Source organism: Burkholderia sp. Ac-20349, from assembly GCF_017104865.1.
GTDB classification, from domain to species: Bacteria; Pseudomonadota; Gammaproteobacteria; order Burkholderiales; family Burkholderiaceae; genus Burkholderia; species Burkholderia aenigmatica.
Genome location: NZ_JAAGPM010000012.1, coordinates 57,672 through 100,101, shown reverse-complemented (window position 1 = coordinate 100,101; position 42,430 = coordinate 57,672). Strand labels below are relative to the sequence as shown.

Sequence of the window (42,430 nt, the reverse complement as noted above, 5' to 3'; positions counted from 1 at the left end):
CCGCAGCCCGAGCTGCCGAGCAGCGCGAACAGCTCGTTCTTGGCGATCGTCAGGTTCACGTTGTCGACGGCCGTGCTGTCGCCGAATTTCTTCACGACGTTTTCGATGCGCACGAACGCGTCGTTCGGCTTGAGCATGTCCGTCGCCGGGCGATGCATCGCATCAGGTGTACTGAATGAATCCCGTTTCATGATGGTCCGTTTTAAGCAGGTCAGCGAATCTCAGGCGTCAGGCGCAACCGGTCGGGCGGTCGCGCGGTGCGGGCGGAGAGGGATCGAGCGATTCCTCGTCCGGAACGAATGGCGCAACGAAACAGATGTGGGGGAACGCACGGCGATCGACGGCAATCAGTCGCGACCGGCCGGGGTCGCCGCGCTGGCTGTCATCATGATTTCATCGGTTTTCATCGGGCTTTCCGCACGTTTCTGTCGTCTCCAGTGCGAATTTTTAAACCCGTCAAAAACCTTTTGGATCGCGGATTTCCGTTCCGGACATTGAACGGGATCGATGTTTGGGAGGGTGGAAAAACGGGGACACGAGCCGGCCCCGAGCAGCAGCGCGGGCGCCCGGCGGCACGGGCGCCGCCGGGTAAAACGGAGGGTGGGGAAAACGAGCAGCCGGGCGGCTGCCACGCGCGGCCGATGCGCCGCGCGGATCACGTCACTTCGCGTTCAGTTCCTTCCAGCGCCGGTAGACGTTGATCGCATCGCCGTGCTTCTGCTGCACCATCGGCAACCGGCGTTCGTCGATCGGCTTCGCATATTCGGCATAGAACGTGTCGAGCTCGAAATACTGGCGGTCGTCGCGGTAGAACGGCGCGTAATCCTCGCGCGTCGTGATGTAGATCACGCGCTTCGGGCTGCAGTAGTACAGCGAGCCGAGGCACATCGGGCACGGGCTCGCGAGAATGTAGATCTCGCAGTCGGTCAGGTGCTCGGTGCCGAGCTTGCGGCACGCGTCGCGCACCGCGAGGATCTCGGCGTGCGCGGTCGGGTCGCTCGTCTGCGCGACGAGGTTCGGGCTCTCCGCGACGACCTCGCCGTCGCGGACGATCACCGTCGCGAACGGGCGGCCGCCCTCTTCCACGTTCTTCATCGCAAGATCGATCGTGCGTTTCACAAAATCCATGGCTGCGTCCTCGTTGAAACGGAATGGCGGACCGTGCGCCGGCCGGCAGCCGACGCACGTCGGGCAGGACCCTGCGCGGCACCGCTGCCGCGGCGCCGCACGGGCGTCAGAACGGCTTGGTCGGCAGGTACTTGCCGTCGAGCGTGATCACCGCGCGCGACCCGCCTTCGGGATCGTCGACCTTCTTCACGTCGAGCCGGAAATTGATCGCGCTGATGATGCCGTCGCCGAACTTCTCGTGCACGAGTGCCTTCAGCGTCGTGCCGTACACCTGCAGCATTTCGTAGAAGCGGTAAATGGTCGGGTCGGTCGGCACGCGATCGTCGATGCTGCCGCGCAGCGGGATCGTCTGCAGCAGCAGCACCGCGTCGTCGTCGAGGCCGAGCTTGTCGGCGACGCTGCGCGCCGCGTCCGCCGGCAGCGCATGCTGGCCGAGCAGTGCGGCCGTCACGAACGCTTCGCTCAGGCCCGTGCCTTCGGTGAGCTGCGCGAACGACAGGTTCTTGCGCGCCTTCGCGAGCACGACGGTCTCGGCAAGCGCGTGGCGGGCAGTCTGACTGTGCTGGGACTGGATCATGGCAATTCCTCGTGGTGGGGTGGGAGCAATTCAGGCCGCGACGGGGAGCGTCGCGGGCGTCGCGCGGACCTCGGGATGGTCCGCTAGGGAGACGAACCGGCCGGTCGCGCCGTCATGGGCGTCGATGCAGCCCGATTCGATGTCGTAGACCCAGCCGTGCAGCGCGAGCCGCCCTTCTTCTAGCGCGAGCCGCACGGCAGGGTGCGTCTTCAGGTTGGCCAGTTGCGCGACGACGTTCTCGCGCACCATCGAGTCGATCCGCTCGCGTTCGCTGCGATGCGTGCGCGCCTCGTTCACGACGCGCGCGGAATCGGCATAGCGCAGCCAGTGGCCGACGGCCGGCATGTGGTCCATGCACTGGCAGGTGGCAATCGCGGTCATCGCGCCGCAATCGGAATGGCCGCAGATCACGACGTCGGTCACGCGCAGCGCGGCCACCGCGTATTCGACCGACGCCGACACGCCGCCCGGCTCGGGGCCATATGACGGCACGATGTTGCCGGCATTGCGAATCACGAACAGGTCGCCCGGTTCGCGCTGCGTGACGAGTTCGGGCACGAGCCGGCTGTCCGAGCACGAGATGAACAGCGCCCGCGGATTCTGGCTGCGCGCGAGATCGCGGAACAGCGCGGCGCGCGCCGGATACGCATCGCGCTGGAACTTCAGGAAGCCTTCGATGATGTCCTTCATCGCGTGTTCTCCGGTGCGGGTGAAATCGATGAAGGGCAGGTTACGCCGCACTTCCAATAACGTAAAAGACTGATTTATGATCCACCGGATAAGCAGGACTTATAGGAACCGCCATGCTGCTGCGCCATATCCACTACTTCCTGGCCGTCGCCGAGCATCGCAGCTTCACGCGCGCGGCCGCCGCGCTGCATGTGTCGCAGCCCGCGCTGTCCCAGCAGATTCGCCAGCTCGAGGAAACGCTCGGCGCGCAACTGTTCGACCGTACCGGGCGCGTGACGCGGCTGACCGACGCCGGCGACGTGTATTTCCGCTATGCGCGGCAGGCGCTGCACGATCTCGCGGAAGGCCGGCGCGCGATTCACGACGTGCAGGATCTGAGCCGCGGGGCGCTGCGGATCGCGGTCACGCCGACCTTCACGAGCTATCTCGTCGGGCCGCTCGTCGAGGCGTTTCACGGCCGCTACCCGGACGTGTCGCTGTCGGTGCGCGAGATGTCGCAGGAGCGCATCGAGGCGCTGCTCGTCGACGACGAGCTCGATGTCGGGATCGCGTTCGACGAGGTGCAGACGGCGGATATCGAAGCGCAAACGTTGCTGGTCGAAACGCTCGCGCTCGTCGTGAGCCGCCGGCATGCGCTCGCCGCGAAACGCAAGGCCGGCCTGCGCGCGCTGCACGATGCGCCGCTCGTGCTGCTGACGGCCGAGTTCGCGACACGCGTGCAGATCGACCGCTATTTCCGCGAGCACGACGTGCGCCCGCGCGTGTTGATGGAGGCCAATTCGCTGGGGGCGGTGATCGAGATCGTGCGCCGCACGAATCTCGCGACGCTGCTGCCCGCGACGATCGCGACCGGGCACGACGATCTCGTCGCCATCGCGCTCGATCCGGCCGTCCTGCGGCGCACGGCCGTGCTGCTGCAGCGCAAGGGCGCGTACCGGAGCGCGGCCGCGCGCGCGTTCGTCGAACTGGCGTTGGCCCACGGGGCGGGGCCGGTCAGGCGCGCGCGATGACCTCGGCCGCCGGGGCGCGCGTCACGCGCCCGGGCACCGCCAGCAACCGTTCGTCACAAACGATTCGAATCACGGGAACATCGACATGTCGAACCTGATACGCCGCATGACGCTCAACCCGCTTGCCATCGCAACGCTGCTGGTCGGTGCAGCCTGGTGGGTCCATGCACAGACGCGCGCCGACGGCCCGTATCGGGTCGTGGGATTCAACTACACCGATCGTGGCGTCTACAGCTTCGTGGTCGACGGCTTCGGCGCCGGCAGCGTGCACGCGCGCCAGTTTGGCGGCGGGGGCGGCACCGTGTGCTGCATGAGCGTGCCGCGTGGCAAGAAGACCTGGCACGTGAGGATCACGTACGATCTGACACCCGACGAAGACGCCCGGAACCAGGCGCCTGAAGTCATCGAAACCGACGTCGCCGTGCCGGCATTGCCGAACCGGCACGACGGCTATATCGAGTTTCATTTCCTGCCCGGCCGCCAGATCGAGGCCCGATGGGTCGCGTACCCGACGATGCCGCGCATGCACGCCAGCGATTGACCGGGCAGCGGCAGCGTGCGGACGCCGCTCGGCCGGGCAGGATACGCGCCCGGCGTTGCGTCAGTTCATCAGTTGTACCCGAGAATCGCCACTGCCGCGACGTCCGGCCGATCGGTCGTATTCCCGACGAGCGACGTCATCGGTTCCTGCAGCACAGCCTGATACGACGTCACGCGCGGCGCTTCCGGCGCGCCCGGCTCATCCAGTGCCGGTTCGTCGAACGCGGCATCGAAACCGCTGTAAAACCCCGGTTGGGTCTGCGAAAAAGTCATCTCCACTCCTTTACCTGATCATGTTTTTGATGTTCTAACCAACCTGCTTCAATACCGCCGCCTGCACCGGCGTGCCGTCGTGCGCGGCCTCCGATCGCGCCAGCTGCGCGCGCGTGCGCCGCGTGATGTGAATCACCGCGAACACGACCGGCGCGATCAGCAGGCCCTCCGCCAGTTCGGGATCGACCGGCAGGTTCATCACGTGCAGCGCCTTGAACGCCGCCGTCGCGAGCGACAGCACGTAGTACGAAATGGCCGCCACCGACAGCCCTTCGACCGCGTGCTGCAGATGAAGCTGATTGCGCGCGGTGCGCTCCATGCCCGCCAGCAGGCGTGTCACGTCCTTTTCCTGCGCGAGATTCACGCGCGTGCGCAGCAGGTCGACCGCCCGCGCGATCCGCGCGGCGATCTGCTCGTGGCGCGCCCATACGCTGCGGCAGGTTTCCATCGCCGGCGCGAAGCGCCGCTCCATGAATTCGGCGATCGTCGGCATCCCTTCGATACGCTCCTCGCGCAGCTCGTGGATACGCGCCAGCACGAGCTTTTCGTACGCACGCGACGCGCTGAAGCGCGCGCCCGATCCCGACAGCGATTCGACCCGCACCGCGAGATGCGTGAGCTTGACGAGCAGTGCCGTGTCGTCGCCGTCGGCCCCGCTCGCGTCCATCCGCTGCATCAGCGTGTGCAGCGCCGCGTGGATCTCGTCGAGCTCGCGGCTCATCCGGCGCGCGACGGGCAACGCCAGCAGCGCCATCATCCGGTAGGTTTCGATTTCATACAGGCGCTGCAGCAGCCGGCCGCCCTGCTCCTCGCGGAAATCCTCGTCGACGACGAGAAAACGCATGAAGCCGTCGTCGCGCACATGCCAGTCGCAGAACACCTTGCCGCCGCCGAGCACGTTGCTGCCGACGAGCGCGGGGCCGTCGATCCAGCGGCGCAGGTCGCCGCAGACGAGCCGCGCGGCATCGCCCGTCAGCAGCTCCATGCGCACCGCGACGAAGCGGATGCCGGCCAGCCGCGCGAACCACGCGGCCGGTATGCCTTCGATCGCGAGATCGTCGAAATAACCGGTGTCGCGACGCGGTGCGACGAACGTGAAGGTCGAGAATTCGGTGTGGCGTTCCCACTTCAGGTGCCAGCCGCTCGGCGACTGCACCGCGTAGTGCGTCGCGCCTTCGTGCGGCGCGGCAATGCCGGTATCGCGGCACAGCGCGTGCAGCAGCGTTTCGTGGATGTCGGGCTGGCCGTCCGCGTAGATCGCGTAATGCGTGAGCGACACGGCTTCGGCGAGCCGCAGGAACGGCCGGGCATGCAATTCCGCGGCCAGTGCGGCGCGCAACGGATGGTCCATCATCGATACCCCACGCTTTCCTGTTCAGTGCTGCACGCCGGATCGACCGGCCGGAGCGCCGCGCCGCCCTCGGGCGAAACGTCAGCGTGAGCTCACTATGGCAGACACACAGCAACAATAAAAACGCATAATGCTGATCGTTACGTTCAGTTTTCCTGATACCCTTGACGTCCCCCTCCGGCTAAAGGCGGAGGATTCCCACATCTGGCGATGCACGTCCGCATCGGAGAATGTTCAGCGCAGCGTTGGTATCTCGATCATGCTCGACACCACAGTCACTGCAGGTCCACTCTCTTATTCTCAGTCCCGCGATGCCTTTCGGCCGCGTCGTGCTGTCTTTCGATCCGCACGCCGAACAGGACTGGGTAGAACCGCTTTCGTCGACTTCCTCGAACGTGGCCCCGTGCGCGATCGCCTTGTAGCGGAGCTTGCTGCGGAAGGACGACCAGGATGCGTCGTAAACGCTTCTCGCCATCCTAGTTCTGGCGAGCTTGGCAGCCGACACGTTGCCGACCGCGAGGTAATCGAAGCGCCGCACCAGATTGAGCGCGAGCTTGTGCTGGAAATCGGCTCGGGCATTCGCCACCTTCGCGTGCAGCTTCGCGATATGCCGTTTGTGTTTTCGCGCGCGTTGGGCTTTCGCCAGCTTTTCGGCCGCACGCTGACCATACCGGTCGTTAGGCAACTTTTCGCCGGTCGAAAGTGTGGCGAAGTCTTTCAGGCCGAGATCGATACCAACACCGGAACGGACCGGGCGGGCCCGAACATCGGGCATCTCGATCGCGATGTTGAGAAACCAGTTGCCGCGCGCATCCTGAGCAAAGTTGGTTCCATCCTTGATCTTGCCTTCGGGAAGCGGTCTGCTGTTGAACACGCGAAACGTGTTACCGGCGAAACGGAACGCGTCACCCTCGCGCTTCAGGTCACGGCCCTTCAGCGGCACCCAGCCCAGCGATTTCCTGCCGCGATAGCGCAGGTAGGGCCGACGGTGCTGGCTGCGCGACTTCGCATATTGCTCGCACGTCGCGTTGATCGTGCCGGAGTGGATGCCGAGTGCCTTGCTGCTCCCCGTCGTCAGCACGTTCAAGTCGAAACCCGTCGGCCACTTCTTGCTCCACTTGAGCGCGTGCTTCTGCGTGTCATTGCAGAAGTTCCAGACGTAGTTCACCGCACGGCTCTGCTTGTTGAGCAGTCCGTTGAGCGACTTCACGCGGTAGCGGTAGACAAGGATCATGCAGGTGATCCTAACTCGTGGAAGAAGCTGCCTGTCAACTGCGCTCCTTTCCTTCCCGCCATCCGCCCCGAAGGAAGTCCCCTTGGGGGAAATGGCGGGGTCTCTCGGAGTAAATTCTGATGAAGATGCTCGATCACGACGTGCTGGCCACCGTCGTCGCCGTCGCGGAGACCGGCAACATGACCCGCGCCGCCGAGGCCGTGAACCGCTCGCAGTCGGCCGTGAGCATGCAGATCAAGAGCCTGGAAGACGCGATCGGCCGGCCGCTGTTCGTGCGCAAGCCGCGCAGCATCGTGCTGACGCGCGAGGGCGAGGTGCTGCTGGGATTCGCCAGACGAATGCTGGCGCTGCGCGACGAGGCGTGGGCGGCCGTGGTGCGGCCGGAAGTGACCGGCAAGGTCGTGATCGGTGTGCCGGACGACTATGCGTCGTCGCTGCTGCCGTCGGTCCTGAAGAAATTCTCGGCGACCTACCCGAAGGTCGAGATCCAGGTGATGGGGCTGCCGAGCAGCGCGCTCGCGCCGCTGATCAAGGAAGGCACGGTCGACCTCGTCTGCGGCACGCGGATCAAGGGGCTGTCCGGCGACTTCATCCGCCACGAGCCGATGGCGTGGGCCGCGATGACGAACGGGCCGCGCGTGTGGGAAGAGCGGCCGCTGCCGATCGCGGTGTTCATGCCGGGCAGCGTCGCCCGCGAGAACGCGATCCGCAGCCTCGAACGGGCGAAGGTGCCGTACCGCACCTCCTATGAAAGCCCGAGCCTGCTCGGGCTGCTCAGCATGGTCGAGGCCGGCCTCGCGGTCGCGCCGCTCGCGCGCTGCGCGATTCCCGCGCAACTGTCGATGCTCGGCCGCTCGCACGGGCTGCCCGACCTGCCGCCGCTCGAGCTGATCCTCGCGCGCAGCACGAAATCGAAGCGGCCGCCGTGCGACTTTCTCGCGGAACAGCTGATGGAGGACCTGCAGCGCCAGACCGGGCAGACCGGCGACGCGTGATCAGCGCGTCGCGCCGAATCCGGCCGCGCCGAGCGCCGCGTTGACGTTCGCGGCCACCGCATCGACGAGCGCCTCCAGCGTATCGCCGCGCACCTGCGTACGCTCCGGTGCGACGTGCTCCGTGCGTTGCCAGCCCCACTGCGCGCCCGACGCGACCGACAGCGTCGCGCCGAAGCGGTTGCCGTGGCGGCGGCCGAAGGTGCTCACGCGTCGCTCGGCCACGTAGTCCTGTTCAGGCAGACACAGCCGGATCTCGACCGCGACCTGATCGCGATCGTTGACGCGCGCGGCCGGGCTCACCGTCGGCGCGAACACCTTGCCGATCCGCCAGGTCACGCAGGTCTCCCAGGCCGCGAGCGGCCCGCCGTCCGCATCGACCCGCTCGGTGTCGACCGACCACTGATGCCCGTCGGGCACGACGATCGCCTGATGCAACAGCACTTCGGCCACGCGCACCGTCGTCACGAGCTGACGCGCGAGTTGCTGGCCCGACGGCAGCGACGCCGTCCGGACGCGACGGCTGGCCGGCCGCGCGACAGAAATTTCTTCCGTGAGGTACATGAATGCTCCGTATTCAGGATCGGCGCCGCGCGCGATGCGACGCGCGCCTGTCCGCCACCTGTTCGCGGCCGGCGCGGCGACTGGCGCCCCGACCGCGAATCACCCGCGCCATCGGCGAGCGGGCACCCGCCCGCCTCCGCGTTACCGCGCCTTCGGCCCGACGCGCAACCAGCGCGCGACCGGCCCGATCACCGCATCGGCCTGCTGCGCAATCAGCATGTGCAGCGTGAAATCCAGGTCTTCCGGCGCAATGTCGAAGTGCACGTGAACCACGTCCCGCACGGCGCGCGCGCTGACGACGTACACGCCGAGCGGGGAATGCAGCAGCGCCGCGAGCCGGGCGTGCGCGCGTTCGCCGGAATCGGCCGTCAGCGTGACGGGCAACTGCAGGCGCGGGCGTGGCGGCGGGAACGGAATGACGTTGCTGGGTGCGCCGGCGCGCAACCGGCGGCCGGCGACATCGAAGGCGGGAACGGGATGAATGAAGGTCATGGAGCGGACGGAAGCCGTCTCGGCTGTTCGACACATCCCCAGCTTAGAAGAGACCGCATAAACGTCGTGCAAAAAAACGGCGCGGCGGTGCAAAAAACGGCATGCGGGGCGCAACGCGGCGCCGACTGGCGGATGGCGGCTCGCGGCTCGCGGCTGACGGCTGACGGCTGACGGCTGACGGCTGACGGCTGACGGCTGACGGCTGACGGCTGGCGGCTGGCGGCTGGCGGCTCGCCCTGCGGTCGTCATGCGCGCGCGGTAATCGCGCACCACGACTCGCGCCAGCCGTGCATGCGCCCCGGCAGCCCCGCTACGCGAACGCCTCGAGCGACGCGCGCCGCCGCTCGTCGACCATCGATTCGATCAGCGACACGAGATCGTCGGTCAGCGGATCGCAGATGCCCGGCGAACGATGCAGTTCGAGATCGGCCGCCGGCAGCGGCGGCAGCCCGTCCGTCTCGTCGAGCACGCGCCAGTTCTCGGGCAGCGTGCAGCGGTCGATCATCGTCACGGCCGCGCCGTGGTTCACCGCGATCTTGATGCCGGTCGGGCTCTGGCTCGTGTAGACGACGTGATACGGCCGCTCGGCCGTCGCGAGCGCCTGCAGCCCGCGCTGCCGGTAGCAGCACGTCTCCGGAAACAGCGCGAGCGGCACCGACGCCTGCGGGCCGAGCACGAAGTCCTGGTGCGCGGCCCACACGACGTCGTGACGGCCAAGCAGCCGCCCGCCCGCGTTCGGCCCGTGCCGCACGACGAGCGCGACGTCGAGCTCCCCGGCCTGCAGCCGTTCGAGCAATTCGAGCGACGTGCGGCAATGCACGTGAAAGCGCGCGCCCGGCCGCATCGCATAGAACGATTTCAGCAGGTCGGGCAGCCACAGCTCCGCGTAATCCTCGGGCAGCCCGAAGCGCACGACGCCACGGTCGCTGCTCGCCTGCTTCAGCGCGAGGATCGCGTCGTTCTGCACCTGGATGATCCGGCGCGCGTGGATCAGGAAGTTCTCGCCGTCGCGCGACAGTTCGAGCCGCCGGCTGTTGCGCATGAACAGGTGCGTGTCGAGCCGCTCCTCGAGCGTACGGATGCGCAGGCTGATCGTCGATTGCGTGCGATGCAGTTGCCGGGCCGCCGCGGTGAAGCCGCCGCTCTCGACCACCGCGACGAATGCCCGGATCAGCTCCGGATCGAGCGAACTGAGCTTCGACCAATCGGGCCTTTGAATGGCAGCCATCGGAATTACTCGCTTTCGAAAAAAGAAGGGAAGACGAAAGATAGGGCTCGGAGTACGCCGATTGTTGTCCAGATGCGCCCGGCCCTCCAACCCCTGCCCGGGTATGACAAACCCGGAGCCGGTACGCGAATGCCCACCCGCCGATCCCGCCCCGCGCGCCGTCACGAGCACGGCCGAGGCCCGCCCGGCGGGCATTCGCGTGCCGGATTCAGGGCTTTCCCGGAGACGACGAAAACTCATAGCCCGATCAGAAAACATCGATTCACCGGCCGCGCCACGGCCAACCACAATCGCCTCACACCCAACCTCATCGACGAGACACCGCAATGACCGCATCCCAACCCAGGCAGCTTTACATCGGCGAAGGCTTCGAAGGCCCCGGCGTCAACCTCGCGCACATCAACGTGCTGGTCGGCCCGCGCAACGGCCCGGCCGGTCAGGCGTTCGCCACCGCGCTCGCGACGCCGTCGGCCGGCCATGCGCCGTTCGTCGTGATCGCGCAGCCGGGCGTACCGACCAAGCCGCTCACGCTGTACGTGAACAAGGCGCAGATCGCCAGCGATTTCCACGGCAATGCCACGTGGGGCGCATCGCAGGCCGGCATCGCGAAGGCCGTGGCGGAAGCGCTCGAGAACGGCACGCTGCCGCCCGAAGCGGAGAACGACTGGGTCGTCGTGTCGGCGAACTGGGTGAACCCGCAAACCGACGATCTCGACGCCGTGTTCGAGAACAACTACCGCGCGTGCCGCAACGCGATCGTCGCCGCGATGGAAGGGCTGCCGCATCGCGACGCGGTGTTCGCCGCCGCGCGCGACGTGTCGAACCCGTTCTACACCCCGAAGAAAATCTGACGACGACAAGTGGCCGACGCGCGACGGACGGCCGCACCTGGAGGAAACATGGAATACGTCCGCCTCGGCCAGTCCGGCCTGAAGGTGTCCCGCCTGTGTCTCGGCACGATGAACATGGGCACCCCCGAATGGAAGCCCTGGATCTTCGATGAAGCGCAAAGCGAACCGATCGTGCGCCGTGCGCTCGACGCCGGCGTGAACTTCATCGATCTCGCGGATTTTTATTCGACCGGCGTCGGCGAGGAATTGGTAGGCCGCATCCTGAAGCGCAACGCGCGTCGTGAAGAACTCGTCGTGACGACCAAGGTCGGCTACGACATGGGCAGCTATCCGAACGCGGGCGGCCATTCGCGCAAGCACGTGCTCGACGGCATCGACGGATCGCTGAAGCGCCTCGGCATGGATTACGTCGACATCTTCATGCTGCACTTCTTCGACGTGAACACGCCCGTCGAGGAAACGATGAGCACGCTGCACGACATCGTGCGCGCGGGCAAGGCGCGCTATATCGGCGTATCGACGATGTACACGTGGCAGTTCGCGAAGATCATGCAGGCCTGCGAACGAAACGGCTGGGACAAGCCGATCAACATGCAGCTGCAGCTGAACCTCGCGTATCGCGAGGAAGAGCGCGAGATGGTGCCGTACTGCATCGACCAGGGCGTCGGCGTGTCGGTGTTCAGCCCGCTTGCGCGCGGCCTGCTCACCTGCGAGCCGCAATCGACGCGCAACCAGACCGACTTCTTCACCGCGCAGATGTACGGCGATGCGTCGTCGCTCGCGATTGCCGCATCGGTCGCGAAGGTCGCGAAGCGCCGCGGCGTGCCGCCCGCGCAGATCGCACAGGCGTGGGTGCTGAGCCGCCCCGGCGTCGCGAGCATGCTGGTCGGCGCGGATTCCGTCGCGCAGTTCGACAGCGCGCTCGGCGCGCTCGAGACGCACCTCACCGAAGAAGAGCTGCACGAGCTGGAACGCAACTACACGCCGTGCGACCTGATCAACGACTACACGGCCGGCAAGCGCATCGCGCGCGAGTCGCGTCCGGCGCAGGGCAGTTTCGCGGCGGACTGAATCGAAGTGAAGCACTGAAGGAACGAACACGATGAGCGAATTTCTGAGGACCGGCCATTACATCGGCGGCGAATGGCACGAAGCGCACGGCGCGAGCGACGCGACCTACGCGGTGCTGAATCCGGCGACCGGCGAAACCATCGCGAAGGTGGCGAAGGGCGGCGCCGACGATGCGCAGCGCGCGATCGACGCCGCCGCGCACGCGTTTCCGGCATGGCGCGCGCTGACTGCCAAGGAACGCGGCGCCCGCGTGAAGCGCTGGGGCGAGTTGATGCTCGAACATCGCGATGCGCTCGCCGAGCTGCTGACGCGCGAGCAAGGCAAGCCGCTCGCGGAAGCGCGCGGCGAAGTCGCGTATGCGGCAAGCTTTCTCGAATGGTTCGCGGAAGAAGCGAAGCGCATGTACGGCGACGTGATCCCGAGCCCGAAACCGAATACGCAGATCGTCGTCACGCGCGAACCGGTCGGCGTGGTCGCGGCGATCACGCCGTGGAATTTCCCGCTCGCGATGATCACGCGCAAGGCCGGCCCCGCGCTCGCGGCCGGCTGCACGATGGTGCTGAAGCCGTCCGAGGAAACGCCGTTGTCGGCGTTCGCGCTCGCAGTACTCGCCGAGCGTGCGGGCGTGCCGGCCGGCGTGTTCAACGTCGTGTCGGGCGATGCGGTGGCAATCGGCGAGGCGCTCACGCATTCGTCCGTCGTGCGCAAGCTGTCGTTCACGGGCTCGACGCGGGTCGGCAAGCTGCTCGCGAAGCAGTCGGCCGATACGCTGAAGAAGCTGTCGCTCGAACTCGGCGGCAATGCGCCGTTCATCGTGTTCGACGATGCCGATCTCGATGCGGCGGTCGAAGGCGCGATCGCGTCGAAGTTCCGCAATACCGGCCAGACCTGCGTATGCGTGAACCGCTTCCTCGTGCAGGATGGCGTGTACGACGCGTTCACGCGCAAGCTCGCGGACGCCGTGCGCAAGCTGCGCGTCGGCAACGCGCTCGCGGGTGAAGTCGACCAGGGGCCGCTGATCAACGAGGCGGCGCTCGGCAAGGTCGAGCGGCACGTGGCCGACGCCACCGCGAAGGGCGCGCACGCGCTCACCGGCGGCAAGCGTCACGCGCTCGGCGGCACGTTCTACGAACCGACCGTGCTGACCGGCATGACGGCCGACATGCTGATCGCCGAAGAGGAAACCTTCGGCCCCATTGCCGGCTGCTTCCGCTTCACGACCGAGGAAGAGGCCGTGGCCGCGGCCAACGACACGCCGTTCGGGCTGTCCGCGTATTTCTACACGCGCGACCTCGGCCGTGCGTGGCGCGTGTCGGGTGCGCTGGAGAGCGGGATGGTCGGCGTCAACGACGGGATCATCTCGACCGAAGTCGCGCCGTTCGGCGGCGTCAAGCAGTCGGGGCTCGGCCGCGAAGGCTCGAAGTACGGCCTCGACGAATACGTGGAACTCAAGTACACGCTGATGGCCGGCCTCGGCCGCTGACCGCTCCCCGCGGTCGATCCGCGCCGCGCGCCGCTGCGCGCGATTCGAAAGAACCCGGCCGTGGCCGGGTTCTTTCATTCCGAACGCGATGCGATGCGCATCGTTCGTTCAGAACAGGATCGACGCGAATGCGTTCGAAGGGCCGATCGGGCGGATGGACGGAATCGGATGCGTGTCGAACCGGCTGCCCGGCGCCGGCATTCATCCAGTTTTCGCCTTCACTCGTGTAGCCTTACCGGACCCTCACCGTGCGGACACCGATCATGATTGAAAACATCGTCACGCCACAACCTAGCCTGAAGGTCTACCCGCCCGACGCCGACGTCTTTGCCGAGCCCGACGTCGCACTCGCGCGCCACCTGCATCCGCTCGTGTCGATCGACCTGTCGGCGGTCAATCCGTCGTGGGAGGGCTGGATCCACCTGCTCAGCCCCATCGAACCTTATGACGGGCTCGTCGGGCAGGACACGGCCGCGTACCACAACGACTATCTGCGCGCGAACTGGATCGCATTCCGGCTCGACGACGACAACCGCTACACGCTGCTCGGCGACCCGCGCTACTTCTATCTGGAAAACCCGCCCGGCGCGCATGACGCGGGCTATCGCGAGGAACTGGAGGCGCACTACGCGGAGCAACAGGCCAGCATCGAAACCGCGCGCCAACGGTTCGCCGAATACGGCGTGCTCTACTCGTCCAACCAGTACGCGCCGGACGAGCGCGATTTCAGCCAGGAAGAACCGTGCAACCTGATCGACCAGCTCGGCGGAACGGTCGGCTGGGGCAACTGGTCGGGCACGTCCGATTTTCCGATCGACGACAGCGATCCCGACAACATCCGGCCGATCGGCCCCGACGGTGCGCGCTTTCGCTTCGTCGCCAGCGTCACCGGCTGGGAATACCGCGCGATGGGTGCGGACTCGATTCTCTTGTTTTACGAACCGGTCAGCCGCGTGGCGCTGCTGACGTTCGACTGGTCGTAAGGCGAGCGGGACGGGCGATCGCGCCGTCTCGCGATTGGCCGTTTGGCGGACTCTGCCCGCGGGATTCGCGTCGATATGCTGGGGGCTTTCCATTCATCGCCGGAAGCCATGCCCGCTCAACCTGTCGATCTCAGTCATGTCCTGCCGTACGAGACGACGTACTTCGACGATCGGCTCGAGGTCAATCGAAACGATCTGGATATCGCCGCGTTTCTTGGTGTGAACAGCGACGTCCCCGACGAACTGCTCGTTTCGTTGTGCGGAGCGCCTGCCGGATCGGCCATTCAAGCCTATCTCGACAGCAGAGGCCAGTTGACCTTCTCGGTCACGAATCCCACCTGGATCCGATCCGAAAACCGCGTATCGGTCCGTCGAGAATCGGACACATCCCTACTCGAACTCATGACAATCGATCTCGTCGATCACGCAGTCGCGGGATTCGGCGCGGCGATGCTGTGGCGGATCGTCAGGGCGTCTGATAAGTTGGGCATCACCCGAATCATTGCATTCGCAGCGGGGGGCCGAAAGGCAGCGCCAAAACCGGGCGGCCGCCGGCTATTCGGGTATTACGCGTGGCCACGGTTCGGTTTCGACGCGCCCATTCCCGACAAGTGCGGTGATGAAGCGGCACTGTTCCAGTATTTCCAGGGGCACCCGGTCGGTCTTGCCGACGGATCGCTCCGGTCGCTGCGTGCGCTCTATGCGACGCGATTCGGCCGAGATTTCTGGCGCGTAGCGGGATCACATCGCTGGATGACATTCGACGTCACACCGCACGGCAGGTCCGTGCAGGCGCTGCAAAGATACTTGATCGAAAAGGGGATTTACGAATGAATGCAAAGCACGCGCCGATTGCCGGATTCCGGATCACGCGCCCCACGGCGAAGCGCGGCCGGCAGGCGATCCGGCATCGTCTCGCCCTCAGCGCCGAAGCCAGGCACCTCCTCGATGCGCTCGTCACAACCGAACTCCATCACAGCCTGGCGCGCGTCATGCGCAAGTCCGCCGTCGGGCACGATACGCGGCCGGCCGACATGCCGGTATCCCCGCCGCGACGCGCCGTCTTCAACGTCGGGCGTATCGATCTCTCGAAGTGCCAGATGCCTGTCGAAACGATCGCCGACATAGAATTCTGGGGGCGCCGGGAAACACTCATGCACTTCGGGCACGACCCCGACCGATAGCCGGCAACGACAAGAAGAAACCGCATGGCCCGGGCCGTCAACGATCGTGACTATCGCCGTTCCCGGTAACGATCGTTGACAGATGCCACCACCGCGAGAACAGCAGGGACAAGTGCGGACGGATCCGACTGTTTCCAAAGAAAGATCAGCCTCGTCCCACAGTCCACACCCCCTACCCCCGCCTCCCCGCCTGCTCCCGCAACCACGCAGCAAACGCGACCACCGGCTCGACCGCGACACTCTCCGGCTCGACATCGAGCCAATACCCGAACGGCCCGATCGGCTGCACCGGCGACAGCCGCACGAGGCTGCCCTCGCCGATCTCCTCCTCGATCATGTTCAGATCGACCACCGCGAGCCCCGCGCCCTTGCGTGCCGCGCGGATCGCCTGTTCCAGCGTGGAAAACTCGATACCGTCGCCGATCCGCGCCAGCGGCACGCCCGCCTGCTCGCACCAGTCGGCCCACAGCGTCAGACGCTTGCCTTCGTGCAGCACATGCAGCGCCGGCAACCGGCCGAGCAGCACGTCCAGCGTATCGCCGCGATAGCGCGGCGCGCCGACGAGCGCATGCCGCTCCATCATCAGCAGCTCCGACTGCATCCCGGCGCGCGCTGCGCGCCCGAAGCGGATGTGACAATGGCAATCGTCGGCCGGCTCGGTGCGGATCGACAGCTCGACGTCGGGCAGCGCCTCCGCGAGCGTGCCGAGCCGCGGCGAGAACCACTGCGTCGCGAACGTCGGCGGCAGCGACACCGTCAAGCGCCGCTTCGCACCCGGCCGCGTGGCAGCGATTTCGCCAACGCCACGCTCGATCGTGTCGAACGCCTGCCCGACGAACGGCAGCAACCGCTGGCCGGCATCGGTCAGGCGCACGCCCTTGTGATCGCGCTCGAACAGCCGCGCGCCGAGCGCCTCCTCGAGCAGCCGGATCTGCCGGCTCACCGCCCCCTGCGTCACGCACAGCGAGACCGCCGCGCGGTTGAAACTCAGGTGACGCGCGGTCTCCTCGAAAAATCGCAATGCGATCAACGATGGCAGGCGTCGCATGATGTGTGTCCCTTTCGTTCGTATCGTTCGTGTTGTTGCCGGCCGGCATCGCCGGCCATCCTGCGGGCAGCCTCGTCGTAACGAAGCACACCCGCCGTCTCCATTCATCGTCCCCGCGCCCGCGCCACCCGCCTACAATAAGCATCCCGCACCAAACACGACACCGCCCCGTGAGACGCAAGATGCCGGCGCTGAATGCGCTGAAAGCCTTCGAGATGGCCGGCCGCACCGGCAGCTTCACGCGCGCGGCCGAACTGCTCAACGTGACGCAGAGCGCGGTGAGCCGCCAGGTTCGCCAGCTCGAGGGCCAGCTCGGCGAAACCCTGCTCGAGCGCCGCCATCACCAGCTCGAACTGACGGCGGCCGGCCGCGTGCTGCTGCGCGCGCTGCAGCAATCGTTCGACAAGATCGAGCTGACCGTGCGCAGCCTGCAGGAAAAAACCCACCTGAACCGCCTGCGCGCGAACGTGCCGCCCACCTTCGCCGCGCGCTGGCTGATGCCGCGCCTCGGCCGGCTGCGCGACGCGCATCCCGAATTCGAGCTGAGCCTCACGACCCGCACTCACGACAGCCTCGGCGAATCGCGCGTGCTCGACTGCGCGATCCGGTTCGGCGACGGCGAATGGGACGGCTTCGACAACGCACTGCTGATGCAGGAGCAGCATATCGCCGTCTGCGCGCCCGCGCTGTATGCGCGGCTGCGGCAGGACGGCGCGCCGATCGACCTGAACCGCTTCACGCTGCTGCACGTGCTCGCCACCGACGACCAGCGCTACCTGACCTGGCAGCACTGGCTGAAGGCCGCCGGCATCGCCGACGTCGACACACGCGGCGGCTACGAATTCGACCTGCTCGACCATGCGATCCGCGCGGCGATCGACGGCCTCGGAATCACGATCGCCGACCGCCACATGGTCGCGCGCGAACTCGCAACCGGGCAGTTGATGCAGGTGCTCAACGTGCACGTCGACGGCCACCAGTCGTACTGGTTCGTCACCCGGCCCGAGCAGACGAACCTGCCGCACATCGTCCAGTTCCGCGACTGGCTGCAGCAGGAAGTCTGGCTCGCGAAGCGCCATCTCGAACCGTCGTCGCCGCTGCCGCAAGTGCCGCTGGCCTAGCCGCGATCTGCCCCGATCGCCCTCGACCACCCATCGCGGGCGACACCTTACCGGCTTCCACACCCGTCCGCATCCGGCCCCGTCTGAAAATCCGTCCCGGCCACCGGCTGCCCCGCCCAAGGCCCGCGCCACGGCAGCCTTGCCGGACGGGCGACTCCGACCGACTCCCCGAGTAACGTGCGTTTTTCTCATGCCCGGCACGAAAATAAGTCGTTTGTCGTGCGCTAAACGCATGAACAGAATGGCCTCTGTCCCGTGCCGCGCGTGTCGCCACTCGAAGCGATCCGCCTGCATTCATCGGAGGAGTCACTTCATGCGCACCGAACGCAACTACGTGAACGGCCGTTTCGTCGCCCCGGAAAGCGACACGTTCATCGTCGTCCACAATCCCGCCACCGAAGCGCCGTTCGCGCGCGTGCCGGCCGCGACGCCGGCCGACGCGCTCGCCGCCGTCGACGCCGCAGCCGCCGCGCAGAAGGCATGGCGCAAGCTGCCGAGCGCCGAGCGCGCCGCGTACCTGCACCGCTTCGCCGACGCGCTGACCGCACGCGCGCCCGAGATCGGCGCGGCGCTCGCGCAGGAATCCGGCAAGAGCGTCGAGGACGCATCGAACGAAGCCGTCTACGCGGGCCAGATCACGCGCTACCACGCGGAGTGGGCACGCCGGATCGAGGGCGAGATCATCCCGAGCGACACGCCCGACGAGAACCTGTTCCTGCAGCGCGAGCCGATCGGCGTCGTCGCGTGCCTGATTCCGTTCAACTATCCCGTCTACACGCTGCTTCGCAAGGTCGCGCCCGCGCTGATCGCCGGCAACACCGTGGTCGTGCGGCCGAGCAATCACACGCCGGTATCCGCCTTCGAGATCGCGAAGGCGGCCGACGATGCCGGCTTCCCGCCGGGCGTCATCAACATCCTGACGATGGACCACGCGACGGCCGAAGCGCTGTGCACGCATCCGGCAGTCGGGATGATCACGCTGACGGGCAGCGTCAACGCAGGCCGCAAGGTACTCGACTACTGCAAGGCGAACATCGCGAAGCCGTCGCTCGAACTCGGCGGCAAGACGCCCGCGATCATCGAACCCGATGCCGACCTCGAACGCGCGGCCGCGGCACTCGTCGCGTCGAAGACGACGCACTGCGGCCAGCTCTGCACGGCGATCGAGCGCGTGTACGTGCACGACAGCGTGCACGACCGCTTCGTCGCGCTGCTGAAGGAGAAGATGGCGGCCGTGCGCAGCGGCGACCGTGCGGAAGACGCGACGCGGATGGGCCCGCTCGTCAGCGCATCGGCACGCGCGCACATCCACGGAATGGTCGAACGCGCAGTCGCGGCCGGCGCGACGCTCGAAACCGGTGGCGCGATTCCCGCCGGCCCCGGCTTCTTCTACCCGACCACGCTGCTGACGAACTGCCGGCAGGACATGGAGATCGTGCAGGAGGAAACCTTCGGCCCGGTCATGCCCGTGCTGCGCTACACGACGATCGACGAAGCGATCGCGCAGGCGAACGACCACCAGTTCGGCCTGTCGTCGGTGCTCTACACCGAGCACTACCGCACCGCGATGACCGTCGCGAACGCGATCGAAGCCGGCGAGCTGTACGTGAACCGCACGCCGGCCGACCCGTACCAGGGCTTCCACGCCGGCTGGAAGCGCTCGGGCCTCGGCGGCGACGACGGCAAGCACGGCATGCTCGAATTCACGCAGACGCGCCTCGTCGTCATGAAGTACTGACGCCGCCACGCCGACGCCCCGTTTCCGGCGCGCGCACCAGAACACCACACCGCGCGCGCCGCCCCTGATCCGACCGAACACATAAAAAATCTGCAGACCTCCGCATGACGGAAGTCTGATGGAGGAAGACATCATGCCGACCCAACCGTCGACGCACGCCGCGTCGCTCGCGTTGCAAGACGACGCACATGCGTCGCAAAGCTCGCGCTCGCAACGCTACCTGCAACTGCTGCTGCTCGTGATCGCCGCGGGCGCGATCTACCCGATGCTGTATCTGCGGCAGGTGTACCAGCCGACGATGCTGCAGTTCTTCCGCATCGACGACGTGCAGCTCGGCTACCTGTATTCGTCGCTCGGCACGATCTTCCTCATCAGCTATCTGCCGAGCGGCTGGCTTGCCGACCGCCTGTCGCCGCGCTGGCTGATCTGCTTCTCGCTGCTGGCCACCGGCGCGCTCGGGCTCGTCTATGCGACCGGACCGTCGTTCGACACGCTCGTGCTGATCTTCGGCGGCTGGGGGCTGACCACCGGCCTCACGTTCTGGGCCGCCGTGATCAAGCGCGTGAACATGATCGCGGGCCCCGACGAACAGGGCCGCTTCTTCGGCCTGCTCGACGGCGGCCGCGGGCTCGTCGAGGCGCTGCTCGCGACGATCGCGATCACGCTGTTCGCGTACGTGACGCGGGCACACGGCGGTACCGATGCGGCCGGCTTCCGGCTCGTCGTGCACCTGTACGCGTTCTTCTGCATCGCGCTCGGTGTGCTGCTCGCGCTGGTGAAGGATCAGGCGAGCACGGGCGAGCGTACGACGGCCAAGGATCGCCGGCACGGTAGCGACCGCCGAGGCAACGTGCTGGCCGACCTGAAGACGCTCGCGGCGATCCCCGAGCTGTGGCTCGTCGCGGCGATCGTGTTCTGCGGCTACCAGGTGTTCTGGGCGACCTACAGCTTCTCCGCGTACCTGCACGAAGGCAATTTCGGGCTCAGCGCGACGGCGGCCGGCTTCATCACGACGCTCAAGCTGTGGATGCGCCCGGTCGGCGGCATCGGCGGCGGCTTCCTCGGCGATCGCGTGTCGAAGGTGTCCGTGCTGTTCTGGGCGCTGTTGCTCGCCGCGCTGTCGCTCGTCGGGCTGATCGCAGCGCCTGCACACAGCCCGCAGGCGATGCTCGTCGTGCTCGTGCTGTTCATCGGCATCCTGACCTACGCGATCCGCGGCCTGTACTGGTCGCTGCTCGACGACTGCAAGGTGCCGACCCATTGCGCGGGCCTCGCGATCGGCCTGATCTCGGTGCTCGGCTATTCGCCCGACGTGTTCGTGCCGCTGATCAACGGCTACGTGACGCAGGCCTACCCGGGCGCGCACGGCTACCAGCTCTATTTCGGCTACATCGCGGCCATCGCGCTGTGCGGCGCGGGCGCCGCTGCGTTCCTCAAATTCCGCCTCAACCGCATCCAGGAGTCCGCATGAAGATCGTTTCGCTCGAAACCCATATCGTCGCCGTGCCGCCGCCGCATGTCGGCGGGATGTACTGGATCTTCGTGAAGCTGAAGACCGACGACGGCATCGAAGGCGTCGGCGAGATCTACTCGGCGACCTTCGGCCCGAAGGCGATGGCGCCAATCATCGACGACGTGTTCGAACGCCATCTGCTGAACCACGACCCGCACCACGTCGAGCGGCTGTTCCGCCAGGCGTATTCGAGCGGCTTCACGCAGCGGCCCGACCTGACGATGATGGGGGTCGTCAGCGGCCTCGAAATGGCGTGCTGGGACATCATCGGCAAGGCCGCCGGCAAGCCCGTGTACGAGCTGCTCGGCGGCAAGATCCACGAGCGGCTGCGCTCGTACACGTATCTCTATCCGAAGAACGCGAAGGGCGAATACGACTACGACGATCCCGATCTCGCGGCCGAATGCGCGGCCGAGAACGTGAAGCTCGGCTTCACCGCCGTCAAGTTCGACCCGGCCGGCCCGTACACGGCCTACTCGGGCCACCAGCTGTCGCTCGAAGTGCTCGACCGCTGCGAACTGTTCTGCCGCCGCGTGCGCGAAGCCGTCGGCAGCAAGGCCGACCTGCTGTTCGGCACGCACGGGCAGATGGTGCCGTCGTCGGCGATCCGGCTCGCGAAGCGGCTCGAGAAATACGACCCGCTGTGGTTCGAGGAGCCGGTTCCCCCCGGCCAGGAAGAGGCGATCGCACACGTCGCGCAGCACACGTCGATTCCGATCGCGACCGGCGAGCGCCTGACGACCAAGTACGAATTCCACAAGCTGCTGCAGGCCGGTGGCGCATCGATCCTGCAACTGAACGTCGCGCGCGTCGGCGGCCTGCTCGAAGCGAAGAAGATCGCGACGCTCGCCGAAGTGCACTACGCGCAGATCGCGCCGCACCTGTACAACGGGCCGGTGGGCGCGGCCGCGAGCATCCAGCTCGCGACCTGCACGCCGAACTTCCTGATCCAGGAAAGCATCATGACGTGGGGCGGTTTCCATGCGGAAGTCGTTAAAACGCCGATCCGCTGGGAAGACGGCTACATCATCCCGTCGAACGAGCCGGGCCTCGGCATCGAGCTCGACATGGACGTCGTGAAACGCCACACGCCGTACACCGGCGAGCGGCTGCACCTGCAGATGGGCGAACACCCCGTCGACGTGAAGGATCTCGCCCCCGCGAAGGGCTGAGCGCAAAGGACAGACATGAGCTACGACTACATCATCGTCGGCGCGGGCTCGGCCGGCTGCATCCTCGCGAACCGCCTGAGCGAATCGGGCCGGCACTCGGTGCTGCTGCTCGAAGCCGGCGAGCGCGACGCGTCGTTCTGGTTCAAGGTGCCGGTCGGCTTCACGAAGACCTATTACAACCGCCGCTACAACTGGATGTACTACAGCGAACCCGAGGCGCAACTCGCCGACCGCAAGCTGTATTGCCCGCGCGGCAAGGTGGTCGGCGGGTCGGGCTCGATCAACGCGATGGTCTACGTGCGCGGCCAGCGCAGCGACTACGACGACTGGGCGAACGCCGGCAATCCGGGCTGGGCGTACGACGACGTGCTGCCGTACTTCCGCAAGCTCGAAACGCACGCGGCCGGCACGACCGATCCGCTGCATCACGGCGCGACCGGGCCGATCCACATCACGTCGATGAAGGCCGACGTGCATCCGATCGTCCACGAGTTCCTGAAGGGTTGCGGGCAACTGAACCTGCCGCGCACCGATGACTTCAACGGCGCGCAGTTCGAAGGCGCGGGCATCTACGACCTGAACACGAAGCACGGCGAACGCTGCTCCAGCAGCTTCGCGTACCTGCGCCCCGCGCTCGGCCGTGCGAACCTCACGCTGCGCTCGGGCGTGCTCGTGCGGCGCGTGACCTTCGACGGCACGCGTGCGACCGGCGTGGTGGTCGCGGGCGAGCGCGGCGACGAAACGCTCGTCGCCGCGCGCGAGGTGATCCTCGCGGCCGGCGCGGTCGATACGCCGAAGCTGCTGCAGCTGTCGGGCGTCGGCGATCCGGCGCTGCTCGCGCGCCAGCGCGTGCCGCTCGTGCATGCGCTGCCGGCCGTCGGCCGCAACCTGCAGGACCACCTGTGCGTGAGCTTCTACTTCAAGGCGAACCGTCCGACGCTGAACGACGAGATGGGTACGCTCATCGGCAAGATGAAGATCGGGCTGCGTTACCTGCTGACGAAGCGCGGCCCGCTCGCGATGAGCGTGAACCAGGCGGGCGGCTTCTTCCGCGGCACGGCCGATGCGCAGGAACCGAACATCCAGCTGTACTTCAACCCGCTGTCGTACCGGATCCCGAAGAGCGATCGCGCGAGCATCAAGCCCGAGCCGTATTCGGGTTTCCTGATCGCGTTCAACCCGTGCCGGCCGACGAGCCGCGGCACGATCGAGATCGCGTCGAACCGCGCGGAAGATGCCGCGAAGATCCACATCAACGCGCTGACCACGCAGAAGGATCTCGACGAAGCCGTGCAGGGCAGCAAGGTCATCCGTGCGCTGATGCGTGCGCCCGCGCTGAAATCGATGACCGTCGAGGAAATCTCGCCGGGGCCGCAGGTCGATTCCGACGAAGCGATGCTGCAGTACTTCCGCGAGCAGTCGGGTTCGATCTACCACCTGTGCGGCTCATGCGCGATGGGGCCGGACGCGGCGACGTCGGTGGTCGACGCATCGCTGCGCGTGCACGGGCTGCAGGCACTGCGGATCGTCGATGCGTCGGTGTTCCCGAACATCACGTCGGGCAACATCAACGCGCCGACGATGATGGTCGCGGAGAAAGGCGCGGATCTGATTCTGGCGGACGCGTTGACGGCGGAGACGGCAGGCGTGCAATCGAAGCCACGAGAAACGGTCGTGCAGTGACGCGGTGCCGGCGGGTTCGACGGTCGCCACCGCCATACATCAGCGGTTCGTGCCGTCCACGACCTGCCGGCACACGTTTACGATCAGGTCCCGCAGCCCGGCATGCATCGCGTCGCGCTCGAAGCGGGGATGCCACATGATCGAGATCGCGAGCGCGGGGGTCGCGACCGGCAGGTCGAACGTCACGACGTCGTGCCGAGCCTGGGCGGTGTGCTTCTCGGGCACGTGAGCGATCCAGTCCGAGCGCTGGGCGAGCTCGATGCCTGACTTGAAGTTCGGCACCACCGCGATGACGTTGCGCTCGCGCCCCTGCTCGCTCAGCGCATCGTCGATCGGCCCGTGAAAGCGCCCCTTGCGCGACACGCTGATGTGCGGCACGGAAAGATAAGCATCGAGCGTCATCCGGCGCCGCGCCAGCCGATGGCCCTTTCGCAGCACGCCGACCATGCGGTCGTCGAACAGCTTGCGGATCATGATCTCCGGCCCCGTCTCGCCGACCACGCCGATTTCGATATCGACCTCCCCGCTGCGAAGGCGCGCCACGGTCTTCTCGTGCTTCGGCAGGAAGCGCAGCCTTGCATACGGCCATGCATCGTGCGCCTGCGCGATGATCGGTACCGCGAACGAATCGATGAACCCGTCGTTCGCGCTGATGTTGAACACGCGCTGCGCATCGATCGACCGGTGCTGTGCGCCGAGCAGCAGCGCCACATCCTGCAGGATCCGGTCGAGCGGCTCCTTCAACCGCCGCGCCGTTTCGGTCGCCACCATGCCCTTTCCCGCGCGCACCAGCACCTTGTCGCCGATCGCGTCCTGGACCCGGGCAAGGGTCCGGCTCATCGCGGACGGGCTCAGATCGAGACTGCGTGCCGCGCCGGACACGCTTTCCTCGTCGAGCAGCGCTTTCAGCGCCAGCAGCAGGTTCAGGTCGATCCGGTTCAACGCCACGCTCCCCGCAGATTTGCATCTGATGCATCATATATCTTCCAAACCTGCACTGTACACACGCCATCCTCGCTCCTACCATTCGGGCAACCGAACGGAGGAACGCATGGAGACGACGCAGGTTGACGACGAACAGTTGCGCGAGTCGCTGCTACGGGACTGGCAGGATCATACGAAGCAGCCGACAGCGGTCGCGGCCCGACTGCGCGAGCGGCTGGCGTTCCCGATGGGTGCGCAGGATCTCGTCGAACTGGCGGCGCTCGCGACGCACGTGTTCGGTGAGCATCTCGGCGACTGGCAAGCGGGAATGGGCTATCTCGACCAACTCATCGACGCGCACGACGGCGCACCGGCCGAATCGCTCCGACGTATCGATCGCCAGCATGCGGTGCTCGAACGACTGGAGGACGTGAAGGCGTCACTCGACCGGTTCGACGCCAACGATCGCCTCTACATCACGGCGCTCGCGCTTCCCGCGATCACGCTGCAGCGATCGGTGGCGGAAGCAGAGACGGCCGTCGCCGAAGCGATGCACCTGCTCGCGTCGAACGACTGCCACGAGTACCGCAAGCTGTTCGGCGTGGTCACGGCCAATCTGGTCTGCGACCTGCTGGATCGTTCGGCCTTGTCGGCCGCCAGACGGCGCCTGCTCATCGTGCTCGCGGAGAAAAGCCATGCGCTCTGGCTTCAGGAGGGCGACGAGACGGACCGGGAGAAGTCCGCGTTCCGGCTGATGCAGAGTTACCAGAAATGCAGGATGCCTGAGAATTACAGAAGCGGGCGCTATCCGCGGTATGGGTCGATCGAGCCGTAGCCGCACCGGGTCACCGCCGCCCGTCGGTCATAATGCGCGATCATTCCGATCAGACGCGGCAAGCTCCAGCTCCGATGGCCACCCGGCAAACCCCGAAAAAAGACATCAAGCGATGGCACGCGCTTGCCTTCCCCGCCATGGTCCTGGTGCCGATGCTGGTGGGGTTCGTTACGCTGCCACTGACGTGGCACTGCACGGTCGGCGACTGGCCCGGCGCAAACCGTATTCGCATCGCGACGGTCATCGCCTTTGCCCTGCTCGGGGTGTATTTCTCGCGTGATCTCAGAACGAAGAGCTCGATCAAGGATCTGCTGATCGCCGCTTTCATGTCCTGCGGGCTCGGCATGATATCCGGCGAGCTCTCGCTCCTGCTGCTGGTCAGGGCAACCGCGCATTCGCCGCAGTCCTTCGACGCCGCGTTCGCGCCGGGCGCCCACCAGACGAAAGGCTGCGGGTATCGCATCACCTTCGCCGACCCCGGCCTCGGCTCGCCTGCGCTCGTCTGCAATCGCGACCTCGACCTTCCCGACGGCGCAGTGTCGGGCGTCGTTCGCGTCAACGAACTGGTCGGCCCTTATGGCGTGCGACATCTCGACATGACCGTCGTCGAGTCGACCGTGGCAGGCAGCGGCCAGTAATGCCGCTTCGCACCGGTCCGGGGTCGCCGACCGGCGATGCATCGGTGGTCCCCGACATCCCGTCAGGCAACGTCAACGCGCCGGCAGTGACAGTCTCGAAGCAAGGCACTGACCTGATTCCGGCGCATGTGTTGCGGGGCGAGACGATCGTTGAGTGAGGTGCCCGGCATCGCACACGCGCGTATCATCGTGCGCTTGCGCGGGCGCTCCCCGCCGGCCATCTCACGCCCGACGAGGTCACCGATGATCGTTACCGTTCACCTGTTCGTTTCCAGCGGCCGATTCCGCTCGTTCGCGGAGATGCGCGCGTTCATCGACGAGCGGTACACCGAGGACGGCGACGGTATTCCGTCCGCGTTCATGACGGAAGTCGGACTGCGCGACTACGAGCCGGGATGCATCGAGGCCATTCATCGCGGCAGTCCCGTTCCGGTCCGGCAATTGCTGCTTGGTGTTTCCTGGGAATCGGCATGGGTACATGCCGTTCCTGCCGACCTCGTCGCCGACAGCGCAATCGGCGTGTACTCGCCCAACATCGTCACGACGCCGGAAAACGCTTCGCTCGACTACGTGGGCGCCTATGAATTCGATACGCGCACGGGCCTGACGTCGGCCCGGCCCGCATGAACGAAACAGGGCGGCACCCTGTGCCACCCTTTCTCGTTTCGCGTCCCGCCTTAATTCACACTCGTCCGCTTCTCCACGAACCTTCTCACATAATCATCCGCCGGCCGCGACAGAATGTCGTCCGGCGTGCCGACCTGCACGAGCGTGCCGTCGCGCAGGATCGCGATCCGGTCGCCGATGCGCAGCGCTTCGTCGAGATCGTGCGTGATGAACACGATCGTCTTCGACAGCGTCGCCTGCAGTTCGAGCAACTGATCCTGCATTTCGGTACGGATCAGCGGATCGAGCGCGGAGAACGCCTCGTCCATCAGCAGCACATCGGTATCGGCCGCGAGCGCACGCGCCAGCCCGACGCGCTGCCGCATCCCGCCCGACAGCTCGTCCGGATAGTGATCGCCGTAACCGTCGAGCCCGACCTTCGTCAGCCAGTTGCGCGCGGCCTCGGCCGCGTCGTGCCGCTTCTCGCCGCGCGTGCGCAGCGCATACGCGGCGTTGTCGAGCACGGTCTGATGCGGCAGCAGCCCGAAGTTCTGGAACACCATGCTGACCTTGAAGCGGCGCAGCTCGCGCAGCCCGTGCGCGTCGAGCTTGATCACGTCGCTGCCGTCGATCACGATCTCGCCGGCCGTCGGCTCGATCAGCCGGTTGAAGTGCCGCACGAGCGTCGATTTCCCGGAACCCGACAGCCCCATGATCACGAAGATTTCGCCCGACTCGATGCCGAGGCTCACGTCGTTGAGCCCGACGTTGCAGCCCGTTTCGGCCAGCACGTCGGCCTTGCGCTTGCCCGAGCGCAGCAGGTCGAGCACGCGCGCATGCGCGGCGGGCGGCCCGAACAGCTTGTACACGTGTTTGACGTCGATGGTCGCCATGTCTGTCTCCGTTCCTATGCACGCGACGACTGCGTCGCCTGATTCGAATCGACGCCCGCCGACTGCGCCTTGCGCGGCAGCCGGTACGGCACGCGCGATGCGCCCTTCTGCCGGCGCTGCTGCGCGAGCCGCCGCCGGGCGCGCCGCTCCTGGCCGAAGCCCTGGCTGATCCGGTCGATCACGATCGCGAGAATCACGATCGCGAGGCCGGCCTGCGTGCCCTTGCCGACGTCGAGCGTCTGGATGCCCGCGAGCACGTCCTCGCCGAGCCCGCGCGAGCCGATCATCGACGCGATCACGACCATCGACAGCGCCATCATCGTCGTCTGGTTGATGCCGGCCATGATGCTCGGCCGCGCCAGCGGCAACTGCACGTTGACCAGCAATTGCCAGCGCGTCGTGCCGAACGCGCGCGCCGCTTCCGTCACGTCCGGATCGACCTGGCGAATGCCGAGATCGGTCAGGCGGATCAGCGGCGGCAGCGCATAGATGATCGTCGCGAGGATCGCGGGCACCTTGCCGAGCCCGAACAGCATCAGCACCGGGATCAGGTACACGAAGCTCGGCAGCGTCTGCATCACGTCGAGCACCGGCAGCAGCATCCGGCGCAGCCAGGCGCTGCGCGACGCGAGGATGCCGACCGGCACGCCGATCGCGACCGACAGCACCGTCGAGACGAGCATCAGCGCGAGCGTCTGCATCAGCTTGTCCCACAGGCCGAAGCAGCCGATCGCGTACAGCAGCAGCATGAAGAGCACGCCGAGGCCGAGGCGGCGCGTCGCATTCCACGCGATCGCACCGACGACCAGCAGCACGAGCCACGGCGGCGCCACGCGCAGCGCGCCTTCGAGGGGCACGAGCAGGTAGCGCAGCACCAGTACGCTGAAGTGATGGAAGCCGTCGCCGTATTGCGCGACGAACGTCTCGAGCGCGCTGTTGACCCAGTCGGCGATCGACAGGTGCAGAAAGAAGCCGTTCATGTTGGTTCTCCGTCGCGCCGCGAAGGCGCGTGACGGCGGCGGCGGGCGCGGGCCCGCCGCCGCGCGCAGGTTACGCGCCCTTCAGGCTGCCGGCGATCTTCTGCGCGACGTCGGCCGGCACCCACTGCTTCCACATGTCCTGGCGGGTCTTCAGGAACTGCGTGGCCATCGCCGCGCCGTCGATCTTCTTCGTCGTCATCTCGAGGATCGTCTGGTTCAGGAAGTCCATCGGGAAACGCACCTTGCCGAAGACGCCGACGAGATCGGGATTCGCATCGGCGAACGGCTTCGACACGCCGACCGTCAGCCGCGACACCATGTACGACGACGCGCACTGGTGCGTGCTGCTCTCGTCGCGCAACGTCTTCCAGCATGCTTCGTTATAGGCCGGCATCTTCAGCGCGGTGAACTTGTATTTCGCCATCAGCGCGGCCGGGCCCCAGTAATAGAACACGATCGGCGCGCCGCGCTGGTACGCGGACGCGATCGCCGCGTCGAGCGCCGCACCGGTGCCCGGGTGGAAGTTCGTGTACGACTGGTCGAGCTTCAGCACGCGCAGCAGGCGCGTGTTCACGCGCTCGCAGTCCCAGCCCGTCGGGCAGTTCAGGAAACGGCCCTTGTCCGGTTCCTCCTCGTCGGCGAACACCTGCTTGTACTTCGGCAGATCGTCGACCGACACGAGCCCCGGCGCGACCGGCTTGATGTTGCGCGCCGGATCGCCCTTCACCACGTAGTCGGGCACGAACCAGCCTTCCGTCGTGCCCCCCGGCAGCGTGTCGCCGATCAGCTTCACGGCGCCCGACGAGACGGCCTTCGCGGTGATCTCGCTGCGGCCCGTCCACTGCTCGGCCCAGATCTGCAGGTCGTTGCGCGCGAGCGCCGTCTCGGTGGCGGCCGTGCTGCCCGGCACGACGTCCGTCTTGCAGCCGTAGCCCTTCTCCATGATCTGACGCAGCACCTCGGTCGCGAACGACCCGCTCTCCCACGTGATGCCCGCGAAATGGACCGTCTTGCCGTCGGTGCACGCGCCGCCGGCCGCGTGGGCCGCGGGCGCGGACAGGATCGCCGCGGCGGCGAGAAGGACCGTTTTCAGTCGTCGAATCTGCATGGTGGGTCGTCTCCAAATCGAATCTGTTGTTTGTGCGTCGCGGCATGCGCGGCGACCGGCGCATCGTGAATCCCGCCACGTCCGGTCAGCCTGCATGTTTCAGCCGCCAATATGTTTAGGGAAACGAGTAATTCCGATCATTGCAATCGGCAGCGCCAATCGATCTCCGGACACCCCTGCAAGCCCGCCGGACGGGCTTCTCAGCCTGTTCCACCCGCCCACTCACGGCGCTGCGCGGGCAGTATCGCGCGCTCGTTTGACCGTTGCGCGAGCGGCCCTGAACCGTGGTGCAACGCACCCCGTTTCGGCTGTCGAAACGGCCTGTCGCGACCCCATTGGCGAACCCGATTGCAATCATCGAAATTACTCGCTTTCGGTTCCTTTTCGGCTTGGGAAGAATGCGCGGAGTCATCGGAGGAGACACGACCCGACGCCGCCGGTTGCCGCGCCGCCGCGCCTTGCGCGATCCGGCGCCGCGCGCTGCGCCGGGTCGCCCCGGATGACGGGGTGCGCCTCGCCGGACGCGCTCACGACAATCGATACAAGCTGGATATCCCGGAGATCTCTCAATGAAAAAGACCCTGACGGCGCTCGCCGTAACGGCAACCTTCGCAGCCCCCGTGTTCGCGCAAAGCAGCGTCACGCTGTACGGCGTGATCGACGAAGGCCTGAACTACACGAACAACGTCGGCACCGGACACGTCTACGAGATGGCGAGCGGCTACGCGCAGGGCAGCCGCTGGGGCCTGAAGGGCAGCGAGGATCTGGGCGGCGGCATGAAGGCGATCTTCCAGCTCGAAAACGGCTTCGACGTGAACACCGGCCGGCTCAACCAGGGCGGCCGCATGTTCGGCCGCCAGGCGTACGTCGGCCTGAGCCAGACGCAGTACGGCACGCTGACGTTCGGCCGCCAGTACGACTCCGTGGTCGACTATCTCGCGCCGACCACGGCCAACGGCAACTGGGGCGGCTACCTGCTCGCGCACCCGTTCGACAACGACAACACCGACAACTCGTTCCGCCTCGACAACACGGTGAAGTACGCGAGCCCGAACTTCGGCGGCTTCCAGTTCGGCGGCGCATACAGCTTCAGCAACAGCACGAACTTCTCGGACAACCGCGCGTACAGCTTCGGCGCGCAGTACCAGAACAACGGCCTGCTGATCGGCGCCGCGTACCTGCAGGCGAACCGCCCGGGCGACGGCTCGGCCGGCGCGATCACCGCGAACGACGCGAGCTACATCGCCGAGCGCATGCGCGTGTTCGGCGCGGGCATCAACTACACGTTCGGGCCCGCGACGGTCGGCTTCGCGTACACGAACTCGAACTACAAGAACCCGACCGGCAACGGCTACCTCGGCAACCCGGGCGCGATCATCGCACCGGGCGCGACGGTCAGCGCGATCAAGTACCAGAACTTCGAGCTGAACGGTTCGTACCAGATCACGCCGGCGTTCATGGTCGGCGCGCAATACGTGCTGTCGCTCGAGAAGTACGACGCATCGACCGGCAATGCGAAGCCGAAGATCCATTCGGCCGGGCTGATGGCCGACTACAACCTGTCGAAGCGCACCGACGTGTACGTGCAGGCCGCTTACCAGCACATCGCCGGCGACAAGACGAACTCGATCCTCGACAACGCGTTCATCCCCGGTACCGATGCGCCGTCGTCGACGTCGAACCAGGTGGCCGTGCGCCTCGCGCTGCGCCACAAGTTCTGACGCCACCCGGTTCTCCGTTCTTCACGCGACACCCGCGCCGGTCGGCCCGAGGTGTCTTTGCCCGCCCGCAAGCGCCAGCCTGCCGGCGGGCTTTTTCATGGTTCCTCGCCAATTTGCGGCGCGCGTGCGCGTCAGCGGCTACCGCGTCGAACCGGGCACACGCGTTCGACGGCCTCACGAAAATCCCCGACAATCGTTGCCAGCCTTTCATGCCCGCTGGGGCCCGTCTCGATCCCTCGCCCGGCCGATACGCGCGCAGCGCGTGCGCTGCCCGTCCGGCAGCGCACGCCTCGCCGCGTTCGGGTCGAGCGTCGACCAGTCGCAGCCGGCATGAAGCCCGTTCGCGCTTGCGCACTGCTCACAATAGTTTGCAATTTTGCGTCAAGCCGGTCGATATGATCTGCCTGTCACGATCGGATCGATGTCGGCATAGGCAATCCTGCGGCCACGCGCCGCAAAGAGCCCAAACGGCTCGACGAACATAACGCATCGGGGGCGACGGCAATGGAGCGCAATGAAGACCAACAATCACACGGCGCCGCCGGCTTCTGGCGACGCACCGCCGCCTTTTCGATCGATTCGATCCTGCTCGGACTGATCGGGCTGGCAATCGCAATCCCGTTCTTCGATGCCCTTTCGACGATTGGCGAATGGGGAAGACTGATCGGCTTCCTGATCGGCTCCCTTTACTTTGGCCTGCTCGAGGGTGGAAATCGGCACCAGTCGCTCGGCAAGCGGGTGATGAAGATCCGTGTTGCCGATAGCGCCGCCCCTGACGGGTCCGGTCCCGGGTACGTTCGCGCCTGGGCACGGTACGCGCTGATCGCCGTTCCGCTGATACTCGGCGGCATCGGCTTTATCGACCTGCCCGCGCTTCACGATCCGGACATGGAATGGCTCGCCACCGCGAACGGCGCGGTCGTGTTCTTCTGGTGCCTGGCATTGCTGTATCTGTTCGTTTTCAACCGGCCGAGCCGCCAGTCCGTACATGATCTGCTCACCGCCAGCCGGGTCGTGCACGTCGCGGCCCCCGTCGAGAATGCCGCTCCGGTCGGCCGGAAGCACTGGGCGATCCTGGCCGTCCTTGGCCTGCTGATGTTCGCCGGCAGTCGTTTTGCGGCAACGCGGTTGATCGATGACGATCGCATGGCCGATATCCGTCAGATCCAGCGTGCAACGTCCACCGTTCCGGGCGTGATCCAGAGCGGCGTCTGGATCGGCACCATGCGGGTGGGCGGCCCGGCGGGCCAGACGCAGAAGGCGATCGCCACCATCACCGTGCTCGCGAGCACGCCGACCCTGCTGAACAAGGCCGGGGCGACCGCTGTCGCGCACGCAGCGCTTTCCGCATCGCCTTGGCTGCGAAATCAGGCTCTCGTCAACGTGATGAGCGTCCGCTCGGTCAATCTTGGCATTGCGACGTGGCGAAACCAGTTCTTCATGGGTCGCTCGCCTGCCGAATGGACTGCGGCAGCCGGCACCGAGTCGACGTGACGAAGCAGGAATGAGCGACATCGGCATCGCCCTGCCGTGCGGGTCGGCCCGAGGTGTCTTTGCCCGCCCGCAAGCGCCAGCCTGCCGGCGGGCTTTTTCATGGGCGCGGCCGTGCGTGGCCGGTCGATGCGGCCGAAACCGGTAACGGCCGTGCAATTGCCCCGTCAACCGTGACAGGTCAACGGACGGCCATCCGTCGATACACTGTGGGCCTCCGCAACGGACGCCATCCACCCGATCCTCGATGCCGGCCGTCGCCTTCATTGCGCACGGCCTGCCGCCTTCCGCCCGCACCGCGCGCAAGTCGCACATCCCCGAGGAGTGTCACTTGAAACACTGGCGTCGCGCGCTGTTCACCTTCGCCGCCGGCCTTCTGGCCGCTGCCGCTTCCCATGCCCGTCCGATCTGCACCGTCGTCGCCGACGCCGCCACCGGGCAGGTGCTCGTGCAGCAAGGCGACTGCGCGACGCGCGTGACGCCGGCATCGACGTTCAAGGTGGCGATCAGCCTGATGGGCTTCGATGCGGGCGTGTTGAAAGACGAGCACACACCGACGCTCGATTTCCACACCGGCTACCCCGACTGGGGCGGCGCACCGTGGCGCGAGCCGACCGATCCGGCACGCTGGATGAAGCTGTCGATCTTCTGGTACTCGCAGCAGGTCACGCAGGCGCTCGGGCAGGCGCGCTTCCAGCAGTACACGAACGCATTCGGCTACGGCAACGCGGACGCGACCAGTCAGGCGGGCGAACTGAACGGCGTCATGGGTGCATGGGTCAACGCGTCGCTGCGCATCTCGCCGCTCGAACAGGTCGGCTTCATGCGCAAGATCGCGAACCGGACGCTGCCCGTCAGCGCGCACGCGTACGACATGACCGAGCGCATCACGTTGATCGACACGCAGCCCGACGGCTGGATCGTGCACGGCAAGACGGGCACCGGGGCGCCGGGGCGCAAGTACGATGCGTCGCACGCGTATGGCTGGTTCGTCGGCTGGGCGGCCAAGGGGCCGCGCACGCTCGTGTTCGCGTATCTGATCCAGGACGACAAGCGGCAGACGCCGAACGCCGGCCTGCGCGCACGCGATACGTTCCTGGCGACGCTGCCCGCCCTCGCCGAAACGGGCAGACCGCAATGAGCGCGGGCCCGCGCAACGCGCGGATCGACCTGCTGCGCGGCGTGTCGATCGTGCTGGTCCTGCTGCATCACTTCAACATCCCCTACTCGCTGCGCGACACGTCGCTCGCACGCCTGGTCGGCTGGGATGCGGTGCATGCGGTGGCGCGCAACGGCAACTATGGCGTGACGATGTTCTTCGTGATCTCCGGCTACCTGATCACGTCGAATGCGCGGCGCCGCTGGGGCCACCTCGGCGCGGTCGACGTACGCGCGTTCTACGTGTCGCGCGTCGCGCGCATCGTCCCGTGCCTGCTCCTGCTGCTCGCACTCGTCAACGGCCTCGCGGCGGCCGGCGTGCCGATCTTCCAGAACCATGCGCCGGAGGGCATCGCCGTGTCGTTCTGGCTCGTGAATCTCGCGTCGCTGACGTTCTGGATGAACGTGCTGATCGGTGCCTGCGGGTGGGTCAACTACGCGCTCGGCGTGCTGTGGTCGCTGTCGGTCGAAGAGGTCTTCTACCTGTCGTTCCCGCTGCTGTGCGTCGCGTTGCGCCGCGATGCGCGGCTGGTCGCGTTCTGGGTGGTCATCGCCGCGATCGGGCCCGTGTACCGCTTCACGCACGCCGGCGACGAAGGCGGGTTCCTCTATGCGTACTTCGCGTCGTTCGACGGGATCGCGATAGGCTGCTGTACCGCGCTGCTGGCCGAACGCGCAAACTGGCAGCGGCTGGCCACGCCGCTCGTGCAGTGGCCCGTCGCGGCGGCGATGGCCGTGCTTTATCTGGCCTGGCCGATCGCTGCCAGCCACGTCGCCGGCGTCACCGCGATGGCGCTCGGCACGGCTGTGCTGCTGATCGGCGCACACGTCAACGGCGAGCGCGTGCCGGGCCGCCTGCTCGCGCCGTTGTGCCGGGCCGGCAAGCTGAGCTACGAGCTGTACCTGTTCCACCTGATCGTGCTCGGCGGATTGCGCACGTTCTGGCCGCCGTCGGCCACGCATGGCGACACGAAGCTGCTGTTGCTGATGGCGTATCTGGCGTTGTCGGTGGCGCTGAGCGCGGCGATCGGGCGCGGCTATGCGACACCGCTCGACCGCTTCATCAAGCGGGTCGCGTCGCGGCCTTCAGCGCGCGTGCCGGACGGCGCACGCTTCTAGTCCGCATCGGCGATCGCTGCGGCGCCACGAGAAGAAAGAAAAAATCGGCCAGGGCCCGGCCGTATCGCTTGACGATACCGGCCGGCCTGACCGCAAGCCCCGCGTACAGAGGGTCGAAATCGTCGATCAGTCGAGATAATCCGCGTATTCCTTGCGCGTATAGCGGGCGAGCGTCTGCCACGGCAACGTCTCGCGCCGCGCGGCCGGCGTCGGCGTGAGCGTCAGCTTGCGCGCGACGCGGCCGTCGGCGCTCCGGTACTCGACCGACAGCGGCGCCTGCCACTTCTCGCTCCACAGGATCCGGTTCACGCCGCGCGCGCCGGGCGTATCGACCGCCTGCTCGTACCAGCGGGTGCCGGGCGCGTCGCCGCGCTTCGCCACCGCGAGCCGCTTCAACTGCGACGGCGGCGTGACGTAGTACGCGTTGTCCCACGAGCCGTCGAAGCCCGTGGTTTCGTACTCGGCCGGCGGCACGCTGACGACCGTCCGGTTCGTCGCGTCCACATACTCGATGCGCGTCGTCTTGCCGTCATTCGTCACGTGTCGCGCGGCCGCCTGGAAGTTGAAGTGCTTGTGGCCGGCATGGGCGGCGGCCGGCTGCACGCCGGCGCGCGGCGGCGTCTCGCGTGCCCCGCCCGCGTCGTGGTCATGGTCGTGATCGTCGCCGTGACCGCCTGCGGCCGCGACGGGCAGCACGCGTTCGACCCACACGTGCCCGTCGCGCCGCACCATCCGTTCGCGATACAGCGTCGTGCGCGTCACGCCGTCGGCCGACACCGTGCGGCTCTCGTGCAGCAGCACGGCGTCGAAATCGGCCGCCGCAAGGGCCGGTAGCGCAACCCACCCGCAAGCGAGCGCACAGAGAAGCTGACGTTTCATCGGGCGTTCCCGTTCCTCATGAGATCAACGGACTCAGAAACCGAACGCCGAGCGCACGAGACCGAACACCTTCGTGTTGTCGATCGTGCCCTTGAACGCCTTCGCGTCCGCGCCGTCGGCGAACAGCATCACGTCGCCGCCGCCGTGCGTCTCCGAGCCCGCGCTGCCCATCCGCACGCCGACTTCCTGCAGATACGCCTCGTTCGTCGCCGTGGCCGAATCGACCGACGCGCGCACGTTCGGCCGGTTCGCGCCGTTGCCGAACACCAGCGTCGTGTAGGTGTTGCCGTCGGCGTCCTTGCTCGGCTGGCCGTCGCGATAGTTGCGGCTGATGTCGAGAATCGGGTTGCCGCGCTTCGAATAGCCGTTGATCGTCATCGTGTGGTCGTGGTCGGCCGTCACGACGATCAGCGTGTTCGACAGGTCGACCTTCGACAGCGCGACGCGGATCGCTTCGTCGAATGCCACCGTGTCTTCGAGCGCGCGCTTCGCGTTGGTGCCGTGCAGCGCGTGATCGATCCGGCCGCCCTCGACCATCAGGAAGTAGCCGTTCGAATTCTTCGACAGCACGTCGATCGCCTTCGACGTCATCTCGGCCAAGCTCGGCTGCGACGGCCCTTCGCCCTTGCCGGCCACGCGGTCGAGTTCGTATTCGAGATGGCTCGTCGAACTGAACAGGCCGATCAGCTTGCCGTTGCCGGCCTGCGCGAGCTGATCCCTGGTCGCGACGACGGTGTAGCCCTTCGCCTTCATCTCGTTGAGCAGGTTGCGCCCGTCCGCGCGCCCGCGCTTGTTGGCCACCGGATCGAACGGCGTCCAGTGGTTGCGGCCGCCGCCCATCAGCACGTCGACGCCGTCGCCGAGTGCCGCGTTGTAGCCCGCGCCGCCCGGCGCCGCCTGCGCGGCGATGTCGTACTGCGCATCGCGATGGCAGATGTGCGAATAGGTCGCGGCCGGCGTCGCGTGCGTGAGTTCGGTCGTCGTGATCGAGCCGACCGCCTTGCCGCGCGCCTTCGCCAGTTCCAGCAGCGTCGCGACCGGCTGGCCGTTGCCCGGCGCGCAGTTGTTGACGGTCTTGTTGCCGTTGGCGTCGTTGCCCGGCGCGACCGCGCGCGTGTCGGACGACATCGACAGCACTTCGTTGTTCATCTTCACGCCGGTCATGTACGCGGCCATCGATGGCGCGCTGTCGGTCGTCTGCGCGTCGTTCGAGAAGGTCTTGACACGCGCGGTGCGGGCCAGCTTCTCCATCGTCAACTGCCCCGACTCACCGACCTTGTAGATCCGGCTCGCCGTCACGGTCGTCGGCCCCATGCCGTCGCCGAGAAAGAAAATCACGTTCTTCGCCTGGCCGGCGGCTTGCGCCGCGCCGCACGCGAAACCCGCGACGGCCAGCGCCGCCGCGATGCACTTGATGGTCGACATCCTGTATTCCCCTGTACCCGTATGGTCGGCGCTCACAGCTGCACCGCGTTGCGCACCAGCTCGAAGACCTTGTTGTTCTCGATCACGCCGTGGAACGCATCCGCGCCGCGGCCGATCGCACCGAGGAACACATCGGTGCCGCCGTGCGTCTCGTTGCCCTTGTCCATCCGCACGACCGCCTCCTGGCGATAGTCGTCGGCGCCGGTCACCGCATCGGTGAGCGCGGTGCCCGCGCGGCTGCCCTGCACGCGGTTCTCGCCGTTGCCGAAGCCGATGATCGTGTACGGCGCGCCGTCCGCGTCCTTCGCGACCGTCCCCGTCTGGTAGTTGCGCAGCACGCCCAGCACGCCGGGCTTGCCTGCCTCGGTCTTGCCGGTGCGCGCCGCATAGCCGTTCAGCACCAGCGTGTGGTCGTGGTCTGCGGTGACGACGATCAGCGTGTTCTTCAGGTCGGGATCGGTCTTGCGCACCTTGTCGATCGTGGCCTTGATCGCGTTGTCGAACGCCACCGTGTCCTGCAGCGCGCGCTTCGCATTGGTGTCGTGCAGCGCGTGGTCGATCCGGCCGCCCTCGACCATCAGGAAATAGCCGTTCGGGTTCTGCTGCAGCACGTCGAGCGCGCGCGTCGCCATGTCGCTGAGGCTCGGCTCCTTGGTCGCGCCGCGGTCGAGGTCGTAGCTCATATGGCTCGACGAGAACAGGCCGACCAGCTTGCCGCTCTTCGTCGCATCGGCGGCCAGCAGGTCGTCGCGGTTCTGCGCGAACGCATAGCCCTTCGCCTTCAGCTCGTTGACCAGGTTGCGGCCGTCGGTGCGCTTGCCGCCACCATCCTTCGGCACGAAGAATTGCGTGCCGCCGCCGAGCACGACGTCGACGCCGTTGCCCAGCGCGCCGTTGTAGCCCGCGCCGCCCGGCACGAGCTGCGCGGCGATGTCGTTCTCGGCGTCGCGATGGCACACGTGCGCGTACGTCGCGGCCGGCGTCGCATGCGTGACGCGCGTGGTCGTCACGACACCGGTGGCCAGCCCCTGTGCCTTCGCGATCTCGAGCAGCGTCGTCGCCGATTTGCCGTTGTTCGCGCCGCAGTTGCCGGTGAGGCTCGCGGTCGGCTCGATCGCCTTCGTGTCGGGCGACATCGAGATCACTTCGTTGTTGGTCTTGACGCCAGTCATGTATGCCGACATCGACGGTGCGCTGTCCGTCACCTGCGCATCGTTGGAGTAGGTCTTCACGAACGCGGATTCGGGCAGCGTGTCGATCGTCAGCGCGCCGTCTTCACCGACCGCATAGATGCGCGCGGCCGTCATCGTCGTGATCCCCATGCCGTCGCCGAGGAAAAAGATCACGTTGCGCGCGGCCAGCGGCGTCGTGGGGCCGGGCGCCGTGCTGGTCGGGTCGTCGTCGCTGCCGCATCCGGCCAGTGCAAAGGCGCCCGCACACAGCAGCGCCGCCAGTTTGATTCGATTCATGTTGCCGGTTCCCCCCGCCATTGATGCTTTCGAAATGAAAGGCGATGGTAGGAACCTGATGTGACGGCAATATGAATGCTAATTGGAAGGATTCGAAGGATTTATGAAAGGAGACGGCGAGGCGCCACGGTCGGGCGCCCCGCATGCGGCGGCATCATTCCGCGTGTTCGGCTGTGACGTTGCGCACGGTCACGATGCGCGCAGGCGGAATGTTTGCCCAGACGATCCGGCTGCCACTGGCAACAAATGCCGAATCGCCCAACGGATGACGGCCGGGCGGCCGCAGGTCGTACGTGAACTGAATCATCACGCCATCGGCCGACAGCACGCGATGGCACTGATCGATGATCGCCGTCACGTCCTGACGCGGCAGCGTGCGCAACGGCAGGCACGACACGATCGCGTCGACGCGCGCATCGGGCGGCAGCAGCCGCTCGAGCTGCCGCGCGTCGCCCGACACGATCGAGATGCCCGGAAAGCGCCGCCGCAGATGCTGGACGAACGCCGGCGAACGCTCGACCACGACGAGGCGCCGTGGCGCGACGCCGCGTTCGAGCAAGGCCGCGGTGATCGCACCGGTGCCGCCGCCGAGCTCGACGACCAGCCCGTCGCCGTCCGGCACCGCGTCGGCCATCTCGCGCGCCAGTTGCCGCGAACTCGGGCACAACGCGCCCACCGAGGCCGGACGGCCAACCCACTCGCGCACGAACAGTGCCGAGACACGCCACGCGTTCGGCCACATCATGGGCAGCCCTTGAGCGGTTGCGCTGTCGGCCGCGACGCGCCGATGGCTTCGTTGAACAGGGCTACGGCGACACGGGGCTTTGGCATGCGCATCCTCCTGGACGAATCGGTCCGTCGCAGGAAGAGCGACGTTCAAATCGATTCTAGGAAACACAAACTTAAGACGACGTGAAGATTGTCCCTGATTCCGCTGATCAATTCGTGCCAGATCGTCCGCCGGATGCCCGATCAGCGATCGATACGCTGCTGGAAGTGCGCCGGATAGCGTTCGCCGACGATCCTGATCTGCTGCAGCGCGGCTTCGATCGCGGCGAGATCGTCGGCCGTCAGCACGACGGCGGCCGCGCCCACGTTCTCGTCGAGCCGGTGCAGCTTCGTCGTGCCCGGGATCGGCACGATCCACGGCTGGCGGGCCAGCAGCCAGGCCAGCGCGATCTGCGCACGCGTCGCGCCCTTGTCGGTCGCGATCCGGCCGAGCAGGTCGACGAGGCCCGCGTTCGCCTTGCGGTTCTCCTCCGAGAAGCGCGGCACGACATTGCGGAAATCGTTCTCCGCGAACGTCGTGTTCGCATCGATCGCGCCGGTCAGGAAACCTTTACCGAGCGGGCTGAACGGCACGAAGCCGATCCCGAGCTCCTCGAGCGTCGGCAGGATCCGCGCCTCCGGCTCGCGCCACCACAGCGAATACTCGCTTTGCAGCGCGGCGACCGGCTGCACCGCGTGCGCGCGGCGAATCGTCTGCTCACCGGCTTCCGACAGCCCGAAGTGCGCGACCTTGCCTTCTTGGATCAGGTCCTTGACCGTGCCGGCCACGTCCTCGATCGGCACGTTCGGATCGACGCGATGCTGGTAGAACAGGTCGATGCGATCGACCTTCAGCCGCTTCAGCGCCGCATCGGCCACATCGCGAATATGCGACGGCCGGCTGTCGACGCCCTTCATCGGCTGGCCGTCCTCGAAACCGAACTTGGTGGCGATCACGACCTGGTCGCGAAACGGCGCGACCGCCTCGCCGACCAGTTCCTCGTTGACGAACGGGCCATACGCTTCCGCCGTGTCGAAGAACGTCACGCCGCGCTCGAACGCGGCGCGGATCAGTGCGATGCAGCTCGCCTTGTCGGTGGCGGGGCCGTAGCCGTAACTCAATCCCATGCAGCCGAGCCCGATTGACGAGACTTCGAGGCCGCTCTTACCCAGCATGCGCTTTTGCATGACGTTCTCCTGCTGAAGATGAAAAGGATCGACGGGATGCCGAGGAAGCCAGTGTAGGTTGATGGATACTGCTCAACAATCGGCGTACCCTTTCATGCGTTACTGAGGAAAATTCATAAATGCTCCGCACCGGCATCGGCGAACTGACGACCTTCATCACGATCGCGGAGCAGCGCAGCTTCAGCGGCGCGGCGCGCATCCTGGGCGTGTCGCCGTCGGCGCTGAGCCATGCGGTGCGCCATCTCGAAGCGCGGCTCGGCGTGCGCCTCTTCAACCGCACGACGCGCTCCGTCGCGCTGACGGAGGCCGGCGAGCAGTTGCTGCTGCGCGTGCGGCCCGCGGTGGCCGATCTCGAAGATGCATTGAACGACGCGGCCACCGCCCGCAACCGCCCGTCCGGCCAGATCCGGATCAGCGCGTCGGAAGCGGCTGCGCGCCCGCTGATCCGGCATGTGCTGCCCGCATTCGTCGCCCGCTATCCGGACATCCACGTCGAGTTCGTCACCGATTCGCGGCTGATCGACATCGTCGAGCACGGCTTCGACGCCGGCATCCGGGTACACGAAGACGTGCCGCGCGACATGATCGCCGTGAAATTCGGCGACACGATCCGCTTCATCGCGGTGGCGTCGCCCGACTACCTGTCGCGGCACGCACCGCCGGCGCGTCCGCAGGATCTCGTGCAGCACCGATGCATCCGCTACCGGTTCGAAAGCGGCGCGCTCTATCGATGGGATCTGATCCGCAAGGGCAAGCGCGTCAGCGTGGATGTCGACGGGCCGATGACGCTCGGCAACCAGGGGCTGATGATCGAGGCCGCGCTGGCCGGTATCGGCATCGCGTGGGTGACGGCGTCGCGCGTGGCCGATCACGTCGCCGCCGGGCGGCTCGTGCAGGTCTTGCCGGAATGGGGCCAGGATTTCGGCGCGCTGTGCCTCTACTATCCGGCGAACCGGCATCCGCCGGCGGCGCTGCGGCTGTTCGTCGAGGCCGTGCGCGAGTGGGTGGCTGCCGGGCGCGAAGCGGCGCCGGACTGAGCGCACGCGCTCGCTTGCGGGCACGTCATCGCGGCCGATGCCGCGCCACGCGGCACACGGCACCCGCCCGCACGCTTAACGCGTGGCGCGCATCAGGATATTCGCGAACGGCAAGCCCTCATCGTCCTCGTCGCGCCGCGATACTTCCTCGAAGCCGAGCCGCGCGTAAAACGCATGGGCAGCGCGATTGTCGGCGTACACCTCGAGATCGAGCGTGCCCTTGAGCGCGAGCGCATGCTCGACCAGCGCGCGGCCGATCCCGTGG

43 protein-coding genes and 1 pseudogene (1 of these 44 running past the window's edge) are annotated in these 42,430 nt (G+C 66.8%); 23 read left to right on the top strand and 21 right to left on the bottom strand.

The annotated features are described in order from the left end of the window. A pseudogene (locus G3N61_RS06925) lies at positions 1-158 on the bottom strand (polyamine ABC transporter ATP-binding protein); the annotation flags it as partial. On the opposite strand from G3N61_RS06925, the gene G3N61_RS06920 reads away from it, so the two are divergent. Continuing rightward, positions 136-498, top strand: coding sequence for a hypothetical protein (locus G3N61_RS06920; RefSeq protein WP_205821937.1), 363 nt, complete (start codon positions 136-138; stop codon positions 496-498). The pseudogene G3N61_RS06925 and the gene G3N61_RS06920 sit on opposite strands and share 23 nt — an antisense overlap. 162 nt (positions 499-660) lie before the next feature. On the opposite strand, the gene G3N61_RS06915 is transcribed toward G3N61_RS06920, so the two are convergent. The 3 genes from G3N61_RS06915 to G3N61_RS06905 all read right to left on the bottom strand — a co-directional run bounded on the left by G3N61_RS06915 (position 661) and on the right by G3N61_RS06905 (position 2,395). After that, the gene (locus G3N61_RS06915) at positions 661-1,128 is read right to left on the bottom strand and encodes a nucleoside deaminase (RefSeq protein WP_043178747.1); all 468 of its coding nucleotides are present in this window, start codon (positions 1,126-1,128) and stop codon (positions 661-663) included. A gap of 106 nt (positions 1,129-1,234) precedes the next feature. Continuing rightward, positions 1,235-1,705 (bottom strand): cyanase, encoded by a 471-nt coding sequence (gene cynS, locus G3N61_RS06910; protein ID WP_014900458.1) that lies wholly within the window; start codon positions 1,703-1,705, stop codon positions 1,235-1,237. Between the two features lie 30 nt (positions 1,706-1,735). Then, on the bottom strand, positions 1,736-2,395 hold the full coding sequence (locus G3N61_RS06905) for a carbonic anhydrase (protein ID WP_043178750.1): 660 nt from the start codon (positions 2,393-2,395) through the stop codon (positions 1,736-1,738). A 113-nt stretch (positions 2,396-2,508) separates the two neighbouring features. Here G3N61_RS06905 and cynR point away from each other — a divergent pair, with 113 nt between their 5' ends. Both cynR and G3N61_RS06895 read left to right on the top strand, forming a co-directional pair. Beyond that, positions 2,509-3,405, top strand: a complete 897-nt coding sequence (gene cynR, locus G3N61_RS06900) for a transcriptional regulator CynR (RefSeq protein WP_089453849.1) — start codon at positions 2,509-2,511, stop codon at positions 3,403-3,405. A gap of 85 nt (positions 3,406-3,490) precedes the next feature. Further along, positions 3,491-3,946 (top strand): DUF3304 domain-containing protein, encoded by a 456-nt coding sequence (locus G3N61_RS06895; RefSeq protein WP_179258846.1) that lies wholly within the window; start codon positions 3,491-3,493, stop codon positions 3,944-3,946. A gap of 68 nt (positions 3,947-4,014) precedes the next feature. On the opposite strand, the gene G3N61_RS06890 is transcribed toward G3N61_RS06895, so the two are convergent. The 3 genes from G3N61_RS06890 to G3N61_RS06880 all read right to left on the bottom strand — a co-directional run bounded on the left by G3N61_RS06890 (position 4,015) and on the right by G3N61_RS06880 (position 6,803). Then, positions 4,015-4,218 carry a hypothetical protein gene (locus G3N61_RS06890; RefSeq protein WP_089453850.1) on the bottom strand — a complete coding sequence of 68 codons (204 nt, stop codon included), beginning with the start codon at positions 4,216-4,218 and terminating at the stop codon, positions 4,015-4,017. A 34-nt stretch (positions 4,219-4,252) separates the two neighbouring features. Continuing rightward, on the bottom strand, positions 4,253-5,572 hold the full coding sequence (locus G3N61_RS06885) for a DUF3422 domain-containing protein (protein WP_089453851.1): 1,320 nt from the start codon (positions 5,570-5,572) through the stop codon (positions 4,253-4,255). Between the two features lie 178 nt (positions 5,573-5,750). Continuing rightward, a complete protein-coding gene (locus G3N61_RS06880) occupies positions 5,751-6,803 on the bottom strand; it encodes an RNA-guided endonuclease TnpB family protein (protein ID WP_205821934.1) in 1,053 nt (350 codons plus the stop codon). 119 nt (positions 6,804-6,922) lie between these two features. On the opposite strand from G3N61_RS06880, the gene G3N61_RS06875 reads away from it, so the two are divergent. Beyond that, positions 6,923-7,798 (top strand): LysR family transcriptional regulator, encoded by an 876-nt coding sequence (locus G3N61_RS06875; protein ID WP_006485479.1) that lies wholly within the window; start codon positions 6,923-6,925, stop codon positions 7,796-7,798. On the opposite strand, the gene G3N61_RS06870 is transcribed toward G3N61_RS06875, so the two are convergent. From G3N61_RS06870 to G3N61_RS06860, 3 genes are all read right to left on the bottom strand, one after another. Continuing rightward, positions 7,799-8,359 (bottom strand): hypothetical protein, encoded by a 561-nt coding sequence (locus G3N61_RS06870; protein ID WP_205821933.1) that lies wholly within the window; start codon positions 8,357-8,359, stop codon positions 7,799-7,801. Between the two features lie 141 nt (positions 8,360-8,500). Then, complete coding sequence (locus G3N61_RS06865) at positions 8,501-8,851, bottom strand: hypothetical protein (RefSeq protein ID WP_043178762.1); 351 nt, start codon at positions 8,849-8,851, stop codon at positions 8,501-8,503. A gap of 310 nt (positions 8,852-9,161) precedes the next feature. After that, positions 9,162-10,079: a LysR substrate-binding domain-containing protein gene (locus G3N61_RS06860; RefSeq protein ID WP_205821932.1), complete on the bottom strand. Its 918-nt coding sequence runs from the start codon at positions 10,077-10,079 to the stop codon at positions 9,162-9,164. Positions 10,080-10,405: 326 nt separating this feature from the next. Here G3N61_RS06860 and fae point away from each other — a divergent pair, with 326 nt between their 5' ends. The 6 genes from fae to G3N61_RS06830 all read left to right on the top strand — a co-directional run bounded on the left by fae (position 10,406) and on the right by G3N61_RS06830 (position 15,651). Next, on the top strand, positions 10,406-10,930 hold the full coding sequence (fae, locus tag G3N61_RS06855) for a formaldehyde-activating enzyme (protein WP_043178765.1): 525 nt from the start codon (positions 10,406-10,408) through the stop codon (positions 10,928-10,930). Positions 10,931-10,978: 48 nt separating this feature from the next. Continuing rightward, entirely contained in the window at positions 10,979-12,001 is a 1,023-nt protein-coding gene (locus G3N61_RS06850; RefSeq protein WP_205821931.1) for an aldo/keto reductase, read from the top strand. A gap of 31 nt (positions 12,002-12,032) precedes the next feature. Further along, positions 12,033-13,484 carry an NAD-dependent succinate-semialdehyde dehydrogenase gene (locus G3N61_RS06845; RefSeq protein ID WP_205821930.1) on the top strand — a complete coding sequence of 484 codons (1,452 nt, stop codon included), beginning with the start codon at positions 12,033-12,035 and terminating at the stop codon, positions 13,482-13,484. Between the two features lie 263 nt (positions 13,485-13,747). Next, the gene (locus tag G3N61_RS06840; protein WP_205821929.1) at positions 13,748-14,467 is read left to right on the top strand and encodes a hypothetical protein; all 720 of its coding nucleotides are present in this window, start codon (positions 13,748-13,750) and stop codon (positions 14,465-14,467) included. A gap of 75 nt (positions 14,468-14,542) precedes the next feature. Beyond that, positions 14,543-15,301: a hypothetical protein gene (locus tag G3N61_RS06835; protein ID WP_205821928.1), complete on the top strand. Its 759-nt coding sequence runs from the start codon at positions 14,543-14,545 to the stop codon at positions 15,299-15,301. Then, positions 15,298-15,651, top strand: coding sequence for a hypothetical protein (locus G3N61_RS06830; RefSeq protein ID WP_205821927.1), 354 nt, complete (start codon positions 15,298-15,300; stop codon positions 15,649-15,651). The genes G3N61_RS06835 and G3N61_RS06830 overlap by 4 nt, the downstream gene beginning before the upstream one ends. A 172-nt stretch (positions 15,652-15,823) precedes the next feature. Here G3N61_RS06830 and G3N61_RS06825 read toward each other — a convergent pair whose 3' ends face one another. Further along, positions 15,824-16,699: a LysR substrate-binding domain-containing protein gene (locus G3N61_RS06825; protein WP_043178778.1), complete on the bottom strand. Its 876-nt coding sequence runs from the start codon at positions 16,697-16,699 to the stop codon at positions 15,824-15,826. A 182-nt stretch (positions 16,700-16,881) separates the two neighbouring features. On the opposite strand from G3N61_RS06825, the gene G3N61_RS06820 reads away from it, so the two are divergent. The 5 genes from G3N61_RS06820 to G3N61_RS06800 all read left to right on the top strand — a co-directional run bounded on the left by G3N61_RS06820 (position 16,882) and on the right by G3N61_RS06800 (position 23,926). Beyond that, complete coding sequence (locus tag G3N61_RS06820) at positions 16,882-17,820, top strand: LysR substrate-binding domain-containing protein (RefSeq protein ID WP_124673652.1); 939 nt, start codon at positions 16,882-16,884, stop codon at positions 17,818-17,820. A gap of 313 nt (positions 17,821-18,133) precedes the next feature. Then, positions 18,134-19,558, top strand: a complete 1,425-nt coding sequence (aldA, locus tag G3N61_RS06815; protein ID WP_205821926.1) for an aldehyde dehydrogenase — start codon at positions 18,134-18,136, stop codon at positions 19,556-19,558. A gap of 133 nt (positions 19,559-19,691) precedes the next feature. Further along, positions 19,692-21,029, top strand: a complete 1,338-nt coding sequence (locus tag G3N61_RS06810) for an MFS transporter (protein ID WP_241017617.1) — start codon at positions 19,692-19,694, stop codon at positions 21,027-21,029. Further along, complete coding sequence (locus tag G3N61_RS06805) at positions 21,026-22,243, top strand: mandelate racemase/muconate lactonizing enzyme family protein (protein WP_205821924.1); 1,218 nt, start codon at positions 21,026-21,028, stop codon at positions 22,241-22,243. The genes G3N61_RS06810 and G3N61_RS06805 overlap by 4 nt, the downstream gene beginning before the upstream one ends. A gap of 15 nt (positions 22,244-22,258) precedes the next feature. Beyond that, positions 22,259-23,926, top strand: a complete 1,668-nt coding sequence (locus G3N61_RS06800) for a GMC family oxidoreductase N-terminal domain-containing protein (RefSeq protein ID WP_205821923.1) — start codon at positions 22,259-22,261, stop codon at positions 23,924-23,926. A 39-nt stretch (positions 23,927-23,965) separates the two neighbouring features. On the opposite strand, the gene G3N61_RS06795 is transcribed toward G3N61_RS06800, so the two are convergent. Beyond that, complete coding sequence (locus tag G3N61_RS06795; protein ID WP_205821922.1) at positions 23,966-24,868, bottom strand: LysR family transcriptional regulator; 903 nt, start codon at positions 24,866-24,868, stop codon at positions 23,966-23,968. Between the two features lie 109 nt (positions 24,869-24,977). Here G3N61_RS06795 and G3N61_RS06790 point away from each other — a divergent pair, with 109 nt between their 5' ends. The 3 genes from G3N61_RS06790 to G3N61_RS06780 all read left to right on the top strand — a co-directional run bounded on the left by G3N61_RS06790 (position 24,978) and on the right by G3N61_RS06780 (position 26,950). Further along, on the top strand, positions 24,978-25,685 hold the full coding sequence (locus G3N61_RS06790; RefSeq protein WP_205821921.1) for a hypothetical protein: 708 nt from the start codon (positions 24,978-24,980) through the stop codon (positions 25,683-25,685). 74 nt (positions 25,686-25,759) lie between these two features. Beyond that, positions 25,760-26,323 carry a hypothetical protein gene (locus tag G3N61_RS06785; protein WP_205821920.1) on the top strand — a complete coding sequence of 188 codons (564 nt, stop codon included), beginning with the start codon at positions 25,760-25,762 and terminating at the stop codon, positions 26,321-26,323. A gap of 159 nt (positions 26,324-26,482) precedes the next feature. Further along, entirely contained in the window at positions 26,483-26,950 is a 468-nt protein-coding gene (locus G3N61_RS06780) for an immunity 22 family protein (protein WP_346778555.1), read from the top strand. 50 nt (positions 26,951-27,000) lie between these two features. On the opposite strand, the gene G3N61_RS06775 is transcribed toward G3N61_RS06780, so the two are convergent. From G3N61_RS06775 to G3N61_RS06765, 3 genes are all read right to left on the bottom strand, one after another. Then, positions 27,001-27,822, bottom strand: coding sequence for a betaine/proline/choline family ABC transporter ATP-binding protein (locus G3N61_RS06775; protein WP_051889691.1), 822 nt, complete (start codon positions 27,820-27,822; stop codon positions 27,001-27,003). 14 nt (positions 27,823-27,836) lie between these two features. Continuing rightward, a complete protein-coding gene (locus G3N61_RS06770) occupies positions 27,837-28,802 on the bottom strand; it encodes a proline/glycine betaine ABC transporter permease (protein WP_043178788.1) in 966 nt (321 codons plus the stop codon). A 70-nt stretch (positions 28,803-28,872) separates the two neighbouring features. Next, on the bottom strand, positions 28,873-29,910 hold the full coding sequence (locus tag G3N61_RS06765; RefSeq protein ID WP_069250603.1) for an ABC transporter substrate-binding protein: 1,038 nt from the start codon (positions 29,908-29,910) through the stop codon (positions 28,873-28,875). Positions 29,911-30,479: 569 nt separating this feature from the next. On the opposite strand from G3N61_RS06765, the gene G3N61_RS06760 reads away from it, so the two are divergent. From G3N61_RS06760 to G3N61_RS06745, 4 genes are all read left to right on the top strand, one after another. Further along, complete coding sequence (locus G3N61_RS06760; RefSeq protein ID WP_043178791.1) at positions 30,480-31,631, top strand: porin; 1,152 nt, start codon at positions 30,480-30,482, stop codon at positions 31,629-31,631. Between the two features lie 504 nt (positions 31,632-32,135). Next, complete coding sequence (locus G3N61_RS06755) at positions 32,136-33,125, top strand: RDD family protein (protein ID WP_205821918.1); 990 nt, start codon at positions 32,136-32,138, stop codon at positions 33,123-33,125. Between the two features lie 328 nt (positions 33,126-33,453). Beyond that, positions 33,454-34,263: an OXA-1043 family class D beta-lactamase gene (gene blaOXA / locus G3N61_RS06750; protein ID WP_205821917.1), complete on the top strand. Its 810-nt coding sequence runs from the start codon at positions 33,454-33,456 to the stop codon at positions 34,261-34,263. Then, a complete protein-coding gene (locus G3N61_RS06745; protein ID WP_205821916.1) occupies positions 34,260-35,399 on the top strand; it encodes an acyltransferase in 1,140 nt (379 codons plus the stop codon). The genes blaOXA and G3N61_RS06745 overlap by 4 nt, the downstream gene beginning before the upstream one ends. A 126-nt stretch (positions 35,400-35,525) precedes the next feature. Here G3N61_RS06745 and G3N61_RS06740 read toward each other — a convergent pair whose 3' ends face one another. The 5 genes from G3N61_RS06740 to G3N61_RS06720 all read right to left on the bottom strand — a co-directional run bounded on the left by G3N61_RS06740 (position 35,526) and on the right by G3N61_RS06720 (position 41,128). Beyond that, positions 35,526-36,278, bottom strand: a complete 753-nt coding sequence (locus G3N61_RS06740) for a hypothetical protein (protein WP_205821915.1) — start codon at positions 36,276-36,278, stop codon at positions 35,526-35,528. Between the two features lie 33 nt (positions 36,279-36,311). After that, complete coding sequence (locus tag G3N61_RS06735) at positions 36,312-37,703, bottom strand: alkaline phosphatase (protein ID WP_043178797.1); 1,392 nt, start codon at positions 37,701-37,703, stop codon at positions 36,312-36,314. A gap of 32 nt (positions 37,704-37,735) precedes the next feature. Further along, positions 37,736-39,172 carry an alkaline phosphatase gene (locus tag G3N61_RS06730; RefSeq protein WP_205821914.1) on the bottom strand — a complete coding sequence of 479 codons (1,437 nt, stop codon included), beginning with the start codon at positions 39,170-39,172 and terminating at the stop codon, positions 37,736-37,738. Positions 39,173-39,326: 154 nt separating this feature from the next. Continuing rightward, positions 39,327-39,917 carry a methyltransferase domain-containing protein gene (locus G3N61_RS06725; RefSeq protein ID WP_043178798.1) on the bottom strand — a complete coding sequence of 197 codons (591 nt, stop codon included), beginning with the start codon at positions 39,915-39,917 and terminating at the stop codon, positions 39,327-39,329. 227 nt (positions 39,918-40,144) lie between these two features. Beyond that, entirely contained in the window at positions 40,145-41,128 is a 984-nt protein-coding gene (locus tag G3N61_RS06720; protein ID WP_205821913.1) for an aldo/keto reductase, read from the bottom strand. Between the two features lie 119 nt (positions 41,129-41,247). Here G3N61_RS06720 and G3N61_RS06715 point away from each other — a divergent pair, with 119 nt between their 5' ends. Then, positions 41,248-42,165: a LysR family transcriptional regulator gene (locus G3N61_RS06715; RefSeq protein WP_205821912.1), complete on the top strand. Its 918-nt coding sequence runs from the start codon at positions 41,248-41,250 to the stop codon at positions 42,163-42,165. Between the two features lie 75 nt (positions 42,166-42,240). Here G3N61_RS06715 and G3N61_RS06710 read toward each other — a convergent pair whose 3' ends face one another. Further along, a protein-coding gene (locus tag G3N61_RS06710) for a GNAT family N-acetyltransferase (RefSeq protein ID WP_205821911.1) crosses the window boundary here: on the bottom strand, positions 42,241-42,430 show its 3' portion. It continues 251 nt past the right edge of the window; 190 of the gene's 441 nt are visible here — the last part of the coding sequence; its start codon lies beyond the right edge, outside the window; its stop codon occupies positions 42,241-42,243.

Bases quoted from the DNA above. Each gene is read 5' to 3' on its own strand.
- G3N61_RS06920 (WP_205821937.1), top strand. From the start codon at position 136: ATGTCCGTCGCCGGGCGATGCATCGCATCAGGTGTACTGAATGAATCC.
- G3N61_RS06915 (WP_043178747.1), bottom strand. From the start codon at position 1,128: ATGGATTTTGTGAAACGCACGATCGATCTTGCGATGAAGAACGTGGAA.
- cynS (WP_014900458.1), bottom strand. From the start codon at position 1,705: ATGATCCAGTCCCAGCACAGTCAGACTGCCCGCCACGCGCTTGCCGAG.
- G3N61_RS06905 (WP_043178750.1), bottom strand. From the start codon at position 2,395: ATGAAGGACATCATCGAAGGCTTCCTGAAGTTCCAGCGCGATGCGTAT.
- cynR (WP_089453849.1), top strand. From the start codon at position 2,509: ATGCTGCTGCGCCATATCCACTACTTCCTGGCCGTCGCCGAGCATCGC.
- G3N61_RS06895 (WP_179258846.1), top strand. From the start codon at position 3,491: ATGTCGAACCTGATACGCCGCATGACGCTCAACCCGCTTGCCATCGCA.
- G3N61_RS06890 (WP_089453850.1), bottom strand. From the start codon at position 4,218: ATGACTTTTTCGCAGACCCAACCGGGGTTTTACAGCGGTTTCGATGCC.
- G3N61_RS06885 (WP_089453851.1), bottom strand. From the start codon at position 5,572: ATGATGGACCATCCGTTGCGCGCCGCACTGGCCGCGGAATTGCATGCC.
- G3N61_RS06880 (WP_205821934.1), bottom strand. From the start codon at position 6,803: ATGATCCTTGTCTACCGCTACCGCGTGAAGTCGCTCAACGGACTGCTC.
- G3N61_RS06875 (WP_006485479.1), top strand. From the start codon at position 6,923: ATGAAGATGCTCGATCACGACGTGCTGGCCACCGTCGTCGCCGTCGCG.
- G3N61_RS06870 (WP_205821933.1), bottom strand. From the start codon at position 8,359: ATGTACCTCACGGAAGAAATTTCTGTCGCGCGGCCGGCCAGCCGTCGC.
- G3N61_RS06865 (WP_043178762.1), bottom strand. From the start codon at position 8,851: ATGACCTTCATTCATCCCGTTCCCGCCTTCGATGTCGCCGGCCGCCGG.
- G3N61_RS06860 (WP_205821932.1), bottom strand. From the start codon at position 10,079: ATGGCTGCCATTCAAAGGCCCGATTGGTCGAAGCTCAGTTCGCTCGAT.
- fae (WP_043178765.1), top strand. From the start codon at position 10,406: ATGACCGCATCCCAACCCAGGCAGCTTTACATCGGCGAAGGCTTCGAA.
- G3N61_RS06850 (WP_205821931.1), top strand. From the start codon at position 10,979: ATGGAATACGTCCGCCTCGGCCAGTCCGGCCTGAAGGTGTCCCGCCTG.
- G3N61_RS06845 (WP_205821930.1), top strand. From the start codon at position 12,033: ATGAGCGAATTTCTGAGGACCGGCCATTACATCGGCGGCGAATGGCAC.
- G3N61_RS06840 (WP_205821929.1), top strand. From the start codon at position 13,748: ATGATTGAAAACATCGTCACGCCACAACCTAGCCTGAAGGTCTACCCG.
- G3N61_RS06835 (WP_205821928.1), top strand. From the start codon at position 14,543: ATGCTGGGGGCTTTCCATTCATCGCCGGAAGCCATGCCCGCTCAACCT.
- G3N61_RS06830 (WP_205821927.1), top strand. From the start codon at position 15,298: ATGAATGCAAAGCACGCGCCGATTGCCGGATTCCGGATCACGCGCCCC.
- G3N61_RS06825 (WP_043178778.1), bottom strand. From the start codon at position 16,699: ATGCGACGCCTGCCATCGTTGATCGCATTGCGATTTTTCGAGGAGACC.
- G3N61_RS06820 (WP_124673652.1), top strand. From the start codon at position 16,882: ATGCCGGCGCTGAATGCGCTGAAAGCCTTCGAGATGGCCGGCCGCACC.
- aldA (WP_205821926.1), top strand. From the start codon at position 18,134: ATGCGCACCGAACGCAACTACGTGAACGGCCGTTTCGTCGCCCCGGAA.
- G3N61_RS06810 (WP_241017617.1), top strand. From the start codon at position 19,692: ATGCCGACCCAACCGTCGACGCACGCCGCGTCGCTCGCGTTGCAAGAC.
- G3N61_RS06805 (WP_205821924.1), top strand. From the start codon at position 21,026: ATGAAGATCGTTTCGCTCGAAACCCATATCGTCGCCGTGCCGCCGCCG.
- G3N61_RS06800 (WP_205821923.1), top strand. From the start codon at position 22,259: ATGAGCTACGACTACATCATCGTCGGCGCGGGCTCGGCCGGCTGCATC.
- G3N61_RS06790 (WP_205821921.1), top strand. From the start codon at position 24,978: ATGGAGACGACGCAGGTTGACGACGAACAGTTGCGCGAGTCGCTGCTA.
- G3N61_RS06785 (WP_205821920.1), top strand. From the start codon at position 25,760: ATGGCCACCCGGCAAACCCCGAAAAAAGACATCAAGCGATGGCACGCG.
- G3N61_RS06775 (WP_051889691.1), bottom strand. From the start codon at position 27,822: ATGGCGACCATCGACGTCAAACACGTGTACAAGCTGTTCGGGCCGCCC.
- G3N61_RS06770 (WP_043178788.1), bottom strand. From the start codon at position 28,802: ATGAACGGCTTCTTTCTGCACCTGTCGATCGCCGACTGGGTCAACAGC.
- G3N61_RS06765 (WP_069250603.1), bottom strand. From the start codon at position 29,910: ATGCAGATTCGACGACTGAAAACGGTCCTTCTCGCCGCCGCGGCGATC.
- G3N61_RS06760 (WP_043178791.1), top strand. From the start codon at position 30,480: ATGAAAAAGACCCTGACGGCGCTCGCCGTAACGGCAACCTTCGCAGCC.
- G3N61_RS06755 (WP_205821918.1), top strand. From the start codon at position 32,136: ATGGAGCGCAATGAAGACCAACAATCACACGGCGCCGCCGGCTTCTGG.
- G3N61_RS06745 (WP_205821916.1), top strand. From the start codon at position 34,260: ATGAGCGCGGGCCCGCGCAACGCGCGGATCGACCTGCTGCGCGGCGTG.
- G3N61_RS06740 (WP_205821915.1), bottom strand. From the start codon at position 36,278: ATGAAACGTCAGCTTCTCTGTGCGCTCGCTTGCGGGTGGGTTGCGCTA.
- G3N61_RS06735 (WP_043178797.1), bottom strand. From the start codon at position 37,703: ATGTCGACCATCAAGTGCATCGCGGCGGCGCTGGCCGTCGCGGGTTTC.
- G3N61_RS06730 (WP_205821914.1), bottom strand. From the start codon at position 39,172: ATGAATCGAATCAAACTGGCGGCGCTGCTGTGTGCGGGCGCCTTTGCA.
- G3N61_RS06725 (WP_043178798.1), bottom strand. From the start codon at position 39,917: ATGATGTGGCCGAACGCGTGGCGTGTCTCGGCACTGTTCGTGCGCGAG.
- G3N61_RS06720 (WP_205821913.1), bottom strand. From the start codon at position 41,128: ATGCAAAAGCGCATGCTGGGTAAGAGCGGCCTCGAAGTCTCGTCAATC.
- G3N61_RS06715 (WP_205821912.1), top strand. From the start codon at position 41,248: ATGCTCCGCACCGGCATCGGCGAACTGACGACCTTCATCACGATCGCG.